Origin of the sequence: Pseudoclavibacter sp. Z016 (genome assembly GCF_002931215.1) — a bacterium.
Classification (GTDB): domain Bacteria; phylum Actinomycetota; class Actinomycetes; order Actinomycetales; family Microbacteriaceae; genus Pseudoclavibacter.
Map to the genome: position 1 here is coordinate 1 of NZ_PSTU01000020.1, position 55,323 is coordinate 55,323.

A 55,323-nucleotide genomic window follows, 5' to 3' on the forward strand; every position below is an offset into this window, starting at 1 on the left:
GGAATGCTGGCCACGGCCCACCTCACTCAGCGGCACCGGTTGGGGAACCTCGTGCGGACCGTCGCATGCGGCACACGCGTCAGGGGACAAAGTGCGCGCGACGTCCAGCTCGGTGAGGTGTCCCGCGGTGGCTTCCGACAACGCACTCGTTGGAAGCCACCGCCATCCCCACCCCTGGGATGAAGTGCGCGGAGGAAGCTCCTCTGCAACACGGCAGACGACCTCCTGCCCGCTCAACATGACGACCGACCACCAATCGGGCGTGGACGTCGTCGCAGGCAATGAATCCCCTCGGCCCCGGGCGGAGGGGATTCATCTCAGAGGACCTGACCTCTGTCACCTGACCTCAGATGATGTCGAGGCCGAAAAGCAGCGTGGCCGCGATCTGCGCAGCGCGCAGACCTCGATCCCACCAGACTCCCTTCGGCTTCGAGAAGCGCTTGAAGAATGGCTTCTTCATGGGCTCCTCCTTCCCGCTCGCGATGACGCAGGAGGTGGCAGGCATGGTGAGCGACGCGCGATCACCAGGAGAGGCGCTGGTGAAATCACCAACACACGTACAACTGGAAGAACACGTGTCATGTCACGTAGAATCAGTGAAGTTGGATCACGGAAATATACGTTTCCACGCACGGCCACCAGGCCTCGCAGAGTCTGACCCCGGTGTTCCAGCACCGGGGTTTTTCTCGTTGAGGGAAGCCGCCCCTGCCTGATGACGGCTACTGCTCTAATCCTACTTGCTGCCCCAGACATACGCCCGAAAATGGCGCGTCGCCGGACGCGGAGAAGAACACCTACCCTTCCTACTATCGACAGGCCTGGAGGAAGTTTCCGCGGCCGCTCAGGGGGCTCTACGGGGCGGTCGAGCAAGGAAGTAGCGCCGTCGATCCGGCGGAAGTTTCTTCCTGAATATTCACCGCGAACTCACGCACCACGTACTCGTAGGTCTTGCACTGCGCACACATGAGGAGGCCGGGGGCGCGCGTGCAGACGTGCGATCTCGGCGGGGTGCGCGAGGGGTGCCCCCTCGCCCGAGCTGCCCGCAGCGAGGCCGGCGACTCGGACCGGGAGCTAGTCAGTCTGACTGCTCTTCCCATGCGCTGCTGGCCTCGGCGGCGAGGTCCGGCCCCTGGCGCGGTTTGCCCTTCGGGCGCTCGACGGTGACGTTCTGGCCGCGCAGGCTCACGGTCACGTTGTCGGCGTACACCTTTTGGCGAATTGCGCCGGTCTCGTCGGCTTCTTCGATGAGGCGGCCGGTGAACTCCAGGGCGACGTTCCCGCAGCGCGTCGCGAGGTCGACGACGGCGGCGGCGAGGTTCCCGGTCACGTGCACGTCGTAGACGATGCGGGGACCGGACTGCCACTCCCCCGTCGCCTTGTCCTTGAAGCGGCGCGAGCACGCGATGCTCGCGTACGTGTACTTGCCGCCGTCCTGGTCGCGAAACAGGGTCGGGGCCTTGGTGAGGTTCCCGGTGCGGGTGATCTGCGTGAACATGTGCCCTCCTCGGCGTCGTCGCGGTGTGTGTGTGGTTAGTGGAGTTCGTAGGTGATGCCGTCGATGCGGGCGAATCCGTCGCCTTCGTAGATGCCGCAGCTGTGGCCGTTCACCCCGTACTCGTACCAGTGCGCGTCGTCTTGTTCGACGCTACCGGCGTCGACGGGCCGCAGCTGCTGCACGCCGAGCTCCTGGAGCTCGTCAGGGCTCGAGCCCGTGTACGTGATGAGCGCGGCGCCCTCCTGGTGGATCTCGTAGACCCCGGAGCTGTCCTCGTTGCGGCCGACGAGCGTCATCGCGCACCTCCCGCGATCTCCGTCAGCGCGTGGTCGTCGACGTGGCCGTCTCGCACGAGCTCCAGCGCCTCGACGTACTCCCAGACGGTCGTGTGCTCGATGAACGGGCCGCAGGTTTCGTCCCATGCCTCGCCGTGCTCCAGCGCGGCCCAGCGGCTCGCGAGCTCGACGTCAGTGTCTGCGGTGAGTGTGGCAGTGGGGGTGATGAGTTCAAGCATGATTCGAGTCCTCTCGATGTGGCAATCTGTGGATGCTGCGAGGGCCGGTTTTCCAGAGCACGCGGCCCTCGCCGTCTCGCCGGTTAGGCGGGCTGGTGGTCGCGGTCGTAGCGGCCGAACCAGCGGAAGAAGTTCATGTCGAGGCGGTCACCGAAGCGGCGGATGCCGTCTGCGAGGTCGATCGTTTCCTCGGTCGCGGCGTCGTTGATGTCGGCCAGGCTGAGCGGCACGGTCTCCCATGCGCCGTAGCGGGCGAACCAGACGTCGATGCGGTCGAAGTCCTGCTCCACCTCGCCCACGCCTTCGCCGTTGATGACGGCGGCCGTGCCGTGGTCGACGACGATCAGCATTTGGGGGCGGGGGCCGTGGGTCAGTGCCTCGGGCACGAACCGCGGGTTGCGTGCGGCCTGGGCCGCGCGAGCGCGGTTCAGGAGGATGTCTGCGTCGAGCTTGATCGCGACGGCTCCTGTGGGACGTTCCATGATGTGGGTCTCCATCTCTCCATCGTTTTTTTGCCTGGGAGGCACGCAGTGTCGATCAGGACGTGGAGTGGAGCAGCAACCCGCAGGGCAGCGGGTGGAGAGAGTTTCGGACCGGAGTAAGCGAGCTTGCGAGCGCGGGTCGAAAGTCTCGGAGGAGCTGGCCCGCGCAGCGGGCTTGTGCTCCACGCAGCGTCCGTACAATCGCCGCAGGCTTCCAGGCAAAAGAACGAGCGCCGCAGGCGTGAGGAAGATGCTGGCCGCGCAGCGGCATCCCTCGCGACCGCAGGGAGCCGCTTGTTGGCCGGGGGTGCGCGAGGGTCCCCACTCGCGGCGGCCGCCACGCTGCCTGGGTGCGGCTGGGGTCTCCCCGCGCCGCACCCAGGGCGGCTACGCCACCTCGGCGGCTGCCGTCTTCGCTCGGGCCTCTTCGAGCTGCGCGGCCGTGCGGTGGTCTTGCACCTCGTGCCAGGGCGTCTTATGTGTCCAGCTGTACTCGGTTTCCACGGCGACCGTCTTGGCGTTGCAGCGGGCCACGATCCACCAGGTGCCGCGCACGAGCACGGCGTCCCCTTTCGTGACGTTGTGGCGGCCGTAGTCGGTCGCCTGCCCGCTCGCGATCTGTTCCGCGCGGATGCCTTCCCAGAACTCGATCTGGTCTCGGAGCTCCGCGAGGGGCTGTGCGAGGGCTTCCGCGCGGGCTGCTCGTTTCTCGGGCGTCGCGTCTTGGTAGCCGTGCTCGTAGGAGTAGGTCTGCTCCGTGATGCGGCGTTGCATGCGTCGCTCGTCGGCTTGCAGCTTCTCGATTCGGTTGGCGACCGTGACCGGGTTGTGGCGGGCTCCGTTGGCGCTGGCCGCGATCTTCGCGCGGCGTTCGGCTTCCTCGGCGGCGCGGTCGGCCTCGACGCTCTTGCCCAGGCTTGACCAGGCGCGGTCGTGGGCGCGGCGGTGGCGCGCCTCGGAGTGGTGCCCGATCTTGATGGGCTCCCCGCCCTCGGGCAGCCGGTTGTAGTCGGCCTGTCGGCGCAGCTCAGCCGCTGCGGCTTCGTTGGCCTTGCGGTCGGCTTTGGCGTCGAGCGCTGCGGCACGGTCGTTCGCGCGCTCCGTGCGGGCCGCGTCGACCTCGGCAGCGCTGCGCACGGTTTCGTCGAGCTCGGTGATGACCTCGAACCCTGCCGCCTCCAGCGCTGCCACGGTCGGGCGGATCACGTGGTGCTTGGGGCTGCGGTCCCGGCTCTGCGGCACATACCAGGCCCCGAGATTCCGGCTCCAGCGCCAGCGCTGGTCCTTCAGGACCGCGGCGCTGCCGTCGCCGCGGGCGGTGCCCTCGATCATCGTTCCGGCCTCATGGGTGTGGGTGATCGTGAGGACGCTGCGCGTCCGCTCCCCCATCTCGGCGGCCGTCTCGGTGGCTGTGGAACTGTTCATGATGACTCCTCATCTCTCCATCGTTTTTTTGCCTGGAAGGCACGCAGTGCCGATCAGGACGAGGAGTGGAGCAGCAACCCGCCAGGGCGGCGGGGGAGAGAATTTCGGCCCGAAATGAGGGAGCGAAGCGACCGCGGGTCGTAAATCTCGGCGGAGCTGGCCGCGCGCAGCGCGGCTTGTGCGCAATGGAGCGTCCGTACAATCGCCGCAGGCTTCCAGGCAAAAGAACGAACGCCGCAGGCGTGAGAAAGATGCTGGCCGCGCAGCGGCATCCTTCGCGACCTGAAGGAGAGCCTCTTGTGCTCGGGGGTGCGCGAGGGGCTGCGTCCCCCCTCGCGGCGGCCGCGAGGCCGCCGGCTGTACTCGGTCTCCACGGCGACGGTTTTTGCGTTGCAGCGGGAGACCTTCCACTAGGAGCCGCGCACGAGTGCCGCGTCTCCCCTGGTGACGTTGTGGCGACCGCGGGTTTGGTGCGCTATACCTGCCGGCACTTGCACCGCAAGGGCCCGGGCCTGCTGACGCTGGCGTGCGACGATCAAGGACCGGGGACACCGCACACCGTTGCCCGCCCTGCGCCACCGTCGAGATAAGAAGCCCTCATGTCCACACCACCACAGGCCTCCTTCACGCCGAAACGCAACGTGACCGGGGCGCTGCTGTTCGCGTTCATCCTCGTCATCCTCGGCGACGTGCTCGGCGCAGGCGTCTCCGCCCTCGTTGGACCCACCGCGGGCGAGGTGGGTGGTATCACCTGGCCGCCGCTCGCGATCATCTCCGGTGTCCCCCTCCTCACCCAACAGAGCGGCGACGTGTGGCTGCGCGGCGGCCTCCTCGTCACCGCCGGTGTCCTCATCTATGTAGCGCTGCGCACCGCCCGCGGCTCGCGCAAGCCGACTGCCGGAGTCCAGGAGTGAGGGCGCTGCGGCGACGAGCGAGGCGGTGGCGCGAACACAGCCGACTGGTTCGGCTCTGGCGGCTCGCGCGGACTGCGCGACCGGCGACCTTCACCGACAAGGTGAAATACAAGATGCTCCGCGACCGGCGACCGCTCCTGGTGACGTTTGCCGACAAGGCGGCGGTGCGCGACCATGTCGCGGAACGCGTCGGCGCGCACTACTTGCCCGCCGCCTACGCCATCGTCGATGACCCTTCCGACCTGGCCGACCTGGACCTGCCGGACGCGTACGTCGTGAAGCCCACCCACGGATCCGGTGCAGTGGTCGTTGTCTCCCCCGCAGCTCCCGCAGACGCCCGGCTACCTCGTCCGGAATGGGGGTGGGTGTACTCGCACGTGCGCCCCGAAACAGTCGACCGCGAGCAGCTCGTGCGGATTGGCGAGCAGTGGGTCGCGAAGCTCTACGGCCAGGGCCCGAACCGCGAATGGGTCTACGGGCACGTGCCACGCCGAGTCATCATCGAGGAGTGCCTCATCGGCCCCGATGGGGAGGTACCCGAGGACTTCAAGTTCTTCGTCTTCCACGGGCAGGTGCGGTACGTGCAGGTCGACGGCGGACGCTTCGGGAAGCGCACGCAGGACTTTTTCACCCCCGACTGGCAGCGCATCAGCATGTCCGGCGGGCTCCCCTGGCAGACTCCGACACCTGCAGCTCCCGCCCGCCTCGCGGAGATGCTCGACGTCGCCGCGGCGCTTGGCGCCGACACCGATTTCGTGCGCGTCGACCTGTACCACCTGCCGGATCGAGTGGTGTTCGGTGAGCTCACCAACTACCCTGCCGGTGGCCACAGCCCCTTCGAACCCGAATCCTGGAACGCCACATTCGGGGCCTGGTGGCATCCCCCGAAGCGGTACGCGCAGGAGTAGCCGGCATCGCTCAGCCCAGAGCACCCCGGAGTTCGTAGATCCCACGCATAAGAGTGCCAGCTAGCACCAGCACGCCACCACCGACGGGACGCTGCCCATCAGCTCTACGCGCTCGCATCGACGGACGTGGTTCTCAGTTCCGCGACCGCCGCGAGGCATGAACCGACCCTGATCAGGACACCTCCACCCCTCACTCAGAGAGTGCTCTGTGCCCGCAAGGGCACGACATGCGCGACCGCAGCAGGTAGACACTCGGTCTCGGTTCTGCTCGGGGCGTTCAACAACGAAGGGCAGCCGGTGTTGCCCGGGCGTCAGATGTGCAGACGACGACACACTGCGTGGCACCCGTCGAAGGACCGACCTCGGGTGTTCTGCAGAACCCGGATGGCCTGCGGCGACAACCGGCGGCGAACCGCCTCGCGCAGCAGGTCCTCCCCCGATGCCGGATATTCCACGTTCCAGAGCAGCTCGCGAAGCTCTGCGCGCAGCGGAGCATCGACGAACGACTCGCGAACGTCGATGACGCCAGGAACGCGGTCTGCGGCCGCTACCCCCGCGACCGTCTGAGGCTGGTGAGATTTCATGAGGACCTCCTCGTCCGTAGAGGACCAGCGTCTCGAAGGCACCTGAAAACCAGAAAGCCTTGAACTGACCAAGCGCACATGGTAAGCGCAGCGCCGGTAGGCCATGAATGCGATGTTCCCGATTGCTGCCCCGACGAGGCAGATCCAGAGCATGGCGAATTCGATGATCAGGATGACGCCTGCTAACTCAAAGATCGTCATGGCCCGGGGCGGCGGAGCTTTCGTCGACTGCTCCCGTGAAGAGAACTTTTCAGGCGGGTGGGTTCCCGAAGCTGAACCTCAGTCAGCGCCGGGACCGCTCGGGTACTCGTGCTGGGTGCCACTCTCAACCCGACTCAGAAGGCGGGGGTCCCTCCGGCGACCGTGATCGTCGCTCCACTCGTATAGCTCGACTCCGGACTCACGAGGTGCACGTAAGCCGCCGCAAGTTCCGCTGGCTGCCCAGGCCTGCCATACGGTGCTTCCTCACCGAAATGCGCCACTCGCTCCCCGTCCTGGGAGGCGGGCTGCAGCGGCGTCCACACGGGGCCCGGTGCAACGGAATTCACGCGGATGCCCTTCGACGCGAGCTGCTGCGCAAGTCCGGCGGTGAACACGCCGATCGCTGCCTTCGTGAGCGCGTAGTCCAGCTTGTCCGGGGACGGCTCAGCACCTTGGATCGACCCGGTCGTCACGATCGAGGACCCCGGCTCGAGGTGCGGCAGAGCAGCCTGGGTGAGCCAGAACAGGGAGTACACGTTCGTCTTCAGTGTCTGGTCGATGCTCGCGGTTGTCATCGTGGCGATGTCGCCGTGGCTCTCCTGGTGGCCCGCGACCATCACCAGCGTGTCCAGGCCGCCCAGTTCCTCGACCGCCCGATCGATGAGGGTCCGGCAGAACTGCTCGTCGCTGATGTCCCCGGGAATGAGCACGACCTTGCGCCCCTCGGCCTCGAGGAGATCCCGCACCTCTTCCGCGTCAGCTTGCTCGCTCGGCAGGTAGGTGATGACGAGGTCGGCACCCTCTCGGCTCAAGCCGATGGCCGCGGCGCGGCCGATTCCGGAGTCTCCACCGGTCACGACGCCGCGGAACCCCTTCAAACGCCCGAGCCCCACGTAGCTCTGCTCACCGTGGTCCGGTTTCGGAGTCATCTTCCGCGCGAGACCGGGGAGCGATTGCTCCTGCTCGGGGAACGGCGGGATCGGGTAGAGGTCGACAGGGTTCTTCTTGTCGTATTGGCTCATGATCTGGACCCTACGCACGCACCCTCCGATCCAGCGCAGTGCTTGACGAAGCGCGACGCCACGCTTATACGGCGAGGGTCGGCGCCGCGGCCTGTATCTGAGTGCGCCGTGCGGCGAAAGGTCAAGACTTGAGGCGATTTTGCGGTTGGGCGCGAGAATTGTTGGAAGAAAAAGCAGCAGCAGTGGCTACGGCCATGCTGGCCTCAGCGAACGCTCCAAGCGGACGGGCTCTCGACCCGTTCGGTTCCTGAGGATGGTGGAAAGGGTTGGTCTTGGGATTTCTTTACTACGGCAGCAGCGATCACTCCGTGGAAATCAACGATCGTGGGCTCGCCCATCTGAAGATTGCGATGATGAGTTTGCTTCGTGTCGGGCAGAGCTTCGCGTTCTCCCACCCGCGTCCTGTGTCGCGGGGTGGGGGTCGCGAGACGCTGTGGATATCGCCGTCGATCGAGCTGCGGTTCCGGTTTCTCGGCAGCCGCCCGCCGACCATCAACGCCGACTGGTTGCACGCGATCGTAGACACCGCTGACTCGCATACCGGAATGCGTCTCACCGCCGAACCGCAGACCGAGCGTGCTGCTGCCCACCTCAGCAGCCAACGCAGAACCACACCGAAGGGCGCGAAGTCTCAGTCGCTGAGCGGGCCGAGCCATTCGGGTGGATCCCAGCGTTCCAAGTCGTAGTAGGCAGTGTCTGTAGAAATAGCGTCGTCGTGCGCGGTGATCGGCTCCGGGGCAGCTTCGATACGGACCGGGGTCGCCGGCGTGATCAGTTCAACGCTGTCGGTGTGTGCAAGCTCGGTCACGTTCACGAAAGCACCCCCGGCCCGGACAGCATCGAGAATACGACCGCGCAACGCCGCGATTGCGGAGCGGGCCACGTAGTGCTCGTGCCCGTTGATATACACCACAAAGTTCATCTTCACCTGCCGTCGAAACTCTGAAACCAGCTAACTCAATCTCGAGCAGCGCAGACACCCCATTGACGTAAACGATGAGATCTGAGAAACCCAAGTCATCGATAATCCGCGTTCGGTCCCGATCAGAACACAGTGCCCTGTGGCAACGACCGTGGGTTGACAAACGCCGCACTGGGCCCGTCGGTAGAGTGCGGAGCATGGTTGGCTCGCTTCCCAATCGAACCGTTCGCGGCGTTCGAGCCGCGGTAGCCCCGTCCCGTCTGCTGCTTGCGGGCAAGACCGTGCTCGCGATCGGCATCTCCTGGGCGATCGCACCGCATATGCCCGGCGTTACGGACCAGTACCCCTACTACGCGCCGCTGGGTGCACTGGTAAGCATGTACCCGACGCTGATGGGTTCCGCCAAGACGGGGGTGCAAACCCTGCTGGGGCTCGCGGTCGGTATCGGTCTCGCCACATTGGTGCTGATCACGGTCGGACCGAACTGGTGGTCGATCCCCATCATCGTGGGGATCGGGACGCTGCTCTCCGGGACGGGATGGTTCGGAGCAGGTCGCGAGTACGTGCCGATGGCAGCGCTATTCGTCCTCATCATCGGCGGGCAGGACGCCGACTCATACTCGCTCGGGTACCTCGTCCAGATGGCCGTGGGAGTACTCGTCGGCCTACTCGTGAACGTCCTGATCGCGCCTCGACTTTCCAGCGCCGCGGCGAGCGCTCGCGTGGACGCCCTCGAAGCGCAACTCGCGACCCATCTCCGCACGATCGGCACCGCAGTCACGGCCCCGCAGCCGTTGCAGCACGAAGAATGGACACGCAGCATCGCAGCCCTGCAGCGCACCGTCGATGATGTTCGGCGAGAACTCGCGGACGCGGACGAGAGCCGCAAGGGCAATCCCCGTGCACTGCTGCATCGACACGATGCTCGCCGCGACCACGAGCGACTGCGCATCCTCGAGAGCCTCGCCTTCCACGTGCGAGACATCTCTGCCGTACTCGCCGACGCCGTCTGGGAACGCCCCGGCGCCTTGGCATTGTCACCAGGGCTCGAGGCGCCTCTCAATGAGGCCTGTGCGGCGGTTGCGGACGCGATCGAGCACGGCCGAGGCATAAAGGACGCAAGCGCTGCCGCACACCGTACGAGCGGTGTCGCTGCCAGGGCTGTCCGTCAGCTCGTGCAGACTGTCAATGAAGGAACAGCGTCGGAGGGCAGCAGCATGGGTCCGGGTGTCTTCACCGCGATGCATCTTCGGCGGATCCTCATGCAACTCCAGGAGCCGGCCTCCTGATCGTCGCTCGCATCCTCGGCGCTTGAATCCGTCCGAGTCGGGTGTTGAGCCCCTGGCGACGAACCGTTTCGTTGCCGACGCGACGCGGATACGTGAGGGCCTGACGCTCCGCACCGCACAGTTGCCCCGCACGATCCAGCGCAGCTCGCGAGCGATGCGTGGCCGCCCACTGGTAAAAAAGGAACGCTCGAATGGACAATGACCAGGAAACACCCGCAGAGCGGCGCGCGATGCAACGGCGACGGCGACTCAGCGCCCGCTACTGGGATGCCTACGCACGCCGCACCATGCCAGTGTGGGTGCTGTTCATCGGCGGCGCCCTGATCGTCGCCGGCATCGGGGCGGTCGCCGCGGCCCTCGCGTTGCGATGACCGACGGCCACGGTCGGGGCGGGCAGCGTCGTCCGAACAGGACGGCACAATATGGTCTCCGCACCCAGGCCGCGGCCCGACTCACAGGTCGTTAGTCGCGGAGCAGGGCCTCGAGCTGCTGCAGTGCCGCGTGGACCGTCTGGCTCAGAATGCCGTCGGGGTCACCATCGAAATCGCAGCGCATGCTCCCCACGGCTCCGTCGACACTCCAGCCGAGGTACACCGTTCCCGCCGGCTCCCCTTCCTCGGGGCCTGGACCACCTGCACCGGTCGTGGAGATCGCCACGTCGGCTGCGAACAATTGCGCCGCGCCGATGGCGAGCTCTTCCGCACAGCGTGCTGTGATGACCGGTCCTGGTGTCACGCCGAGCACACGTTGCTTCACTTCCGCTTGATACGCCACGACCCCGCCGCGAAGCCAGGTTTTCGTGTCCGACCCACGCCCCAGGGTTGAGACCAGCCGTCCGCACGTGAGCGACTCAGCTACGGCCAACGAGCGGCCGTCCGCCTCCAGTAGGCCTGCGATGAGCTCGACAAGGTCCAGATCGTCGTGTTTCCTCATGCGAACACGCTAGAGCAGCAGAATCCAGCGCACCTACGGCTTGACGTGGACCCACGGGAGTCGGCAGCAGGAACCGAAACACCCACGGACCGACCTTCGCTCGCGACCCGCGCACGAGCACCCGTTGCCTCGAGGGTCCGCTTCCCAGCTTTGCGGCAAGCCATCGACGCGCTCATCAGCTGATCCTCAAACCTCAGCGGAGATCTCCTGACGCCCAGTCTGCCCCTGCAGGGCCGGAACCTGGCTACCGGGCGCGGGGAGTCCTATGCTCGGGGCATGGTGCAGACGGTGAGGTCGCTGTTGCGGACCTGGACTCTTCTGGCGTTGAGCACTGTCCTTCTCGCCGGGTGTTCCATCAGTGTGCCGAGCGACCCTGACGGCACACTCGATCGGGTTCGTGGGAGTGAGCTGCGTGTGGGCATCTCCCACAATCCGCCCCATACCGGTATCGAGGCGGGTGAGGAGCCAAGCGGTGTCGAGGCGGACCTGGTGCGCGGGTTCGCGGATCATCTCGACGCGACCATCGTCTGGACCCCAGGATCGGAAGCAGCACTCGTCCAAGGACTGAAAGACGGGAACCTCGATCTCGCGATCGCCGGGTTCCGCGATGATTCCCCCTACGCAGAGGAAGCGGGAGCCACTGACACGTACCTGGAGACGCTGGCCCCTGACGGTTCGACGGTGCACCACGTCATGTTCGTCCCCACTGGTGAGAACGCCTTCTTGACCGAGCTCGAGATCTATCTCGCTGAGGCCACGCGATGACGCACCTCCCGGATGAACACCTCGAGGCGAGACGCAAGGCCATTCGGCTCGAGTGGATCACGATCGCCTTCCTCGCGGTGACGGTGACCCTGGTCTATCTCGTGCTCGGGAACTCGCAGGCGATGAAAGCCGCCTGGCTTGAGGATCTGCTCTCCTTCATCCCGCCCATCGCCTTCCTGATCGCTGTGCGTGTCAGTCGACGGGCCGCGACGATCAGTCACCCGTACGGCTATCACCGCGCCGTGGCAGTCGGTCACCTCGTGTCCGGGATCGCGCTGACCTCGATGGCGGTGTTCCTCATCGTCGATTCCGGGAGCGGTCTGCTCCTCGCCGAGCATCCGACGATCGGCACGATCGAGGTCTTCGGGCAGCGCGTGTGGCTGGGGTGGCTCATGATCGCCGTCATGCTGCTCATCGCCTGGCCACCGGTGATCATCGGACACAAGAAGATCAAGCTCGCCGCTAAGCTGCACGACAAGGTGCTCTACGCCGACGCGGACATGAACAAGGCGGACTGGCAGACCGCGGTCGGCTCCGCAGTCGGCGTGGCCGGCATCGGGCTCGGGCTGTGGTGGCTCGACTCGGTGGCCGCTCTTTTCATCTCGGGGAGCATCATGTGGGACGGTGTGCGCAACCTGCGTATCGCCGTGCTCGACCTCATGGACGAGCAGGCGCGCACCTACGACGGGAAACGTCCCCACCCGCTCGGCGCGGAACTCAACACGCTCGTCGCGGCCCACGACTGGGTCGAGCGAACCGGGTGCCGCCTGCGGGATCAGGGCCATGAGCTGCACGCGGAGGTCTTCGTCGTTCCCCGTGCCCCGGCCGATGCTGGCCTGATCGAATGCGCGCAGCTCACCGAAGCGTGCCTGCGTCTCGACTGGAAGCTGCGCGATGTCGTTGTGGTCCTGGTCGCGGAGCTTCCGCCCTACGCACACCGCTTGCTGTCCCCGCACGACCACGCGAACGAAGACTGACGCCGCGCGGTGGCATGCTTTTCCGGATGATTGCCACCAGGCAATGCGGTCGGCAGTTTCAAGTGGCGGTCGCAACACCGGGCTGGACTGATGCTGTCGAGTAGCTCGGTGCGCACTTCGACGGGCGTGCGGTAGCCGGGACGCTTACGTGGACGTCGGTTGAGTTCTCCTGCCGCGTCCTCGAGGATCCCAGGCTCGTGAAAACCCAGGCCCGGGCCTTCGGGGAACTACTGGCGCAGCAGAACCGCGACCGCGCAGAGCCCGCGTGTGGCGCCCGCGGAGCCGCTCAACGACGTAGCGGCGACTGACTGACATCACCCTGGTGCGGATGAGAGTGAGACATCCGTCAAGCCAAAGAACACGCGGCGGCAGTTCACGTTGATGCCCCCAGGGGACGTGCGCGAGACTGCTCTTGTGTTGGTCTTCGATCTGCTCTACCCCACCCCGGACAGTGGTGAAGATGACTTCGTAGAGCTCGCTCGCCGGTCTGTGCCGCCGGCGCAGGTGCGACCGACCTACTTCCCTTGGCCCACCGATGTGGAGGACCTCGCGACTTTGGGGACTGCGGACCGCTACGACGCTGTTCGCCGTCTCGGGAGTGAAGAACACCTCCGTGCGGTGCTCCCACCGTTGATGGGAGCTGAGACCCGTCCGAACGTGTCGATGTTCGGGGTGACGAGCGCGAGTTTCATGCAAGGGCGAGACGGTGCAGCGGATCAGCTCCGAACGCTTGCGGAAATCACCGGCGTTCCTGTAACGAGCACCACCGTCGCCTTCCAAAGGGCGCTGGTACACCTCGGGATCTCTCGGGTATCCCTGGCATCGATCTACCACCCGATTGGCTCGGACCATTTTGTGGACCGGCTTCGAGATGCCGAGGTGCGCGCCGTGGGCCGAGTCGACGTGGATGCGGGATCCCGCCTTAGCGTTCTGAGCAATCAAGGCGACAACTCGACTCGATGACTCGGTGAGCGCCCAAACAAACGAACGAAGGGCCTGAAAACCGATCACCAAAATTCTGCCCGGACCATCGTCGTGACGCGGAAACCCTTCCCTGGCACAAGATATCCGGGGCCGCACCTGTCTCACCACCGCGGCGTCTCAGGACAACAGGGGTCGTGAAGAATTTCGTCCATAGTTGCGGAGCCGGTGATCTTCACGATGGAGACCGTCACGCAGCAGACCTCACGTTCAACGCCAGTGGCGATAGGCCGAAGGCGGTGGCGGCGGGAGTCCGCCAGTCATCGCGTGGAGAAAGCTTCGAGGGGGCGAGCCCATCGCTGGCCGACGACGTCTCGTTCGAATCGTGGGTCGATCTCTTGAGAGAGCAGGGAGAAGCCGGCGCTCTGGAGGAAGCCAGCGGCGGCAGTGAACTCACGGGCGCTCCAGACCTCTACGTGTGTTGCCTTTCGTGTCTGGGCGAAGTCCACACCAGTGTCGACGAGCGCCCGGCCGATGCCGAGGCGCTGCGCGTCGGGTGTGACGATCAGCAGCCGCAGGAGTGCGGCTTCTCCTTCCTCTCCGGGCATGCAGAAGATGCATCCCACGCGTCTTCCGTTGAGCTCGGCGATCCATGCTCCTTCACGCTCGCGTTCCTCGACGGAGGCGTAGCCCTCGATGGCGTGCGCGACAAGACGTTCGTAGGTACGGCTGTCCTCGAAGGAGTCCGAGAAGATCTTGTGAGTGAGCAGCACCCAGGCGAGGTCCCCGGGCTGGTCGAGCTGGCGGATCGTGTACTGGGGCGTGGACGGTGCTTCGGGAGAGGTCATGACAGCCTCCGTCGAGAGAGAAGAAGTGGACTGACTCCGGTCAGTGCGTACACTCCCACGGTAACGCCACCGGGTGGTAGGGCCGTAAGAAGAACACTTGATCGAGCAGAGGGAGCCACCGCAGGTGCCTGCATACCTGTTGTGGATGTGTCCGTCGACGGTGGAGGGCAGACCTAGTGGTCGAATGAGACCACAAGGACTGCATCAGAAAGCATTAGGTTTTCGAGATGGAATCAGACCGTTTTGGTCGAGATCACCAGTCCGCAAATGAGGCGCCGCCAGCAGCCCCTGCCGGGCCGACGCCTGGCCAGTCACCGAACTCGGGCGACCACGACACTGCCCCTCCCCCGTGACCTCTTGAGCAGGGCGCAGGAGTGTCTTAACTCTGTAACTCTGTAGTTATGCGAGTCTTAGCCAGGGCGAGACGCCCAGACCCTACCTAGCTGGCCGATCTTTGCTCGATCGGCGGTCGGGACTGCGGTGATCCTGACATTAGCGTCAGAGCTCCTGTACGGCCCTTCGGGTGGCGCATGGACACGGGCAGCACCCCACCCCCCGCCCGCCTTCAGGTAGCTCATGCCGAGTTTGCAACTCAGTAACTTACGGACTTACAGAGTTTAGACGACCCACACCCTCGCGACTCGCCCCTCCAGAGCCACAAGGACAGTCAATTTCGACGGGCCTATCGCAGCACTGTGCAGGCACACGCTATTGCATTTTTACAGAGTTACAGACTTCCGGACTTCCGGACTTCCGGACTTCCGGAGTTCCGGAGTTCCGGAGTATCAGGCGTGCGCTCGTGCAGACCGACTTCGCAGCAAGAACACAACTTACAGAGTTCGGAAGTTACAAAGTTTCTGCCTGCACGCTAATGAACGACACAGCCAAGCGTAGGCACGGAGTTCCGAAGTTACAGACTTAAGGAGGGACGTCGTTGCTGCCGCCGGTGTCTGCAGAAGCCCGTTTGGAGTGTTCCCAAAAGTCAGGGGCCCGCCAACTACGTTGGTAGGCATCTTCAGGTGCGAGGTGCGCAATCCAAGGATTCCTGCAGTCCGATCGCCCGCGCCTGAGCTCCCTAGGATCGACGGCTCAGCGAGCATCTCTCCCTGCGACCCTGCTGGTCGCTGGGCGTAGCGTGCGTCAGCTCGCGGCGCTGGCGAGGTCAGTGGAAGAACATACAGACTCTGTAAGTTCGGGACTTGCAGAGTCAACACGCCGACAGGGTGCAACGTTAGATCTCACTAGTGAGCTTGAATCAGCACATGCGCATTGTGAGCCTTGTGGGGCAAAAGGGTGGGGTTGGCAAGACGACGACCACCATGAACCTCGCCGCAGTCATGTCGAAGCACTCGAGAGTGCTTGTCGTCGACGTGGATCCGCAGCGATCAACGACATGGTGGGCGGAGAACGCGGGGGAGGGGCTTCCCTTCGATTTCGCGGCCGACGTTGACCCTTCCAATCTCGCGCGCCTGCGTGAGCTGTCTTACGACACGATTTTTGTCGACACCCCCGGCAGTCTTGAGGACACGCGAGTCTTGTCAGCAGTGCTCGATGTGTCCGACTTTGTGATTTTGCCGCTCAACCCTGAGCCGCTGAACACCCCGGCCATGATCCGAACCATCAAGCAACACATCGCCCCGAGAGGACTCGACTTCCGCGTACTGCTAAGCAAGATCGATAGACGACGAGCTGGTCAGCTCGAAGATTGGGAGGCGCTCGTAGACGAAGGACTTAAGCTCCCGCGCTTCAGGCAGCACGTTCGACACTACGCGGCACATGCTGATGCTCCGCTTGAGGGCAAGGTAGTTACGCAGTATCCCGATACGCGCCAGAACGCCAACGCCATCTTCGACTACACCCACGTGGCCCTCGAGCTCATGGCGATCTGGGCAAACCAGCCGATGAAGCAGGGGGCCGCCTGATGGCTCGAGCTAACCTGTCAGCGATGCTGGGACGGCTCGAGGATGGTCCGAGCCCTGAGTCCGCAGACGTTAAGACTCCTGTTGCCACGGCACCGAGCCCGGCAACGGCTCGCGCAGTTTCTCCCGATCCGCCGGTTGCGCCCGCAGTTACGGGAGGGGCGAACAGATCCGCGCCCACGCCGGGCGCGGTTCCGAAGTACCTTCGTCTCGAGCGCAAGGAAACACGTCTACGTGCTGATCAGTACGCTGCCCTGACCGAGAATGCCAGGAGGCTTAACAAGGCAAAAGGGGTGGGCGGTGAGCGGATCACTGAGAACACCCTCATCAGGATCGCTGTCGACCTCCTTCTCGATCGCGCTGGTGATCTGGCCGGGTTGGACGAGCGTGAACTCTTCAAGTCTGTAAGTTCGTGAGTTTGTAAGTGGTTAGGTGCTGTCCACAGACCCGACGTCCCGACTCGCACAACGATCCTCTGAATTGGAATTTGGTCGTTGAAGACGTCTGAGGCAGTAGGCGTCAGCAGAAGGGCCCCTTCTCAAACCGTGTCAGCTTGCGCGCGCGCTGTGTGTTCTTTCTGGTGTCGGTAGAGCGTTGCGCGGCTCCACCCAACGAGACGAGCAGCCTCCTCCGCCGTCCGACCGCGCTTGCGTGCATCGGCAACGACTTGAAGCTTCTCTGCGACCTGGACGGGGTCGGAGAGTGGCCGTCCAAACTTTGTCCCGTTCTGACGAGCCGCGGCGATCCCAGCATTCACGCGCTCGACGATGAGCTCGCGCTCGTACTCAGCAAGAGTGGCCAGCATGTTCAGCATGAGACGGCCCGTAGACGTCGCCGGATCGATACCGTCGGAGACGGAGCGCACGTTGACGCCTCGCTCCCGCAAGAGGTTGACGGTGTTGAGGACGTCGATGAGCGAGCGCCCCAGTCGATCGACGCGCCATACGACGACGGTGTCGCCGGCCTCTGCATGATCGAGCAACCGCTTCATGCCAGGACGCTCTATCGCGGTGCGGCTCCCGGACGTTACGTCGGCGAAAACGTCGCGCTTCTGCACCCCGACGTTGACCAGTGCGTCGAGCTGGAGCTGTGCATCCTGAGTTGCGGTGCTGACGCGGGTATAGCCGAGGAGTCTCACTCGGACAGTTTGCCTCAGAAACCCCGTGGCTCGCGCAGGTTGAGACGACTCATGATGAGGCGAGTTTTCGAGACAAGCTAGGTCCCGGGCTTGCGGGGGAGTGGGCGCACCACGAACAAGCCACAGTCGTGCCTCGGAAACCTAATGTTTTCTGAGGCATTTTAACGAGCCCTAGGCACAGCGGCTCCATGTCCTGAGCTCCGTCCACATACGGGTGGCGAGCGGCACCGCCCCTCATGCGTACTTGGCGTGCTTGCCCGCAGAATCGGGTGATTCGCCACGCAGAGCAGCGGAGCGGAGCGGATCACCCAAATCTGCCAGCTGCTAAGGCGTCGTAAACCTCCTGGCCAGTGCGCTAATTGGCTCCGTCTTGCCCAGTCTCGTGAGTGGCGAGGCCCTCGCATCCGGCTTGGGTCCAGTCGTATTCACCGGTTTGGCCGTATTCACCCCACAGGGCGACGTAGTACGGGTCACCGACCTCGTAGGTGTTCGGGTTTACGTCCCCGCGGTCGTCGGGGTGGGTCTGCCATGGGAGCTGGAATCGGTAGTCGAAGCCCTGCTCGTCCATGCACTTCGCGACGATGAACCCCTGTTCGACGGCCAATTGCTGCTCGGCGAGGGTCATCCCTCGAGCACCTTCTTCGTAGACGATCTCATTACGGTCAGAGTTGATGTCCCAGTAACGAACCCCGTAGGCGTCGGTTTCGTATGTGGGCTGCGGTGCCTCTGTGACAGCCGTCGTCTCTGTGGGTGTTGCTTGCTCGGTTGCGGCGAGCGGAGATTCAGTGGGGGACGCGCCCACGACAGGGGCGGGGCCTTCGACATTGAGTGTTGCCACAAAGATGAGCGCGGCGACCGCTGCACTGGTGGCGGTGAGAATCCCAATCGTTAGCGCTCGGCGCAGGGGCGTCTGTCCCCGTCGCCTGCGTATGGCTGTGATTGGCCGCTTCTCTTCGTCGAAGGTGCTCGCGAGGATGCTTGCCTTCGAGTCCTCGGAGCGCGCTCGCTGGTCGTCGGTCAATGAAGTGAAGGGGGCTGCATCCAGGTCACGCAGCTGGTTCAGATATTCGTCGTTGACGTTCATGCCTGGTGCTCCGTTTGTCTCGTGGTGGTAGATGGTGTCGGTGAGTCCAGGTACTGCCGGAGGGCAGCGCGAGCTCGGTGAAGACGTATGCGATAGCTCTGCGCACTGATGCCGAGCACTGTTCCCGCCAGCGAGGAGGGCAGCTGCTCCCAGATCGCGAGCGAGAGGACCTCTTGGTGGGCTGGCTCTAGCCGTTGCCAGGCAGTCGCAAGGTCGAGTCGCGCATCGGCAAGGCGCGACTCATCGTTTGATGGGCGATTCAGCTCGACGTCAGAGACCCGGGCTCCTAGCTCCTCCCGCCGACCGAGCTCGCGCCACTCTCGGAGTAGGCAGTTGCGGGCGGTTCCGAACAACCACGCGCGAGCCTCGTCCCGGTAGGTGGGCACATCGTCGAAGCGACGCCAAGCAGTGAGGAAGACCTCGTGGGCGACATCTTCGCCGTTGTCGTTGTTCGTGCGGCGCGTGATGAATCGCAGCACGTCTAGGTAGGCGTCGTCGTACAGCGCAGAGAAGCGCTGTGCGCGATCGGTCTCGATTTTGTTCGGGCTCACATCTACTACATGCCCAGAACTTGCCCGCTGTTACAAATCCGTCTGGATTCACCTGTCCCACCGATCGACATCCATCGTCGCTGCAGCAAAAGCAGCTCTTCGAGCGGTCGGAGTCTTCGTCCAGAAACCGGGATGTGGGCAAACCATGGCCGAGATGGACATTATTTTTCAAAGTGGGAAGTTTTACGACAGGAACAGTGAGATACAACCCTTATCGCGTTTCTTGAGACGTAGACTTACCTCAAGAACGAATGCGGTAGTAGGTCCCCGCACCTCACTCACTCGCTGGTCGCAAACGGTCGCCGAGTTACGTACTCGTTCGTGGACCCCTGTGTCGACCAGGGGGACCAGACGGCGCCCGCCGTCGATACACCCATCAAGAAGGAGAAAATTATGGCCACTTGTGCCCAGTCCCAGTCGCAGCGCATCGCTGTTCGCTCGCAGTACGGATCGTCGGAGAGTCAGGTGTCCCAGTCGAACTATCCGCCGACTGTCGCTTACTGGCAGTCCGAGGTGACGTGCCGTGGGCTCTACTCGGGACCGTCCGATGGCGTCTGGGGTCCCAACTCGCGCAAGGCTGTGCAGCAGGACCTGAAGAACCGACGCCTTTACAGCGGTCCCGTTGATGGCGACTGGGGCTCGAACACCTGGAAGGCAATCCAGCGTGACGTGCGTGTCACCCAGGATGGCGTCCCCGGACCCATCACGTGGCGAGCACTCTACGCGTACAAGGTCCTGTCCCACAGCTAACAGTGCCCCATAGGCCCGAGGGGCAGGTCAACGCTTGCGCTGCCCTGACCCTCGGGCCTATTTCCGTCAAGGCGAGCAGTCATCCACTGCGCTTCCATTGCAGGTGAAGTCGATCAGAAGCCGGGGCTGCAGCCGATCGCGGCGACGCCGGCCTGGGTGGCGTGACGCTGAGTCCGACAACCGCAAGATTGCCGCCCAGGAGGCACGGAGCTCGCAGCTCACGCCGAAGCGAGACGCAGCTTTTCCGACGCCAATGCGTAGTTGTTTGCCTGCGACATCCAAGCCCTGAGAATGTCGGGCGTGACCTGCAGCTCGTCGCACCACTTTTCTGGCGATTCGGGCCACCGCTGCGCGCAGTCAGCGACCATCTGTGCACCCAGGAGCATGTTGGCCGCCCATTCGTCTGCTGCTCGCTCTGCTCGAGCTCCATCGCAGACATGACCGAGGACGGCATGCCCGAGCTCGTGCGCGAGGACAGACCGCACCTCGGTCTCGGTGAGATCTGACCGCAATGAGATGGCCTGCTGCTCCGGGTGCCAACTGCCAGCGTCGGCCATGTCGTCGCGCCAGAACACCTCAAGGCCGAGCAGTTGGGCAAGCGTGAAGAGAGGCATGCCTCGATGGTCTCGTTGACCACCGACATTGCTATTCGCGGTCTGAGTCCAGCTCATTTGCCGAGGAGTCGCTCTTGGCGACCTTGCGCATGTCCGCTTCGGCCCAGTTGGGCGTGCGCATCGGGGTCACGTTGCTTGGGGCTTCGATCTCCGCATGACGCAGTAGCTCGATGGGTGCGATGTCGAAAGCTCGCGCGATGTTCTCGAGGTCATTCAGGGTGAAGTCCGTCTGATCGTTGATCCGGGCCCGAACGTACGGCTCGCTCTTACCCATCAGCTCGGCAAGCTTCGTCCGGGACATGTTCCGGTCACCCAGCTCGCGGCGAACGATGCGGCTCAGGCTGCGGGCGAATAGGCCGGCACTCTCCTGCTTTGGTCTTCCCATGCACCCATGGTATCTCGTGAAGCGCGACATGTCCATTTTCTTTCACGCCGCGTCTGAAAACATCCTTTAGATGTTTCATATGCCCGCAATCGCGTCTCATGAGATGTACAGTGGGGTCATGAGTTCCGATCGAGGTTTCAGCAGCCATGTGGTTGCAGCGATCCGCGCGGAGATGGACTGGCAAGGGCACACCACACGGGATCTCGCCCAAGCCCTCTCCATCTCACCGCGAGCCGCTCAACGACGACTGACCGGCGACGTCGACATCAGCCTCAACGAACTCAGCGAGATCGCAGGGTGGCTTGCCGCAGAGATCTCGGAACTCGTAGACCTCCACACCCCACGACAAACCGCCACCACACACAACCACCCGAGCCCCAAAACGCGGCTGCAGGGCCTGCCCAACCCCGAAACGAAAGGTCGAGACAATGCCTGAAACCCTCGCGCTCCTCCCGACTGCGGGGAGCAGCATCACTGGCGTTCTAGAGCACGCCGAACGGAACGCACGCGGAGAATTCACCGCGGTCACCATCCTCACCGACGCCGGTACGATCCGCGTTCCATTCGACCACCCCGACCTCGCCCGTGATGCCGATCGAGAACTGCGCGACTTCTTCGCCCGCCATCCCAACACTCGCCCTGGCATCACGATCGCCCGCGACGTCGACAGTGCGGCACGCATCGGCGACCTAGCCGCGGGGGAGCGCGCCCAGATCGCGTGGGTGTTCGTCCTCCGACACACACCGCCCGAACCAGCACCCCTCAACGAGTCGTCAGTCTGGCGCCCGTACCCGAGCAGCGTCGAGTTCACCCAAGCCACCTGGGACGCGGCAGTCGCCGCCGCGCCACTCCCACCCAGACCGGAAGGACACGGCCATGCCACTCGCGACGGTTGATCACGTCTTCCGCACCCACCAGAAGTCCTCCCGACACGGATCGAAAGTCCGCGCCCTGCAGCTGCACCACGCCACATCCACGTCCTGGCGCAGCGTCGTGAACATGATGCTCAGCGGCAGCCGAGAGGTGTCCTCCAATGACGTCATCGGCGCGGACGGGGAGCTCATCGAGGTCGTCGAGCGCGGAGCCAGGGCCTGGACCTCCGGATCCGCGACCTTCGACGCGCAAGCGCACACCTTCGAGATCTGCAACGCCACCCTCGGCGACGCGACCGGGTGGCCCGTCTCCGACGCAGCCCAGGAGACCGTCGCGAACCGGTGCGCGGACATCGCGTTCGAGAACGGCTTCACCATCGAACGCTCCACCACCAACTTCTCCCTCTACGGACACGGCGAGATGTACCCGAAATGGGGCGTCTCCTACCCAACCGCGTGCCCAGGCGGGCTGAACCTCGACTGGATCTTCACCACCGCAGAACGCCGCCGACAGCAACTCGCCACCGGCACCCCACACCCACTCACCCAAGCTCGACACCTCCTGGAGGAACTCATGGTGCTCGTCTCCCGCGTCGAAGACGGCGCCATCTACCTCGTCACCTCCACCGGTGCATCCCACATCCAGGACATGGACACGGTCTACGCCATCCAGTCCCTGCTGCAGCAGTGCGGCATGAAATCCGACCCGATCCGCCTCTACGCCTCACAGATCACCCTGATCAGCGAACAGTCCCGTGAGTCCAGCAACATCAACCCGCTCCGCGCCGACGTCTCGAAACTCCTCGCAGCATGATCCCCGACCCGCTCATCATCGCGTTGCTCAGCCTCGGCGGAGTCGCGCTCACGGTGTGCGGTGCGATCGTCGGCCATCTGCTCTCCGCCCGGGCATCCGCCCGCACCGCCACCGTGCAAACCGAGGCCAACAAACGCTCCAACGAACAGCAAATGATCGACCAACTCCAAGAAGAGCTCTCCGGCTACCGCGCCGCGGCCGACGCCCGCGCCGCCGAACAAGACCGACGAGCGACCGTGCAAGACGAACGCATGGAACGCCTCGAGCACCGCGCCGAGGGCTACCGCGACTACGCCCACACCCTCCGCGCCCACATCTACAACGAACTCCCACCCCCACCGCCGGCCTGGCCCGACGGACTACCCCGCTAGGACCCGGCCCATGACCTTCACCCTCGACCCCATCCTCATCGGACAACTCGTCTTCTCCACCGTCCTCCCACTCCTCGTCGCCATCGTCACCACCCGCGTCACCTCCGCAGCCAGGAAGGCCTGGCTGCTCGCCGGCCTCGCCCTCATCTCCGCACTGCTCGCCGAAGCGATCAACGCGTGGCAGCAAGGCCACCTCTACGACCTCGGCACCGGCCTCCTCCTCGCGCTGCCCTCGTTCCTCATCGCCGTCGGCCTCCACTACGGCCTCTGGAAACCAACCGGCACCGCCACCGCCCTCCAAAACACCGGCACCACCAACTAAACCCCGCACCCCCGCCACACCGGCCGGGACGCCCACACACTTCAGCACCCCTCACCGCGGCGGCAACCCGCCAGCGCGATCCATCGCGCCCAAAACCCGCCCGATTCGGTGCTGAACCACCAAAAAGAACACCAACCACAAGGAGCACACCATGTCCGACCCCTGGGTCACCAACGTCCAAACCTGGATCAACACCGCCTACGCGCACGTTTCAGGAGTTCCCACCGTCACCGTCAACGGCAAGACGGGATGGCCGACGATGTACGCGCTCACGCGCGCGCTCCAGCACGAACTCGGAATCACCGCGCTCTCTGACACCTTCGGCGAGGGCACCTACGCAGCGCTTCTCGCCTACGGCAATATCAGCGGGATAGTCCCACCCGGGCCAGCCACCCTTCCGGCAGTGCTCAAGTACCGACGCCTCGTGAAGCTCGTACAAGCCGCCATGTACTGCAAGGGATACAACGGGGGGAACGGAGAAATCGACGGCATCTGGTCCACGACCACGACCGCCGGGATCACCGCGCTGCGTGGGGACATGGCGGTCAGCACGACTAACAAGACCGTCTCACCCAAGATCTTCAAAGCACTCCTCAACATGGACGCCTACGTCCTCGTCGACGGCGGCTCCTCAACGATCCGTGCAATCCAGCGCGAGCTGAACACGAAGTACGCGGGCAATCGCAAAGAGTTTTACATCATCCCCACCGACGGCTTCTACTCCCGAGACGTTCAGCGCGGCATGATGTACGCAATCCAGTACGAGCTCGGCATGAACGACAATGTTGCCAACGGCAACTTTGGACCTGGTACGCGCACCGGCCTGACCGAGCAGGCCGACTTCGGGGTGGGGAGCACCGGCTCGTTCCTCATCAAGCTGTACCAGGCTGCTCTTATTTTCAACGGTTTCACAACTGCATACACCGCCACGTTCACGGCGAACACTGCGGGCGTCACGCGCGAGTTCCAGGCATTCTGCAAACTGAGCACGACTGGACGCAGCGACTTCAGGACCTGGGCTTCGCTACTCGTGTCAACCGGTGACACCACCCGCCCGGGAACCGCCTGCGACACCATCCGGGAAATCACACCAGCGAGGGCTGCAACCCTCAAGAGCGCCGGATACACCACGATTGGTCGGTACCTGACGAACACTCGTGTCACGGACCCTCTCGACAAGAACATCAAGCCCGGGGAGCTTCAGGCAATCTTCAACGCCGGCTTGAAGGTGTTCCCAATCTTCCAGGAAGGCGGGACCGGGACAAGCTACTTCTCTTATGAGAACGGTGAGATCGCTGGCTACCGAGCACACGAGGCTGCAGCCAGCTACGGCTTCAAGACCGGCACGACGATCTACTTCGCGGTCGACTTCGACGCCATGCAGGACGAAGTCCTTGAACACGTCGTCCCCTACTTCGAGGGTGTCAAGTGGGGCATCGAAAATTATGGGAGCAAATATCGAGTAGGTATCTACGGTTCACGCAACACGTGCATTCAAGTGTCCGAGCGTGGCCTCGCCGAATTCAGCTTCGTGAGTGGCATGTCAACCGGCTTCAGCGGCAACCTCGGCTACCCGCTGCCGAGTAACTGGGCATTCGACCAGATCCTCGAGTACGAAGTCGGTGAAGGACTGGGATGGGTCAACATCGACAAGAACATCCAGTCAGGCAGGGACCAGGGGCAATCTTCGGTCACAGTGAACACCGCCGACGCGAAACTCGATGTTCAGCTCAAACCAGAGCTCAAGGCGGGCATGCGTGCAGATCTTGTTGGCCAGTTGGCTGCCGAATTGTCCCCACTGCAAGTGGCGGGTGCGGTCCGCCCCATCCACGTGGTCGTTGAACATCTCCTGAGCGCGGACGCTCTGATCACGAACCTCTCCCGAGAGTTCAAGATTCGAAAGTCGTTTATCCAGACGGTCTTCGCCTGGGAGGGCGTCTGCACCAACTGGGGAGATATCCTCGCCGACACGATCGTGATGCGAAGCAATCTGTTCCGCCACGGTGGAAACGATGGCACTCCGCCACCTCCCGTTCCGGCCTATGACAGCTCGACTGGTCTCTGCCAGATCTTTGCGAAGCGAGCCATCGAGGCCTCGAACTGGGGGCGACTCCACGGACTCTCAACAGAACCCTCGAGGTCCTTCGTTAACCTGGACCATCTCGAACTTGTTTGGAACAGGCTCGGCACAGAAAACTCCTGGAATATTCGCATGGCGGCGCTCGCGCTCGTCCAGGGAGCAGCATTCAAGCAGGTCCAAGGTTCACTTCTGGCGATTCACCCCGACCAAGTCGAAGTCGTCCTCGCGAGCTACAACGACGGGGGATACGGCGTAAAGACGGCGCGGATCTACAACGTATTGGAGGCTTACAACAAGGCCTCACGCGCCTGAGAGTGTTGCAGGGGTTGGATAAAGGATGCTTGTCCGCACCCCATCCCCTCGCCCATCCTCCCAGGCCCCTCGAGTTGACTACGGTGATCGGAGGCGCGGGTCGGCTACGCTTCGGTTCGGTCGTGCAGGCCACGACATCGCTTGACGGGACATGAGATGAATACGAACACGATGGCAGCAAGACCGGATCTGCGCGGGGGCTTCCTCGTGGCTGGAGTGACAGTCCTGATCGGTGCCACTTCACTCCTAGCCTTCCTAGGGGCGGGGTTAGCAGTTTCGATCCGCGACGCGGAAGAATACCTAGGCCAACCCGAGGAGGTCAACCGCAGCGCATCCGGCATGGCCCAGGAATCGTACGTCGAGGCAGGTGCGCTTCTGGGCGCTTCAGTCGTGATCCTCATCCTTGCTGCCATCGCGTGCGCGGTACTCATACGGAAGTCCCGGATCCCAGCCTGGCTGAGCGCTGTGCTCAGTATCGCCATGATCAGTTTGATGCTGGCCGTGCATGCCCTCTTCGCATACTGGCTGTGAGTACGAGGGATCAGGAGCCTGTAGCGCTACCTCTAGCAGCGCCATAGGCTCCTGAGCCTCACAGCACCACTGGCCAGCTACGTGATCTTGGTTTCCACGGTCTACACAGCATGCCCGCCTCCGAAGAGCAGGCGGACTCCGCCGACCGCGCATCTTCCCGGAATGGGGCCTCGACTGCTCACTGAGGACAACGGGTTGCGCAGTCGACCCCGAGCACTTCAATATCTCTCCGGAATTCACTTCCCACCTCCGGTCATGGGTGGCAAAGTGGGGCGCTTTAGGTAGCCCCCTTCGAGTCGGAGGACCGTACCGACTTCGACGAGACCAACAAATGGCGTCGAGAAGAGATCATCATCGCGACCGACCTGCAACGCGCAGCTCTACGTGACAACAGTCATGATCCCCAAGTTCGGAGGGCTTCGCCACAACGGGTGGGAGTTCTCATGGCCCATGGGTTTTGAGGTGTCTCACGCAGCAGAGAACGACCCCCAACACACCTCGGCGCGCGACGGCACCACGACGCGCGACGGCACCACGACGACTGCGCCTCGGTCCCCGCAACCGTCGTGGATGCCTGCAAATGGCGAGCATGCAAGCTGGTGACATGCCATCGAACGAGAACAGGAAAATACTCACGCTGCTTGTGAGCCTAGGAGCAGCGGTCGTGCTCGTCTGGCTCACGCTGACCAGCGGCATTCTGGGGCACATCTTCGACCCCGGCTAGATCGACTCGCTGCAGAAGCATGCTCGCAAAACCCTAGGGTTACGCGACAACGCCGATGAGACACCGGGCCGGGGGAGTGAGTACCGGGATCTCGCACCTGTCAGATTCTCAAAACCATGCTTCATAACCGACTCGCCGCAGACACGTCGCAGGGGTCGGTTTTGCGACACATATGGTGCATGAATGACCAAGCTCATCGGCTACGCCCGAGTCTCAACCCGCCATCAAGACACCGATCGGCAAGAGGTTGACCTCCGAGGGGCCGGCGTTCGTGCCGACGACCTTTACATCGACCGGGGGGCTTCCGGTGCGCACGCATCCCGACCCGCACTCGACGCAGCTCTGCGATCCCTGGAGAGTGGCGACACGTTCGTTGTTACCACCCTCGACCGCCTCGGGCGTTCAACCGGCAACATGCTGACACTGGCCGAAGAACTGCGCGCCGAGGGAGTCGCACTGCGCGTGCTCAACCTCGGTGGGGGAGACGTGGACACCTCGACACCGATGGGGTCCATGGTGTTCACCGTGATGGCAGCACTCGCTCAAATGGAGCTCGAGATCAAGCGCGAGCGCGTCTTGGACTCCGTGAGCAAGCGTCGAGCTTCCGGGGCTGACCTCGGGGGACGACCCCGGAAGATCACGGACAGCCAACTGCGCAACGCCGCCCAATTGATCGCCGCCGACGTACCGGTGGCTGAAGTTGCCCGGAACCTCGGCATCTCTCGCGCAACGCTGTACCGGCGACTGCCGGAGGCGAAGCCCGCAGCCGTGGAGCTGCCGGAAGTCGCAGATGGAACACACCCTCCGGCACTTCACGGCCTGACAGTCCCCATCAAGCGCCTGTAACCACACCACAGGCGGACACCACCCCTAACCGTGCGCCGTTAAAGGCAGAGCACACACGGGGTGTCTCAAAACTTCGCGCTTATGAGACACATGAAGACAGACTCCTGCATACCCAGAGGAGGATGTGCTTTTTTGAGCTAGTGGCCGTTGGCGCGGGCGATCATGTCGCCAATCGCGCTCAGAACCGCCACGACGCGCTCAACGGGCTCATCGCTGGGTCCGAAGACGAGCATCGCGAGGAACGCGATGACGACCAGGAACACTCCGATGAGGGTTGCGAGCAGCGCGGTGGGGTTCACCTTGCCGACGAGCTCAGGCAGCAGGTTCATCATGTGGACCTCCACTGAGTTCGGCGCACGGGTGTGCGCCAGGATTCACCGCCCGGGACGGACGGTGAGCTTGTCGAGTGCTCGGCTCTGAGCACTCGTGAATCCGGGACTTCTGTCTGCATGACAGAAGAGCGGGCCAGCAGGGCGGCCTGTGCCCGGGCATGAAAAAAGCCGACACGAGGTGTCGGCGTCGCATCCGCGGGCACACGGATCATCAGTACAAAAGGAAAGTACCGGATTTCCCACTTTTGCGGCAATCACACGGTTCCATGATCACGGTAGGAGCGGACATCAGCTCAGCGCAAGAAGATCTCGGGCAGACGTCTCCCCGGAACCTCGATCATCGCGCGGAACGCGGTCGCGCCGCAACCTCGCGGCGGAATGCCTCATCCTGAAGCTACTGGGTGACATCGCTCACGCGTCAAGACCTGCACCGATCGAGATGGCAACAAAGAAGGCCAACCGCGAGGTTGGCCTGAGGCGGAGTGAACCGCCAGGGGCGATCCTATCCCGGAGGTACGAAATCCGTGCAACCAGTGGGATGTCGACCACTCACATCTTCAACGTACTGGGTGAAGACTGTGGGGCGTCAAGGTCGTCCTGGAACGAGAAAAGGTCAGCTGGTGGCTGACCTTTTGACCGCAGAAATCCGCGTAGGGACATCATCGCTCGATTTGCGCGTCGAGGACTTCGACGCGGGCGCGGATGTCGTCACGAACGAGGCGTATGCGGCGGTCCATGCCTTCGATTCCACGCTCTGAGGGCTCGCCCGTGATCCATCGCCGATCTCCTGCCCGAGAAGGCGTAGCCGACCACGGCGGATCTCAGCCAGCGCCGCAGCCGGCCCCAGCAGAGACAAACGCACCAGAAGCACCAGAAGCACCCGCCGGCACAGAGAGCCAAGGGCACGGATAGGCTTCGAACATGGACGAGCTGGCACTTCCGAACGACTACACGAGCGTGCTCGTTCGCCTCAAACAGCGTGTCCATGAGTCCCGCTACCGAGCTCAACGTCGAGTCAATGCAGAGCTCACCTTCCTGTACTGGCACATTGGTCAGGTCCTCGCCGAGCGCACCGACGACGCCCAGTGGGGCACCAAGATCATCCAGCGACTCTCCGCCGACCTGCGAGCAGAATTCCCCGACTCCCGCGGATTCTCGCCCCGCAACCTCGTCTACATGCGCTCCTTCGCCCGCGCATGGACAGACGTCACCGAGATTGCGCAACAGGCCGTTGCGCAATTGCCGTGGGGACACATCACCGTGCTCCTCGACAAGCTCGACGACCCGGACCTACGGGACTGGTACGCAGGTCAAGCAGCCGCCAACGGGTGGACTCGGAGCACCCTCGAGCATCACCTCAAGACCACCGCACACTTGCGGTTCGGTGCCGCTCCAACGAACTTTGATCGCCTCTTGGATCCTGCCTCTTCCGACCTCGCGCAGCAGATCATGAAGGACCCCTACGTTTTCGACTTCCTTCGCATCGAGCCCGGTCACGCTGAGCGCGAGCTCGAGCAGGCCCTCGTCGAGCGCATCATCGAGACGCTGGGGGAGTTGGGCAGTGGGTTCAGCTTCGTTGGCCGGCAAGTGCCCTTCGACGTCGATGGCGACGAGTTCTTCGTCGATCTGCTGTTCTTCCATGTGGAGCAGCTGCGCTACGTCGTGGTCGAGCTGAAAGTTGGCAAGTTTAAACCGGAGTATGCCGGTCAACTCGGGTTTTACGTCGAGCTCGTCGAGGACCAGCTTCGACGGCCCGCACACGCGCCAACCGTCGGATTGCTCCTCTGCACGGACAAGAACGACCGGGTCGTGCGATATGCACTTGCCGGCAGCAGCCACCCGATAGCGATCGCGAGCTACGACCTGCTCGCTCCCGCCGAGCAGGCTGCGCTTCCGTCGGAAGTGGATCTTCGGCGCGCGCTAGACACTCCATAAGCAGTTCGCGCAACACACCGTTGCGCGAACGAAGCCGCCCTTCGAGGAAGCTCCGAGCGCCCGACGACGATGACTTGCCCAGATTTCTAAGCGGCTCGCAAAACCGGCACATCGATGGAGCCGGCTCGCACGAGAGCAAGCGCCAGACGATGATCGCCACGTCCAGCGCTACGCGGATAACGCGGGTACTCCGGACGATCACTCACACTCAAGAGCTGCACCGCGGTAGGGGAACGGCGTCGACGACGCTTCCCTCGCCTCGACATCCATTGCACCTCCGCCTGCCACCATGCCCAGCAGTGCCGCTCCTCGGCGTAGCGCACTCGACGAGCTTCGAGATGCCCTGCAACGCCGAGCATGCGTGCAGCCGCCTCGACAGTTGGCTGTTCTCCTCGGGTCCAGCCCTGGTCAAGGCGTTGGAGAAGTCCGTGAGCGTGGAGCGTGCGAAGAGCTGTGCGAGTGCGAGCGGCGTCAAGACCAGTACTGCGGGTGAGCTCGTCGACTGTAACCACAGAACCTTCGTCGACATATTTGTAGACCAGACCGGTAGTGCGGCCGAAGCTGTGCGGCGCCGTGAACGCATCGTGGGCAAGGGCCTGCAAGTTCTTCGCAAGGCGGGCAATGTGGTGCGTTCGAGCCTGGAGTGGGAGGGCAGCGCCAGGGCGTGCAAGCACTTGTGTCCGGTTACCGACCTCTGCCTCTGTGGAGAACTTCTGGGAGAGGCGGTAACGCTGCGCGTGGGCGCCCTCCGGGGTTCCCTCTCGGACGATCCAGGCCGACTCGGGTGAGGCTTCGTCGGCGGCCGTCGCGAGGCGGCGCAGCGCCTCGTGCACGGTGGTGCGGCCGTACCCGGTGTCGGCGGAGATGCGGCGCACGTCGGCCTCGACCGTGAGCTGCGCGGCTTGGGCCATGTAGAGGCAGAGGGCGTCGAGGACGGCGCGGGTGCTGTGCGTGCCCGTGCGGGACCGCTGCGAGGACGAAGCGCGGTCGCCGCCCCAGAGCCCGGGCATCGCGTTCGCGCGCGCCTGCGCCGCGTCCACAGCCTCCACAGTGGTCGCGCAGCGGGCGAGGAAGTCTTCGTCGCTGCCGTCGCCCGTGGAGGGGTTCGCGGCCACGTACGTCACGGCGTGCCGCCACGCGGAGACCAGGGTGCGTTCCCGACCCTGCGGGGTGCGGGGGATGCGGTGGCCGTGCTTGTGGCGCTGCGAGCGCACGTGCTCAAACGCGGGCGCATCGTCCACGAGCTCGCGCACATCCCTGAGGGCCCAACGGGCGTTCGCGCAGCCCGCCAGGACCGTGGCGAGCGAAAGGGAAGCGTCATCGACTGGGGGAGTGTCGAGCACCAGGCGCACGCGCGCGCTGAGCGGCCGGCGCGTGCCGGTGATGTGGGGGTAGCCGTCCGCATCGACGACCATGCCCTTAGTGAGCGACGTGACCGGAGCAAGCTCTTCAGCTCCCGCGTCGATGAGGAACGCGCGGAGCTCGCGTACTTGGTCCGGCGTCACCGATGGATCAAGCAGCGCATCGATCGGGCCGGCCGGCCGCGAGGAGTCACCGTTGCGGTGAGGCGATCCAGGGGGACGTACGCAACCCGTACGCGGGTTCGTAAGGGGAGTGGGGTCCAGCGAGGGGAATAGCTGCGTGGCGAGCTGCGCGATCTCACGCACGGTCTCGGCCGACGCCTCACCCTCAAGAGCGAGCCAGACGTGACGGCCTTCACTGGGACCGGACTTCGTGAGCACGTGGTCGATGCCGAGCTCGTTCAACCAAAGCGTGAGCTTGCCTGCGTCGTAGACCGTGTTGCCGCGGCTCGCGTCGAGGTCGAAGCAGAGGAACCGATAGGCACCGGCATCGGTCGCGAGATACATCGCCCAGGGGCTCTGCGGCTGCTCCGCGAACACCGAAACGTCGCGGCTGTACGCGTTCAACACCTCGCCGTCAGCGAGGCGATCCGCGACACGAATACGGGGCCGTGGGCTCAGCGCGCGGGCCAGTTCCCACCCGCTCGGAGTGGTCGGAACACCCTCATGGGCACGACTCAGCGCCAACACAGGGACAAACGAGACAGATTTAGGTACTATGAGGGCACCTCCTCCTCGGAGTGGGTACTACAAAGGCCCGGCCGGTAACCGGAACTGCGTGGGGATTAGCTCGAACCTCGTGTCGCCAAACAGAGATGGTGAGAGCTACGAAACTTCATGAAGCCCGTCGCGCAAGCGGCGGGCTTCTTCGTTTAAGCCGCTGCGGAGTGAGCCTCCGTTTCAAGGGGGAGCTGAGTAGCTTGCTGGGCAGGCTTGTCCGGCTTGGGGGCGTACTCGGGCATGCCAAGGGCCTCTGCCACGATCATGGTGATGTAGTCCCCGTTGGTGTAGCCGGATGCCTCGGCGTTCGCACGAATGACCTGTGCCAACGGCATCGCTGGCTTGGCCATGATGGCGTCACGCTTGCCCTTACTCGGTCTTCCCATGTTGAGAATCATGCCGTGAATCGTTTCTCGAAACGCAAGCATCTGCGCGTGTCGCGTGAAATGCCGCCAAGCTACGACCCGGCCAACACTCCTGGCTTGCTTCAAGAACACGATCCTGGGCTCTGACGTTGCGGAGCTCGGCAGCTTCCGCACGAGTCGGTACTACCCCAAACTGCCATGAACGGCGCCGGTGCCGCGCACTGAGCGACATGAAATCCACTTTCGGCGGCGCTCAGATGTCGTCGATGACGCCCGAGCGAGGCGCGAGGAAAGTTCGCCAACAGGCTGTTGGCGAATCGCGCTGACGCTGGTTCGTCCTGCCGTCCGGTGGAGGATGCTGGGGGAGTGGCTGAGAGCCTGCCGTTCGGGTGCACGAACGCTCGCCCTCGTTGCCCGCCGCGCACAGGGAGCACACGTCGTCATGTAGCTAAGGGCATACGCCGAAGTCATCGCACCCTGGTGGTTCCTCGCGCACCACCATCGAACGTCAGCACATCGAGTCATGAGGAAGCATCGGACGTGCCCGCTTCGCGATGGGCATCCGCGCCGAATTCCCTACGATGAAGGGCTCGAAGCCGAATCTGTAGTACGCGCGACGACTCACTGAAGCCCATCGCGCAGAATACTTCGAGCCGTAGCCTTCGAGCTTCGGAGGCTTGGCCGCACTATCAGACCAAATTTTGCCCGGAGCTCCGTACAAGAATCACTAGTAACCTCGACTCCATAAGTAGAGCGACTGATCGCTCGCGAATGCAGCTGGAGCCCCACCAGCTGACACAGCGTTCCTGCTCTGATCATTAGCGAACACCACTCAACGACCTGGAAAGGAAATCGTGGACACAGTTTCGCCAAAAGGCCCCACGTCCAGCAACGCCCAAGAGAGAATTACCGTACTTCTAGGCGCGGGCGCATCCGCCGACGCAGGGCTCCTCCTCACGTCCGGCCTCGCCAAAGAGGTCGTCCACCGCGCGAATATTTCTAGCGATGGAACTCGTTATAGCGGACCGCGAGACTGGGTCCGAGCGTTGAACGCCGTTTACGCAGGTATGGTCGGTTACCAAGGAGCCCGCGGCGAGAATCCGCTTTCCGCAGTCAATATCGAGACACTCATCTCCGCAGTCCGGCTTCTGAGAGTACGCGATGATCACGAGATGGCTCCGTTCGTCGCCAACTGGGCACCTTCTCTAAGCAATTTCGGGTCCACTGACCTGCCCACAAGTGCCGGGCGGAAAATAGCCAAGACGATCAAAGGTATGTCTAGCGACCGAGGGACGCACTTTGCTGAAAGCGAACTCACGGATGCCGTCGCCGAGATAGCTAGAGCCGCGGTCCGCCCCGATCTCGAAAAGCCCTTCGCCAAAGCTGAGACTTTTATCTTAAAGACACTGGTTGAGCTCTTGGGCGCACATAAAGACGTTTCATACTTCGCTCCACTTCTGGATCTTGCGTCCACCCAGCCCGGAGGCCTTGACATAATCACGCTGAACTACGACCTCACTGTCGAAACAGCTGCCAAGGATCGTGGCACATCTATAAACCGTGGTATTGATTCTTGGCAGCCAGGGGAGAACCTCGTATTTGATGCCGTTGACGGTCAGGTCAACCTCCTGAAGCTGCACGGTTCACTCGATTGGCGACTTTCACCGCCCGCTGGCTACTACCAATCTCATCTGTCACCGCGAGGGATCGAAGTCGTTGAATCCATCGATCCAGAAAGTACTAGCGAACACGACCTCCCTTGGATCGTCGTGGGAACCCGAGACAAACTCGCCACAGACGGACCAACGCTCGCGCTGAACGCAGCCGCCCGGTCAGTGTTTCGTCGCACCGACCACCTCGCCGTTGTGGGTTACTCATTTAGCGATGCCCACATAAACGCCATGATTCGGGACTGGCTCAACGGAGGTCGAGATCGAACAGTCTCAATACTCGACTACAGCTGGCCACGCGAGCGTTACCGCTCCGGTCGCGCTGACTTCAGGGCTGAACTAATCACCAAGCTTGCCATTGAGAACACGCAGGATGGGGCGATAGAGCCGCCTCGCGTTCTGCCCATCGAAGGCCCCGCCGCAAAACGATTGCACGAAGTTCTTCATGGGCGACCGTCTCTGGCGCCTACTCACTTGGCTTCAATAAAAGTGACGAAATCTGAGACTTCATTTTGCCTGGAAGTGACATGGCACGGTTTCGATCTGTCAGATTCATGGGTGCGCGCCTCGGAAGAAACAAATGATGAATTCCAAGGGAGAAATAATAGTCCCCTGCGGGTCTTTGCAAGAGCCGAAGACCTTGGCAGCAAGTCCAATTACATGATGGAGAATACAAGCATCCATTTCGAATCTTGGGCTGAGGGTGAGACCAAAATTTTCTACACACGTCACGATGCGAATCTTCCGATCCACTTGGAAGTGGATGGCGCTTCAATCATCGGCAGGCAACACTGGATTGGATCAACTGAATAGAATCAGCCGATTCAACAACTCAGGTGGTGAGCATGTGCGCGTTGCGCTGTGGCCCGAAAGATTCGGGTGCTGGACCGGCGGAACACGGGCAGGCGCGACCCGCATCGACACTTACACCCGAGCAACCCACGCTCAGAGTCAATCTCATCAGGCGAACCCGCCAATTCGCGCACGATTCACGGAGGACAGACCAGTAATGTCATAATAAAGGTTATCGGATTCAGATTTTGGCCAGGGGAGGAGTCGCAGCAATCGAAGATCCGGGCCCTGACGTCGAACCCAAAGGCACGGAAACGCGCGCGGCCACCGCAGCCTAATCACGTCGTCGAGCTCTCTGCCCCAAAGCTCTCACCACGAACGTCCACCCAGCGAAATCTGGGTGCCTCGTGGATGCCGGGTCGTCGACCCAGCTGTCGGTGACACACACATTGCTGGGCCCTGTGAGCCCCCGACCGAACCCTCGGAGTGGTTGCACGCGCACCCTCGTGAGAGTAGATTGTTCCATGCCCACCGTTACGACGGCTCGGGAAGAAGGCCTTAGAAGACCAGCCGGACGACTGGATCTAGGGCCTTTCGTCTTACCTAGGGGCAACGGAACTGGTCGTTCGCTCGTTCAACACGATCGTGTGCTCCAGCACACGCAGGTACCCAGGCTCGCCGCGATGCACATCGTTGATGGCGCCGAGCACCGCGTCAGCGATCCAGAGCATCGGTTCTGCCTCCCCTCGAACATGCGCGATGCGCATGCGCCTATCGAGCCCATGGCTTCCCTGCAGCGCCACGATGTGCGCTCGGTCGTTCTTGTCCTGTGCGCGAGTTCGACACTCGAGCGTCAGATCGAATACCTCTGTGCCGACGAGTTCGAAGTAGAGCAACTCCAAGCACTTACGTCGGAACCGTTCCTCCTTGCGCTGCGCTTCGCTGAGATGCGTCACGACGACGTTCATCGGCTCGAGCGCCGCGATGGTCTCTACGATCTTTCGCCTGTCCGCAGAACCAGCATCCGTCCAGTGCAGCTTTCGCTGGCCCGGCCTGAGCAGAGGTCGCAATCGCTCACGGATCGCCTCCGTCTCCGCCATCGGTGCGATCGCCGCGCAGATGAGGTACTCACGTTGTCCCTCACCTCGGGGTGCTGAAGACTCGTCCACGAAGCCCGCCATTGCAGGAGCCACCCATGGTGTCGTCATCGTCGCGAAGGGGGCATGCCGGCATCCGCCAGGCGCTGCAATTCTTCGAGTGAGAGGAGCTGCGAGGAGCTGTGGCCGAATGGCGGTTTCGCCTCCCTGATGAGCCGATACTCGGTCAGCATCCTCGAGTACACCTCGTACATCCTCATGTGCGAATTGCCACTGCCCGAGCCAAGTATGAAATCACGCTGCTCTTCCCAACGGCCATGCAACACGAGATAGCGGACGTATCCCAGCATGCTCGCTTCGAGCCTGTCATTGAGGTCAAATCCACGGAAAGAAGCCGCGTACTCGAGCCCATCATCGACGCGAGCACCCTCGTCCCGGAGGCGCTTGACGCTCGCCTGAGCGCATCGGAACATGTCAAGAACATCGAGCACGAAGCCGCTATCGCGTCGCGTGAGCTCCGTGTCGATGCCTGCGAACTCGACCCAGTACTCCTGAGTGAAGCCTTCCTCGAGGACCTTCGCCCGCTCGAGCTGGTAGTCGCGGTCGCCGTCGACATCGGAGGCATCTTCGGGCAGCACTCTGGCGAGAATGCGGTGGAGCAAGGCAAGCTGATGCCTCTCCTGCGGGGTCATCGTGTCCGGATGGAAGCCACTCGAAGCAATCTCACTGTCGGTTCGAAAACGGTAGACCGCATCTTCAAGCGTCGTGCGAACGAACTCGCTCATAGACACGCGCCTCGCGTCGGCATGCTCTTGCAGCGAGTCTCGAATCGCGTCGTCGAGGCGAATAGTGATCGTGGCCATGAGAACTCCTGTAGTCGTGTCTTACGAAGAGTAACACATGTCTTACATGAGGTCTCCTCGCTCGCGATGCATCCTCGCGGTCAGACCGGCGCATGGCCGATCACCTCGCGACAGGACTGCGATCGACGCCAAGGAGGTGCCTTGCCACGCGGCGAAAGTTCTCCAGAGCTTCGTCTACGCCGACAGGCTGAGCTCCAGGGTCTTCCGCGTCATCCTCATAGTGCTTTCGGAGCGAGTCCACCCATGCGAGCTCCAGCCCTGAGGCGCGCCGTGCGGCGGTGGATGCTTCCGTCGGCAGGTAAATCGATACCGCGGACAGAGCGTCATAGAGGGCAGTCCGTGCGGCGTTGTGGCCACTAATGCGTTCGATATCGTCGTCAACTACGAGCTTCCCCGGTCGATTTTGAGCAAACTGTGAACGCGCGTACGTGGCCCCCAGCATCTTGGCTGAGCTGTACGAATAGGCCGCCATCGCCGCAAGAAAGTCAACGGCTGCGGCCCGCTGATGCTCGAAGAGGCGCGCTTCTACGTCCGCCTGCCGCTGATGCTCGAGCTTGAACCGTTCGAGTTCAACCTGCCCTAGCTGCCGGTGCTCCTCGGACTGAAGCTGAGCCCGCAGATTCCGTGTAGCTATCCGTCCTGACAAAAAATTGGTGAGCAGCGACGCAACCAGCGTGAGTCCCCCAGTCACCAGTGCAACTAGCCACGAATCCACTATTCCTCCGACTCCGATGCATCATCATCGTTCAACCTAGATAAGAGCCTGTTTCGACTTTGGCTGCACTCTTGATTGCCAGCTCGAGTTCACGCAGAGTCAAGTAATCGTCGCGTATGTCCCCAACTACCGGGGCCATCGCACTCGTTCTCACCGACCTGAACTGCCTCAAGCGACGCCGCCGAGTCCGCTACGAGCGCTCGGAACCCATGGGAGGCGAGCACACTCGCCAGCACGCTCTTCACGAGCACAACCACATCCGAGCCATCCACGACGGCGCTCGTGCTTGCCCTGAGGATCTCGACCTTCAGAAGGGCCGCTCGCAGAACCTCTTCAAATGCTGGTGCGTTCAGGATCCTCATCAGCTGCGTGCGCTCGTCTGAGCCTGACAACTCGAGGAGATGCTCTCGGAAGGCAGCACCCTCGCCTCCGGTGAAACCGTTGGCGCGAGCGAGAGGTGCGAGGTGCTGCGACAGGACCGCGAAGTCGACGCCGCGCGCCCGCACTGCGTCTCCCAGGACAGCACCAACGAGGCTCAGGTCCTCGTGGTCCGCCACCAAATCGGCGACAGTCCGCTCGATCGTCGTTACCGGAAGACCAGCGCGCAGGGTCACATCCCGGGGCGAAAGATTCCGTCGTCGCAGCCTCAGTCCCGCGTGCTTGGACTGTCGTCGCTCCGTGGTGCTGAACTCGAATGGGGAGGGCTGCAGATCTCCGTAGCCATGCACGTAGCTCGCGGTGGGTCCGCTGACCACGATGGCCTCTCGGCCTGTGGTCAGGCGTTCGATTGCGGTTGCGCCCGGTTCGAGGACCAGCCAGTGCGCTCGCAGCTCGTCGAACTCATCGAGGCCAGCAGCAGCGTCTTTGTATACGCCACGGATGACTCGAGCGAGCAGGCCACGCTGCTCGAGGCGGCTCAGTTGATCGCGGCGAACCCCCTGCGACTCAGCCTGCTTCGCCGTCACTAGACCCCACTGGTTCGACATAACGTCAACCAGCGCTCGGAGCGTGCTCATCCCAGTCACGTGACCATTGTTGCACCGTGAGTGCTACAAAAGTAGATCTCTCGCGCCGGGTCCATCGTTCTCGGCTATGCAATCTACGACTGTCTATGGCTGTCTAATCTCAAACTTAGATTCGGTGAGATGACGCGCGAAGCGTTCCTGCTGTCACCGCCGCGCTAGTTAGCCGCGTCGTAGGCATCAACGACGTCGGCAGAGATACGTCCGCGATCGGCGACGTTGTGGCCGTTGGATCGTGCCCATTCGCGGATGGCGTTGAGGTCGCGCTTCGGACCCGATGCCTTCTTCGCGGAGCCGCTCTTGCCGCTGGTCTTGCGGGCCGCTTCTACGTAGCGGTTGAGCACGCTGCGGAGCTTCGTGGCGTGCGTGTCAGTGAGGTCGATCTCGTAGGCGGTGCCGTCGAGACCGAACGTGACCGTCTCGCCTTCGCCGTCAGGGATGGTGCTCTGGTCGAGGTCGTCGGTGAGCTGGTAGATAACTTTCTTGGCCATGAGGAGGCTTCCTTCTGATTAGTCGACGATCGCACGCGGCAGATTTCCGCTGCGCGCTCGTGGTGAATTCGTTGCGGAGCATGGTCCCGGATGCGCTCTCGCTCTAAGTTCCTGACGTTACCAAGACCAGCCTGGGTGGGGCGGACACGCGCGTGGGTACGCCCCAAAGTGGGTGACCCGCAACCACTGAAGAATCCCACTCGATGGAGCGCGCCGATTCCCCTGCGAATTTGAGGGATAACGGTGCTTACCGTCCGTCACTATTGACCCGAGCGGGAATGAGATCGATGCGGCAAGTGGCGTCACCCAAATGCAGCGTCGTACCGGAGTGCAGCACATACGGAGTGCCGGCCTCGAGCTGCGTAGGTGGATCGGTCTGTGCCTCGGTGCCGTTCCCGGAAGCGTTGTCGGTCACGACGATGCGGCCGCCGTCGTCGAGGTCGACGAACAGGTGCGTGCGCGAAACGAGTTGCCGTGGACTCGTGACGCGAATGGGGGTTCGTCCATCGACCGCTTCTGGGTCTCGCCCAATCGCCGCGCGCCCGTCCACCACTACCGGGATCTGCCCGTTGAGCGTGAGCTCCAGGCGCGTCTGAGACACCTGATCCTGCTCAGACGCATCGAGCTGCCCCGCATCATCGCGCAGGGTCGCGAGTCGTGCGCTCTCGACCGTGGTGGCGTCGACTTCCACGCGGTGCGGCTCCGGCGTTGCGCACTGTGAGCACGCAGCCGCGATGACCGGCTCGAGGTGTCGGCAGACGCGGCAGCGTCCCTCGATCGGTGCGAGCCCGTCTGCTGACGGCAGCGTGCCGCTCTCGTCGGCTTCTTGCACGATGCCGTCTGCTCGGACGGCAAGTGTCCAGGTGTTCGGGGGTTCGTCGACGTCGAGTCGGACGGGGCGGCCGAGTTGGATCGCGTAGGAGACGCAGCGGGCGATCATGCCGGTGCGGAGCTCCTCGATGGAGGCTGCGGCGCACGCGCGTTCGGTGCCGTTGATCGTGAGCGAGCCGCTCCCGTCCGGCCGCACGAGCGCGACCATGCGCGGCCACGAGGCGAGCTGCTGCCCCTGCCGCAGCGTCTGGGTGCGCGGCATCGTCAGAGTCCCCTCGCGACGGCCGCTCCCGCAGCGAGCCACGCGCGCTGGGTCTTCGCGCCGAGCGAACCATAACGCAGGACGCCATCGACCATGGCCTGGTCGAATGGAATGGTCGCGACGTCGCGCACCAGGCCCCGGTAGCCGTTCGCGACGTGGTCCACGTCGGCTTTGCTGCCCTTGGCGTTCGCTTGGTTCACGACGACGACGGCCTGGTTGGCGAGTTGCGCGGACTTCTCGTTGCGCTGGGCGAGCGCCTCGAGGAGCAGAGCACCGGCTTCGGCGTGGTCGTCGCGGGTGGTGGTGGCGAGGACGAGCTGGTCGGTGTGGTCGATCATGCGCAGCCACATGGGATCGGACTCGTCGTTGCCGGAGTCGATGAACACCAGTCGGTAGTACTTCGAGGCGACGGCGTGGATCGCGTCGACGTCGGCTGGCGCCATGCGCTGCTCGTGGGCGAGGTTCGTGGGCTGCGAGCGCAGCACGTCGAACCGGTCACGCGTCTGGTGGTGCACGTAGTGCGCAAGGTCCGCGGACTGCGCCCCGGTCGACAGCAACCGGTCCACCTGCGGGAGCAACTCAAGCAGCGTGGATTCGTGCGGGCCCTGCTCGGTGCGCCAGCCGAGCGTGCCGCGGGTCTGGTTGTTGTCCCAGGTGAGCACGCCGGCGCCGCCGAAGCGCGCGAACACGGCAGCAAGGAGGATCGTGGTGGGTGTCTTCGAGCTGCCACCCTTCGCGTTCACGACAGCGATCGTGCGAGGTCCTGGCCAGTGCTGGCTCACGGCCTGCACGTCAGCGCGCTCCGCTCGCTCGTCCTCGGACGGGCTGAGACGGATACCGACACGGGAGAGCGCGCCGCGCCAGCCGTTCGTTGCTGGCTCTTCGGTCTGCTCCTGGGTGAGGAACGATCGGCGAGCGTCGCGGCGGTTCTGCGGATCCGCGGGCTGCGACTGCGGGGACGGGGCAGGAGCTGCTGTTGCCTGGTGTGCCGCAAACGTGGGCGCCGGAGCCGACGCCGCGGGGGCCACGGACGGCTGCGCGTAGGTGGGCGCCAGAGCAGAGGCCGTCGGGGCGGCCGCCGGCGGCGCATAGCTGGAGGCAAGCGCAGGTGTCGCCTGGGGCACGGCGGTCGCCGCCGGTGGTCTCGAGATGAAGGAGCTCGGCGCCGCGTAGCTCGGCGCTGCAGGAGCAGCAGGTGCCGCCGGGGCGGGGAGTTGCACGGGAACGATCGGGGCCGGGGGTTCGGTCGCGACGATCGACTGCGGCGCGGTGATGGGCTTCGGCTCGCGGCGCGGCCTCGAGGGCGACTGCGCGGTGTCCTCATCGATGCCGTCGTTGCGGTGCTGCACTTCGGCCTGCACACGCCCCTGCGGGTCCACGACGAGCGTCCACACCCCGTCCGGATCGGTAGTCGCGGCCCGGACGACTTCGTTCCGGTTTCGGGCGATCGCGCTGAGCTTGTCGACGATGTATCCCCGCGCCACGTCAACCGTGGGGGCATCGAACGGCTCCTGCACGCCATCGACGGCGATGTGTCCGGTGCCGGATGCGTCGGTGTAGGCGGTGATGACGGGGACTGCCTGATTCGTGGCCATGGGGTGCTCCATCTATCCGAGGGTGATGCCCACTTGGGCGAGGAAGGGTTCGGGGTCCACGGTCTCGTCGTTGACGAGCACCATGAAGTGCAGATGGCAGCCCGTTGATTGGCCGCTCGTGCCGGTCATCGCGATCTGCTGCCCAGCTTGGACGGTGTCTCCGACATTGACCAGCAGCCCACTCTCGAAGGAGTGCAGGTACTTGGTGGTGATGCCCTCGCCGTGGTCGAGGGTGATGGTTCCGTTGCCGCCGGAGTCGAAGCCGCGGAAGGTGACCGTGCCGGCCTGGGCTGCCCAGATCGGGCCATCGCAACCGCCGGCCGCGAGGTCCGTGCCGGAGTGCAGGCGCTGGTCCCCGTAGATGGGGTGGATGCGCATGCCGTACGGGTCGGTGATCGGGCCTTCTCCGGGAGCTGCCCACCCGGTCGAGGAGACCTGCCCTGGGGTGCCGGCGACGCCGGAGCACACCTGCGCACCTGCGCCGGCCTTCAGGCCGGTGGCGGTGCCGGAGAGTTCCTCCACGACCTGCACGGCTGGGTCCCAGAACTGTTCGTAGTAGTACGGGTCGAGGTTGACCTGCGTGCGGTTCGCGACCAGCGTCGGTTCCACCGAGTCGCGCTCCGGCAAAGGGACGGAGATCTCCATCGCCGAGTAGAAGATCTGGGATGCCCAGTACGGGTCCAGGCGCTCTTCCCTGCTCCCCCAGTGGTCTTGCTGCTGGAAGAGCCCGATCGACGTCGTGGGGGTGCCGTTGGGGTTGGTGACGCCGCTGGTTTCCCAGTCGCCGTAGTCGATGTTGTTGAGGGTGGATTCGCCCATGGCTGTCATGACGCCCATGGTTTGGTCCCGGACACTCAAGCCCATGTCTTTCCCGGCCAGGATCACGTTCGCGGCGTTCACGAGCTGTTCGCGGCCGTAGCCGGCGATCTCAACGTCGGGCACGCTGTTGGGGTCGACGGAGACGCCGCTCGCGCTGCCGGAGGCGGGGTTGCAGGCGTCCGCGTTGGTGCCGAGCAGCAGGACCAGGCTGAGCACGAGCGCGATGACGACGCCTGGGACGGCGACGATCGCGATGATCGCGCCGGAACCCTTCTTCCCCTCCACCGTTAGTGGATCCCCTCGGGAGGCGTGAAGCGTTCGACGAGCCACGGGGAGTCGCCGTATTCGCGCACGATCATCACCGTCCACGTGCCGGCGTCGGTCGGTACCTCGACGTGCGCGAGGTACACGCTGTCATCGTTGACAATCACCCCAGGTCCCGTGACCTGGGTCGCGGGGATGTTCCCGTTGCGAATGAAGTTGTAGTCCTTCGCCGCCTTCGGCGTCAGCAGCGGCGTCAAGTCCTCGATCCACGTGTTCGGGTCGACGCTGGGCCGCGCGTACGCGGTCATCGCCGTCTCGGCCGCGCTGACCGCAGCTGCGCGAGAGGTCTCGTCCCAGACGGCGGGGGCTTTCGGCCCGGTCGTTTGGCCGGTTTTGTCGTCGATGATCCCCGCGGGTGGCGGCGTGAGCTGCTCGAGGTCGGGCACGTACATGGTCGACGTCGGCGTCGCCACCGGAGTCGCCTCAGACTCCCCCACATCTGCCGTCCCGCACCCGGTGAGGGTCAGCGCCGCCAAGAGGGCGAGGCCGAGGGTGGAGCGTGCGTGGCGAGTCATGGGGGGAGTTCTGCCCTTTCGTTATGTCACGGGTTTGTGGTGGGCTTGATGTTCGATCCGGCTTCGAGCGTGGCCCGGAGAGAGGTCCGCGTGATGAACCAGGTCCGACCGACTTGGTATCCCTGCAGGTGCCCCTCTTTGAGCCACTTGTAGATGCCGGGTGGGGTCATTTGCAGCAGCTCGGCCACCTGAGCGGCCGTCAGGATCGGCGGGAGTTCAGCGAACGCCTCGTCGAGATCACCGTGAGCGCCACTCACGACATCGACCCAACAGCCACGGAACATGACAACAGACTAACGCAGAACGCATCTTGGTTTACGATATGTGTCAAAAACATAGTTAGAACCACCTGTAACTGTTAGTTTGGAATGGACCTGTACTGCGTGAACAGTGCGGCGTGCTCATTATCCGGGGAGGCTTTTCGTGACGACCGAACACAACCCGTGGGTCTCGCAGCCGCTGGTCCCGGCCGTGGCAATCGAGCCACCTTCTGGGCACGCTTCTGCTGGGGTGCGGGGGCCTCTGGCGCCGCAGTTGGGCGTGCCGGCTCCCGACCGGGCGGATCAGCTCGCTACCCGCACCTTCGCCCGCGATGCCGACCTCTTCGTCGTGGGCGCGCACGGCGGCGCCGGTGAGTCGTCCCTCGCGGCCCTCTCCCCCAGCTGGGTTGCAACGGACCATGCGTGGCCGCACATCGCCTCCTCGAGCAGTCGAGCTCGAGTGGTGCTCGTCGCTCGCTCAAACATGCAGGGCCTGCTGGCCGCGCAGCGCGCGGCAACACAGTGGGGCTCGGGACTGGTGCCGTTCGTCGACGTCCTGGGCCTCGTGATCGTTGCTGACGCCCCAGGCAAGCTCCCCCGCCCGCTGCGCGACTTCGCCGCCGTCGTCGCCGGCGGTGTCCCTCGCGTCTGGAAAGTGCCGTGGAGCGAGGCGCTGCGCCTCGGAGAACAGCCGAACCCCGCCACAGCTCACAAGGACGTGCGTGCCCTGGTGACCGATTTGACCGCAATTCTCACCGGTGCCGCGCGCACCGCCCACTGAAAGGAATCGTCATGAGCCTCGAACTCATCACCACCGTCGCTCTCGTCGGAGACTACGCCGCCACCGTTGCTCCCCTGGGCATCCCGGACTCCCCGCCCATCCAGCCTCCAGGCACCGAAGGCGTCACCACGATCCTGGGCTGGTTGAAGTGGGTCGCACTCGCGATCTGCGTCATCGGCCTCATCGTGGCCGGTGCCCTCATGGCCATCCAGTCCCGGCGAGGCGAAGGCGGCGAGCACGCCGGAAAGATCGGCATGGCCCTGGGTGGCGTCATCGTCATCTCCGCAGCAACCTCCCTCATTGGGTTCTTGATCTAAGGAGCACCGAGCCATGGCTAACAACGAAGAAAATACCTCCAGCCCGTTCACGCGCCCAGGGTTCATCGTCGCGGCCATCGTCGTCGCGATTGTGCTGACGCTCGGCATCACGCTCACCGTCGTCGGAGCATTCAGCCGCAACGAGGATGATGCCGTGGCGGAACCGACCAGCACCTCTGACCAGCCCTCCGACACAACGCAACCGCCGTCGCCGTCTGCTCCCGAAGCTGTGGAACCCGATGGAGGCGGCAGTGTCTGCGGCCTACCCGGTGAAGAACTCAGCGGCACTCTTTCGGAAGCTCCGGCCACCGAGTGGGCCTACCAAGGTGTCATCCCATATCCGACCTCGACTGAACATGGTCCGGGCGAAACCGGCCCCAGCGGGGTTCGCACCTGCTTCCAGCACACTCCCGCGGGTGCGCTCTTCATGGCCGCCAACGCGATGTCCCAAGGCAGCGATGCAACCACAGCGACTGAGTGGATCGAGGCATCTCTCTCCCAGGGGCCATACCGGGAGCAGCTTCTTTCCGAAGCTGGCGCAGGGGCTGCCTCCAGCAATATCCGCGTGAACGTGGCCGGATACAAGATCCTGTCCTACGACGGAGCCTCCGCAACCGTCGATCTCGCCGCCCGCATCAGCTCGTCAGGTGAGAACACGGTCGTCTCCTCCATTTACTACTTGGTGTGGGAGGACGGCGACTGGAAAATCGACGCCAGCAACATCGCACCGATGAACATCACCCCCATCCCCGACGTCGCGGGATACACGGCCTGGGGCGTGTAATTCATGACCAACCAAGGAGGATGCGACCTCTTCGACTGGCAATGCGGAGCGGAAGACATCGCCTCCTCCCTCGCCGCCGGCGCGTTAGACGACGCAGCCACGAAAGTCTCGGAGGGCGTGGGCAAGATGATCGCGTCCCTCGGGACGATCTGGGTCTACATCGGCACCCCGAACCTCACAGACACTGGTGGCACGGTTCCGGTCGGCGCCCCGCCGATCAGCACCGAAATCGAAGTGCTGCTCGGTTGGGTGACCTGGCTTGGTCTGGTTTTCGCTGTCATCTCCGCGGTCTTCCTGGCTATGCAGATCGCGACCCGCATGCGCGCGGGTGAGGGCTTCATGGCGGTCGGAAAGCTCGGCTTCATCCTCGGCGGCGTCGTCCTCATCAGCGCCGCAAGCGCCCTCATCGCGCAGATTGTGCGTGGTGGCGGCCCACAGGGCGTCGGCGGTGCCGCGTTCTTCATCCAGTCCTCGCTGTGGTGGGTGCTGGGTGCCGTCGCAGTCCTCTCAGTCATCGTCGGCGGCATCCGCATGGCATGGGAGAAACGCGCGGAGCCCGGCCGCGATCTCGTGCAAAGCCTCATCACGCTCATCGCGGTGACCGCGTTCGGAACTGCGATCATCGGCATTCTCATCAGCGCAGCCGACCAGTTCGCGGTGTGGGTGCTGAACGCGGCGACGAACTGCCCAACGGGGGTGGACACCGAAGGTAGTGCTTGCTTCGGGGAGAACATCACGACCCTGCTCCAGATCGCCACCATCCCCGGAGGGGCCGCAATCGGCCCGATCCTGGTCATCATCTTCGGGCTCATCGCGATCCTGGTGTCGTTCCTCCAGATCGTGCTCATGGTCGCCCGCGGCGGCATGCTCGTCGTCCTCGTCGGCATCCTGCCCGTCGCAGCCGGAGCGACCAACACGGAGATGGGGAAGACCTGGTTCAAGCGCTGCGTGGGCTGGATCGTTGCCCTCGTGCTCTACAAGCCCGCAGCTGCCATCGTCTACGCGGCCGCGTTCCAGCTGACCGGCACGGAAGTGAACATCTTCCAGGACGACGGCAGCGGCATCCTCGCCGTCACCACAGGCCTCATGCTCATGATCATTGCCCTGTTCGCGATGCCCGCGCTCATGCGGTTCGTGACACCCATGGTCGGGTCGATGGCCGCCGGCGCCGGTGGCGGCATGCTCGCCGCTGGTGCCCTCGCAGCTCTCCCCAGCGGCGCAGCCGCCCTCGGCCGCCTCTCCACCGGAGGCGGTGGCGGAGGTGGAGGTGGGAACGGCAACAGCGGCAAAACAGGCGAGAAGGGCGACAGCGGTTCGAGCTCGGCACCTACAGGTGGGAAGTCCGGCAGCCAGTCCGCGTCATCGTCGGCGCAGAACGCTGGAGCGCAGAGCGCAGCCGGTGGGAAGTCCGGTGCCGCAGCATCCTCCGGCGCGGCGTCGACCGGGGCCGCGACCAGCGGTGCCGGTGCAGCAACCGCTGGAGCTGGGGCCGGCGCAGGAGCTGGAGCTGCTGCGGGAGCCGGTGGCGGTGCCGCAGCGGGTGCGACCGCGGGGGCCGCGGGTGGCCCAGTGGGCATGGCCGCTGGAGCTGCCGCGGGTGTGACGCTCGGCAAGGCAGCAGAAGCAGGAAAGGCCGCGGCAGGAGCCGTGAAGGACCTCGGTGACCAATCGACTGGAGAAGGAGGCGGCCCAGATGGTAGCCGTTGACCCTAACAACCGCGCGCCCCGTACCTACGGGAACTGGCGACGTCCGACCTCCCCCGGCCTCATGGGGCTCGGGTCGGTCGGAACCGCGCTCATGCTCGGCAGCCTCGTGCTGGTGGTGCTGATCGTCATGATCGTTGGCGTGCTGGAGGCCGCGATCACCTTCGGTGTGCTCTCGATCCTCATGCTCGCCGTGGTCACGAAGGACTCGCACGGGCAGTCCGTGGTGAGTCGGATCGCGACCCGCCTCGGGTTCGCCGCGGCGCGCAGCCGGGGTGCGAACGTGTACCGGTCTGGCCCCATCGGCCGCACCGACTGGGGCACGTTCCAGCTCCCCGGCCTGGCCGCACCCACACGCCTCTCCGAGCACCGCGACTCCTACGGTCGCCCGTTCGCGCTCATCTACACGCCGGCCACGCTCTCCTACTCCATCGTGCTCGGCACCGAACCCGATGGAGCAGCCCTCGTCGACCCAGAACAAGTCGACTCATGGGTGGCCGACTGGGGGCACTGGCTCTCCAACATCGGGGACGAACCGGGCCTGGAGGCCGCGGCCGTCACCATCGAGACCGCCCCGGACTCGGGCACGCGCTTGCGCCGCGAGGTCGCAACGAACGTCGATGCGTCAGCGCCCGAGTTCGCGCGCAGCATGCTCGCGGACATTGTGGACTCGTACCCGTCTGGCTCCTCGACCGTGAAGGCGTACGTGGCGCTGACGTTCTCGGCCACGATGCGATCCGGCGGCAAGAAGCGCAGCACCGACGACATGGCGCGCGAGCTGGCCGCTCGCATCCCCGGTCTCACCGCGGGACTGGAAGCCACGGGCGCTGGAGCTGCGCACCCGGTCGCCGCGCAAGAGCTGTGCGAGACGGTTCGTATCGCGTATGACCCGGCCGCGGCCGCCCTGATTGATGAGGCGCACGCGAACGGTGAGACGCCCGAGCTGACCTGGCCGGACGTTGGCCCCACGGCAGCGCAGGCCGACTGGGGCGGCTACCGCCATGACTCGGCGTACTCGGTCACCTGGTCGATGACGTCGGCTCCTCGCGGCAGCGTGCAGTCCGGTGTCCTCGCGAAGCTGCTGGCCCCGCACCGTGACATTGCGCGCAAGCGGATCACGCTGCTGTATCGGCCCATCGACTCGGCACGAGCTGCCGCCATCGTGGAAGCCGACCTGTCGGCTGCGCAGTTCCGCGCGACCGCGACGGCGAAGCCTTCCGCCCGTGACAGCCTCGGCATCCGCGCTGCGGAAGCGACAGCCCGCGAGGAAGCCTCGGGGGCGGGTCTCGTCGAGTTCGGCGTGCTCGTGACGGCAACTGTCGACGACCTCGACATGGTGGCCGATGCAAGGGCCGCCATCGACAACCTGGCCGCGACCGCACGCCTGCGTGTGCGTCCGGTCTTCGGATCGCAGGACTCCGCGTTCGCGGCAGCCCTGCCGCTGGGCCTAGTGCTCCAGAAGCACGTCAAGGTGCCAGCTGAACTGAGGGACAAGCTGTGACCCTGATGCGACGCACAACAACATCATCGAAGAATGCGACAAAAACGTCGAAGGACGCGACCTTTTTGCAGAAACGCGCCTCGGCTACCGAGCCCCAACAACCCCGACCCAAGCGGCCCGGGATGCGCGGCTGGATCGGCAAGGGCCGCGGCGAATCCACGTACGTGCAGGCTCCCCAGGAGTGGCGCGGCACGACCGTCCAGGTGTGCGGCCTCTGGCCGTTTGCCATCGGGACCGGCACGCCTATGGTGGGCGTGCCGCTCGGCCGTCACATTCACACGGGCGCGACGCTCTGCTGCGATCCCATCTCCTGGTTCCAGCGGGCCAAGCTCATCTCGAACCCGTCCGTGTTCGTGCTCGGCAAGCCCGGGCTGGGGAAGTCCTCAATCATCCGGCGGATGGCAGCCGGCCTTTCTGGCTACGGCGTGATCCCCATGGTGCTGGGCGACTTGAAGCCGGACTACCTGGTGATGATCCAGGCCCTCGGCGGGCAGGTCATCGAGCTTGGCCGCGGCCGCGGCTACCTCAACATCCTCGACCCCGGCGAGTCCACGGAAGCCGCCAGGCGTCTGCGCTCGGAGGGCTACGAGAAAGAAGCACTCCAGGTGCTCGCGGACGCGCACGGCCGCCGTCACACGATGGTCTCCGCGCTCCTGACGATCATGCGTGGCGCTCCTCCAACTGACCGTGAAGAGACCATCCTCGACCGTGCGTTGAAGGTCCTCGACGAGCACCACGAGGGAGTGCCTGTTCTGGGGGATCTCCTCAAAGTCATCCAGGACCCGCCACTAGAAGTGCGCGCGGTCGCCCTCGACCGTGGCAGCGACGTGCGGTACAAGGAGATCACCGAAGACCTCGAAGCTTCCCTCATCGGTCTCACGGGCGGTGGCCGACTCGGGGAAATTTTCTCCAAGCCGACGACGAACCCGATGCGCCGCGACCGGCCCGTGGTCTACGACGTCTCCTCCATCGACGACTCCGAAATGGACCTCCAGGCCGCAGCGCTGCTCGCGTGCTGGTCCGCTGGGTTCGGCACGGTCAACGTCGCGAACGCCCTCGCTGACGCGGGCCTGGAGCCGCGCCGCCACTACTTCGTGGTGCTCGACGAGCTCTGGCGAGCCCTCCGCGCTGGCCGCGGCATGGTCGACCGCGTGGATGCGCTGACCCGTCTGAACCGAACTCGAGGAGTGGGCATGGCGATGGTCACGCACACGATGAGCGACCTCCTCGCGCTGTCCTCGGAGGAAGACCGGATGAAGGCGAAGGGCTTCGTGGAGCGCGCGGGCATGGTCATCTGCGGCGGCCTCCCCGGCGCAGAGATGCCGCAGCTCACCTCCGCTATCCCGCTCTCCCGAGCGGAGCAAGAGCTGCTGGTCGGCTGGCAAGACCCGCCCGCATGGGACCCGACAACGAACCAGGAAGCGACCCCTCCCGGGCGCGGAAAGTTCCTCGTGAAAGTGGGTGGGCGCCCCGGCATCCCCGTCGACGTGCAGTTCACGGCCGCCGATGACCTGATGAGCGACACGAACACGCGCTGGCACGAGCAATCCCGTGTCGGTGACAACGAGTACGAGGAGGGTGCAGCATGACGCAGCAGAGCAATCGCCGCGCGGAGGCCAGCTCCATGTCGGGCGGCGCGCAGTTCATGTTCGTCTGCATCGGGCTCCTGGTCGTCGTGGGCGGCGCGATCTACTCGGGGATGCACTTGGGGCACCAGCTCACGGGCAGCGGCGTCACGGTGCCAAAGAACCCGTGGGAGGTGCTGTTCGGCGTCCTGTCTGGAGATGTGGCATGGCCGGGGGTGCTGGGCACGGTCATCGCAGTAGCAGTTGGGCTGCTCATCACATTGCTCGTGGCGTCCCCGTGGTTGCTCGGCTGGTACTTCCGCCGCGGTCGCTCCCGCGTCGACGCCGCCGCGACCTACATGGGCCACGGCAAGGCCGTCGAGGGTGTGAGCTTGAAAGCGGTCGCCGCGACCGCGCAGCGTCTCGGCGTCACCGGCTCTCCCGGGTTGAAGGTCGGAGACCTCGTGTTCGATGGGAAGCCGGTCTACGGCTCCTACGAGGACACGCATATCGACATCTGGGGGCCTCGCACGGGCAAGACGACCAGTCGCGCGGTGCCGTCGATTCTCGACGCTCCAGGGGGCGTGCTGGTCACCTCGAACAAGCGCGACGTTGTGGACGCGACCCGCGATCCCCGCGCCGAGCGCGGCGCGGTGTGGGTATTTGATCCGCAGGGCGTGGCTGAGGAGCAGCCGACGTGGTGGTGGAACCCGCTGTCGTACGTGACCGATGAAGTGCGGGCGAAGAAGCTCGCCGGTCACTTCGTGATGGGCTCTCGCGAGACCGGCTCCAAGGGCGACGCCTACTTCGACGCGACGGGGCAAGACCTCCTCGCGGCGCTCTTGCTCGCCGCGGCCAGCGCCAACCGACCCATCACCGACGTCTATCGGTGGCTGACGCAGCCCACGAACCCGGAAGCAGCCGCAATCCTCGAAGACCACGGGCACACGCTCATTGCTGACCAGGTGCGCGGCGTGATCGCGTTCTCCGACAAGCAGCGCGGCGGCATCTACGGCACGGCCATGCAGGCAGCCGCGTGCCTCACGAACCGGCAGGTGGCCGCGTGGGTGAACCCGCAAGGCGAACACGACACCCGGGAGCAGTTCAACCCGGCCGCCTTCGTGCGCTCAGAAGCCACGCTCTACAGCCTCTCGCTGGAGGGCGCAGGCACCGCCGGCCCTTTGGTCACCGCGCTCACGGTCGCCGTCACTGAGGCGGCCGAAGAGCTCGCGAAGCAATCTCCCGGTGGGCGTCTCGCGAAGCCCCTCGTGTGTGTCCTCGATGAGGCCGCGAACGTGTGCCGGTGGGCGCAGCTCCCGAGCCTGTATTCGCACTACGGGTCGCGCGGCATCATCCTCATGACGATTCTGCAGTCCTGGTCACAGGGCGTGGACGTGTGGGGCGAGTCCGGCATGCACAAGCTCTGGTCGGCCTCAAACATCGCGGTCTACGGCGGCGGTGTGCGTGAGGAGAAGTTCTTGGAGATGCTGTCCAAGCTCATCGGAGACCGGGACCGGCGCACCACCTCCACCTCAACCGGCCGCGGGCAGCGTTCGGTGTCGCAGCAGCTGCGCCGCGAACGCATCCTCGAAGCGTCCGAGCTCGCAGAGCTCCCCAAGGGGCGAGCGATCGTGCTTGCCTCCGGTTCTCGCTCCATGCTCGTCCGCACCAAGCCGTGGATGACCGGCCCGCACGCCGACAAGGTGCGCGCGAGCATCAAGCGTCACGACCCGCTCGGCACCGCCACCATTGCCGAAGCCGAAGACGAGCTGCGCGCGGTCCAGGCGGACGAGAAGCAGCGCAAGGGCCGCGGCTGGGAGGCGTTGAACCGTGCGTGACGACTGGGAAGAGCAGGACGAGGAAGCTCCGTTCGCGCCCGCGCCCGACGAGCGCCGCGAGAGCAACGACGCTGCGTCTGACGATGCGTCCGAAGCTGTCGCAGAACCAACGACGGTGTACGCAAACGTCGACGAGTTCGTGCGGGGGTTCGTCATCGAAGGACTCTCCCGCCCCATCGACGGACAGCAGCGGGTGTGGGCGGCCGAGTGGTGGAAGTACCCGGAGGCGATCTCTCGGCTCGACGCGATGTGGCGGTCGTGGGAACACATGCGCCTCGACGGCGCGACCGGGCTCAGCGCCTGGTACATCAACCACGCCGACCCACACATGCGAGTCCTGATGGACCCCCACGGGCCATTCGCGGGAGCCAAGGTCTACGCCGATGAGAACAAGAACCGGGCAGGCGAGCCGCTGCCCTACACGCGTCCTCCAGACATGTGGTGACGTTCGCGCAATGAGCGCACGACGAGGGCCGCGGTGGATTTTCCACCGCGGCCCTCGTCGTCGTTTGCGTTACCGGCCGAGCTCAGCCTGTGGGCCTGCCTTGGCCCTGGGTGCGCGAGCCTTGGGAGCGCGTTTCGGTCCGCCGTTCGCAACGGCGGCGCTGGGTGGAGTTCCCTGGCCGATGTCTTGGTGCATGCGGGCCTTGATGGCGTCGGGGTCGATGCCGCGCCCTTCGAGCTCGCGCGCGGTCGCGTCGCGGCGCTCGGCGCTGTCGTACAGCACCTCACCCTTGTCGCGGGTGGTCACGGACTCGGAGTCGCGCTGCACGGCTTCCTGCGCAGCCCGCTCGCGGTCGTTGGGGTCTGCTTCGAATTCGGCGGCGCTGCGGGCTTCGTCCGCGTCGCGGTCGTCGCGGCTGGCGTCCGCGTCCAGCAGCAACGCTTCCGTGCGCTCTCGTTCCGCGCGTGTGCGTTCGGCTGCCGCCTGCTCCTGGTCGAGGCTGCCCTGCACTGCGGTGCCGACCTGTGCACCGGTCACGCCTCGTCCATCCGTGGGCACGTCGATGCCGTACCGGGACTTGATCTCGCCTCGCATGATCTCCTCGGCGCGGGCCGCTTGCGGGTCGTCGTTCTGCCAGGCGCGTGCGGTCTGGAAGCGTTGCCCGATCTCGTCGGGTGTCGCGCGATCCCACCACTCGGGGCGCTGCACGTCGGCGTACTGCGTGCGAGCCAGGTCGCGTTCCGCGGTGAGGCGCGTCTGGAGCTCACGCGCTTCCCGCTCGCTGCTTTGCTGCGCTCGACGTTGCGCATCTTGGCGCGCTCGGGCGAACATCTCCCCGGCGCGGGCGGCGGTCATCGCGACCATCCGCATCTGACCTTCGAAGGCTTCCTCGATGCCGTCTGATTCCTCAGCCATGATCTCTGTTTCCTTCCTAGCGACTCACGCCGCGGTCGGCGTCGGGTTGATGGACTCGTGGTGGTTGCAGCGGCTCCGGCACGGGTGAACGCAGCTGCTCGCCAGGGCGGGGCTGGTTCAACCGGAGGTGCTCCGCTGCGCGACGCGCAGCGGGGTCCAGGTGGGACAGGTCTCGCTCCGCGGTTGTGGTCGTTGCTGGCGCATCTGCCGTGGCAGGCGAGGTGTTCGCGACGGCCGTCTTCAGCTGGTCGCGGATGGTTTCGATGCGGAACCGGGTGTCGTTGGCGATGTGCTCTGCGTACCGGGTCTGACCGTCCTGCTTCACGACTTCGTGGACGGCCTGCGTGAGGCGCATCATCTGCCGCATCATCGCCAGTTGCGCGGTCAACCCTTGACCGCCGCGAGCCGCCGACGCGACGAGCATGGCGGTGCCGCCGAGTGCCTGCATGTCGACCTTCGATGCACGCTCGGAGTGCCGGTAGGTCTGCGCGGAACGCGACAGCGACTCGGACGCCAGCGCGAGCTCTCCGGGCTCGGTTTCCGTGGCCGTGGACCAGGCCGCGAGCACGCCCGCGGACTGACGAGCGACCCGCGCCCACGTCTCGCGATCCTCCATCGGAACTTCCCGCAACCGGTTCACGGTTTCGGTGAGCTGCTGACTGCGCTGCGCCCACATGTCCGGGTCGATCTCCTGCGTCTCACGTCCAGGCGAGACGGCGCGACGTCCTCGGTACGCGGCTTCCCATTCCTTCGCCGCGTCAGACGCACCCGTGGGGGTGTCGGGCCACTCTGCGCGCAGCCTCGGCAGCGCGAGATCGCGGCCCAGCTGACCTCCCCCGTACCAAATCGGGCGCTCACCGTAGCTGGGCCGAGCGGCAACCGAATACCCCGTCACGACGTCGGTTCGACCGTCCGCAAATCGGGGACGAACCAGGAGCCCGTTCCGCCGCATGCGCCGCACGAACTCACCCTCGTCCTGCGACGCGGTGGCAGCGCCACGCACCCGCAGCGCGAGGAGGTATCGGGGCTGATCTGTGCGCAGCTCGGCCGCGATCTTCGCCTGACGGTCGGTGCCGGGCAGTGCGTCCCAAGCGGGCATCTGAGCGTCGCTCTTCGTGCGCTCCCGCTCGTGGCGAGCTCGTGCCCGTGACCGCGCCTGCGCCTCGCGCTCGGCGGGGTCGTAGCCACGCGTCGCGCGCTCCTTCTGCGCCGACTCCAGTTCTTGCAGCCCGTGCTTCTGCTCCAGTGCGCGAGCGATCTGCTGCGCACGGTGGTAGTCGTTGTGGATGGCGGCCTTCGTGCCGTCTTCACGAACCAGATTCACGGCAATGTGAATGTGGTCGTTGCCGTTCGTCGAGACGCCGTGACGTACAGCGACCCAGCGGCACGGGGCCTTCGTTCCCTCGTGGTCGTCGAACCCCATCTCACGCACGAACTCTTCCGCGATCTCCCGCCACTTCTCGTCCGTCAGCTGCCCTTCTTCGGCGCGCAGCGACAGCGACGCATGCCACACGTGACCGCCGTTGACTTCGGTGCCGTACATCTCCTTCGGCCGGTCGAGGTGACGAGCAATCGCGAGGGCACTATCGCGGCCCAACTCTGCTTCGTCGAACCACGTCATCAGCGGCCCATCGCCCGCGACCAGGTGTGGCTCTTCGTGCTCATTCGAGCGCCCAGGACCCACCAGGTACGTCATGAGCCCAGCCATGCGATCTCCGCGCACCACGTTGGGCATCATCGGGCGTCACTCAACCCATCAAGAGCTGCGTCGATGTGGTCGGCGACCTCGCGCACCTTCGCGAGCGTCGCGGCCATATCCGCGTGAACCGCACCGGTCGCGTTGGTCGCTTTCGCCATCTGGTTCACGTTGTTCGAGATCGCAGCCATGAGGCGGTACAGCGCGAACAAGTTCGCCATCGCCTCGCGACGCTGCGTCGACGTCTCCCCCGTCTCCGCGGCCAACGCCGATTCAACAAGCAGTCGCGGAATCG

General features: G+C 64.5%; 58 protein-coding genes and 2 pseudogenes (1 of these 60 only partly in view). 28 read left to right on the forward strand and 32 right to left on the reverse strand.

Translation table 11 applies throughout. The features are described 5' to 3' along the window. Positions 1 to 1,075: 1,075 nt before the first annotated feature. From C5B99_RS17240 to C5B99_RS17260, 5 genes are all read right to left on the reverse strand, one after another. Entirely contained in the window at positions 1,076 to 1,495 is a 420-nt protein-coding gene (locus C5B99_RS17240; RefSeq protein WP_104244366.1) for a single-stranded DNA-binding protein, read from the reverse strand. A 35-nt stretch (positions 1,496 to 1,530) separates the two neighbouring features. Then, entirely contained in the window at positions 1,531 to 1,791 is a 261-nt protein-coding gene (locus C5B99_RS17245; protein WP_104244368.1) for a hypothetical protein, read from the reverse strand. Beyond that, complete coding sequence (locus tag C5B99_RS17250) at positions 1,788 to 2,009, reverse strand: hypothetical protein (protein ID WP_104244370.1); 222 nt, start codon at positions 2,007 to 2,009, stop codon at positions 1,788 to 1,790. Before C5B99_RS17250 ends, C5B99_RS17245 begins: the two co-directional genes overlap by 4 nt. Before the next feature lie 83 nt (positions 2,010 to 2,092). Further along, on the reverse strand, positions 2,093 to 2,491 hold the full coding sequence (locus C5B99_RS17255; RefSeq protein ID WP_146082040.1) for a hypothetical protein: 399 nt from the start codon (positions 2,489 to 2,491) through the stop codon (positions 2,093 to 2,095). 387 nt (positions 2,492 to 2,878) lie between these two features. Further along, positions 2,879 to 3,916 (reverse strand): DUF3560 domain-containing protein, encoded by a 1,038-nt coding sequence (locus tag C5B99_RS17260; RefSeq protein WP_258063537.1) that lies wholly within the window; start codon positions 3,914 to 3,916, stop codon positions 2,879 to 2,881. 599 nt (positions 3,917 to 4,515) lie between these two features. Between C5B99_RS17260 and C5B99_RS19785 the strand changes: the two genes are divergently transcribed. From C5B99_RS19785 to C5B99_RS19840, 3 genes and pseudogenes are all read left to right on the forward strand, one after another. Then, positions 4,516 to 4,830 (forward strand): hypothetical protein, encoded by a 315-nt coding sequence (locus tag C5B99_RS19785; RefSeq protein ID WP_104244374.1) that lies wholly within the window; start codon positions 4,516 to 4,518, stop codon positions 4,828 to 4,830. A gap of 101 nt (positions 4,831 to 4,931) precedes the next feature. Then, a complete protein-coding gene (locus tag C5B99_RS17270; protein WP_258063539.1) occupies positions 4,932 to 5,738 on the forward strand; it encodes an ATP-grasp fold amidoligase family protein in 807 nt (268 codons plus the stop codon). Between the two features lie 201 nt (positions 5,739 to 5,939). Then, positions 5,940 to 6,032 (forward strand): annotated as a pseudogene (locus C5B99_RS19840) (hypothetical protein); the annotation flags it as partial. A 17-nt stretch (positions 6,033 to 6,049) separates the two neighbouring features. Here C5B99_RS19840 and C5B99_RS17275 read toward each other — a convergent pair. The 3 genes from C5B99_RS17275 to C5B99_RS17285 form a co-directional block, all read right to left on the reverse strand. Beyond that, entirely contained in the window at positions 6,050 to 6,523 is a 474-nt protein-coding gene (locus tag C5B99_RS17275; RefSeq protein WP_104244378.1) for a hypothetical protein, read from the reverse strand. A 134-nt stretch (positions 6,524 to 6,657) separates the two neighbouring features. Next, the gene (locus tag C5B99_RS17280) at positions 6,658 to 7,545 is read right to left on the reverse strand and encodes an SDR family oxidoreductase (protein WP_104244380.1); all 888 of its coding nucleotides are present in this window, start codon (positions 7,543 to 7,545) and stop codon (positions 6,658 to 6,660) included. 631 nt (positions 7,546 to 8,176) lie between these two features. Continuing rightward, positions 8,177 to 8,473 carry a hypothetical protein gene (locus tag C5B99_RS17285; protein ID WP_104244382.1) on the reverse strand — a complete coding sequence of 99 codons (297 nt, stop codon included), beginning with the start codon at positions 8,471 to 8,473 and terminating at the stop codon, positions 8,177 to 8,179. Between the two features lie 191 nt (positions 8,474 to 8,664). Between C5B99_RS17285 and C5B99_RS17290 the strand changes: the two genes are divergently transcribed. Then, the gene (locus C5B99_RS17290) at positions 8,665 to 9,756 is read left to right on the forward strand and encodes an aromatic acid exporter family protein (protein ID WP_104244384.1); all 1,092 of its coding nucleotides are present in this window, start codon (positions 8,665 to 8,667) and stop codon (positions 9,754 to 9,756) included. A 191-nt stretch (positions 9,757 to 9,947) separates the two neighbouring features. Then, a complete protein-coding gene (locus C5B99_RS17295; protein ID WP_104244386.1) occupies positions 9,948 to 10,127 on the forward strand; it encodes a hypothetical protein in 180 nt (59 codons plus the stop codon). Positions 10,128 to 10,218: 91 nt separating this feature from the next. Here C5B99_RS17295 and C5B99_RS17300 read toward each other — a convergent pair whose 3' ends face one another. Continuing rightward, on the reverse strand, positions 10,219 to 10,689 hold the full coding sequence (locus C5B99_RS17300; protein WP_104244388.1) for a CinA family protein: 471 nt from the start codon (positions 10,687 to 10,689) through the stop codon (positions 10,219 to 10,221). 414 nt (positions 10,690 to 11,103) lie between these two features. Here C5B99_RS17300 and C5B99_RS17305 point away from each other — a divergent pair, with 414 nt between their 5' ends. The 3 genes from C5B99_RS17305 (at position 11,104) to C5B99_RS17315 (ending at position 13,394) form a co-directional block, all read left to right on the forward strand. Continuing rightward, positions 11,104 to 11,454 carry a transporter substrate-binding domain-containing protein gene (locus tag C5B99_RS17305; protein WP_258063541.1) on the forward strand — a complete coding sequence of 117 codons (351 nt, stop codon included), beginning with the start codon at positions 11,104 to 11,106 and terminating at the stop codon, positions 11,452 to 11,454. Beyond that, entirely contained in the window at positions 11,451 to 12,431 is a 981-nt protein-coding gene (locus C5B99_RS17310) for a cation diffusion facilitator family transporter (protein WP_104244392.1), read from the forward strand. The genes C5B99_RS17305 and C5B99_RS17310 overlap by 4 nt, the downstream gene beginning before the upstream one ends. Positions 12,432 to 12,845: 414 nt before the next feature. Then, positions 12,846 to 13,394 carry a hypothetical protein gene (locus tag C5B99_RS17315; protein WP_146082041.1) on the forward strand — a complete coding sequence of 183 codons (549 nt, stop codon included), beginning with the start codon at positions 12,846 to 12,848 and terminating at the stop codon, positions 13,392 to 13,394. A gap of 278 nt (positions 13,395 to 13,672) precedes the next feature. On the opposite strand, the gene C5B99_RS17320 is transcribed toward C5B99_RS17315, so the two are convergent. After that, the gene (locus tag C5B99_RS17320; RefSeq protein WP_104244396.1) at positions 13,673 to 14,200 is read right to left on the reverse strand and encodes a GNAT family N-acetyltransferase; all 528 of its coding nucleotides are present in this window, start codon (positions 14,198 to 14,200) and stop codon (positions 13,673 to 13,675) included. Positions 14,201 to 15,462: 1,262 nt separating this feature from the next. On the opposite strand from C5B99_RS17320, the gene C5B99_RS17325 reads away from it, so the two are divergent. Then, a complete protein-coding gene (locus tag C5B99_RS17325; protein WP_104244398.1) occupies positions 15,463 to 16,122 on the forward strand; it encodes a ParA family protein in 660 nt (219 codons plus the stop codon). 535 nt (positions 16,123 to 16,657) lie between these two features. Here the strand turns inward: C5B99_RS17325 and C5B99_RS17335 are convergent. From C5B99_RS17335 to C5B99_RS17345, 3 genes are all read right to left on the reverse strand, one after another. Continuing rightward, the gene (locus C5B99_RS17335; protein WP_104244402.1) at positions 16,658 to 17,257 is read right to left on the reverse strand and encodes a recombinase family protein; all 600 of its coding nucleotides are present in this window, start codon (positions 17,255 to 17,257) and stop codon (positions 16,658 to 16,660) included. A 355-nt stretch (positions 17,258 to 17,612) separates the two neighbouring features. Continuing rightward, entirely contained in the window at positions 17,613 to 18,341 is a 729-nt protein-coding gene (locus C5B99_RS17340; RefSeq protein ID WP_104244404.1) for an anti-sigma factor, read from the reverse strand. After that, the gene (locus C5B99_RS17345) at positions 18,338 to 18,892 is read right to left on the reverse strand and encodes an RNA polymerase sigma factor (RefSeq protein WP_258063542.1); all 555 of its coding nucleotides are present in this window, start codon (positions 18,890 to 18,892) and stop codon (positions 18,338 to 18,340) included. The genes C5B99_RS17340 and C5B99_RS17345 overlap by 4 nt, the downstream gene beginning before the upstream one ends. A gap of 393 nt (positions 18,893 to 19,285) precedes the next feature. Between C5B99_RS17345 and C5B99_RS17350 the strand changes: the two genes are divergently transcribed. After that, positions 19,286 to 19,642, forward strand: a complete 357-nt coding sequence (locus C5B99_RS17350) for a peptidoglycan-binding protein (RefSeq protein ID WP_104244406.1) — start codon at positions 19,286 to 19,288, stop codon at positions 19,640 to 19,642. 218 nt (positions 19,643 to 19,860) lie between these two features. Here C5B99_RS17350 and C5B99_RS17355 read toward each other — a convergent pair whose 3' ends face one another. Together C5B99_RS17355 and C5B99_RS17360 are read right to left on the reverse strand one after the other, a co-directional pair. Further along, on the reverse strand, positions 19,861 to 20,256 hold the full coding sequence (locus C5B99_RS17355) for an ImmA/IrrE family metallo-endopeptidase (protein WP_104244408.1): 396 nt from the start codon (positions 20,254 to 20,256) through the stop codon (positions 19,861 to 19,863). A 31-nt stretch (positions 20,257 to 20,287) separates the two neighbouring features. After that, positions 20,288 to 20,641: a helix-turn-helix transcriptional regulator gene (locus C5B99_RS17360; RefSeq protein WP_181065048.1), complete on the reverse strand. Its 354-nt coding sequence runs from the start codon at positions 20,639 to 20,641 to the stop codon at positions 20,288 to 20,290. Between the two features lie 118 nt (positions 20,642 to 20,759). Between C5B99_RS17360 and C5B99_RS19085 the strand changes: the two genes are divergently transcribed. The 8 genes from C5B99_RS19085 (at position 20,760) to C5B99_RS17395 (ending at position 27,513) form a co-directional block, all read left to right on the forward strand. Further along, the gene (locus tag C5B99_RS19085) at positions 20,760 to 21,077 is read left to right on the forward strand and encodes a helix-turn-helix transcriptional regulator (protein ID WP_146082042.1); all 318 of its coding nucleotides are present in this window, start codon (positions 20,760 to 20,762) and stop codon (positions 21,075 to 21,077) included. Next, positions 21,070 to 21,537: a hypothetical protein gene (locus tag C5B99_RS17365; RefSeq protein WP_104244412.1), complete on the forward strand. Its 468-nt coding sequence runs from the start codon at positions 21,070 to 21,072 to the stop codon at positions 21,535 to 21,537. Before C5B99_RS19085 ends, C5B99_RS17365 begins: the two co-directional genes overlap by 8 nt. After that, positions 21,518 to 22,327, forward strand: a complete 810-nt coding sequence (locus C5B99_RS17370; RefSeq protein WP_104244414.1) for an N-acetylmuramoyl-L-alanine amidase — start codon at positions 21,518 to 21,520, stop codon at positions 22,325 to 22,327. Before C5B99_RS17365 ends, C5B99_RS17370 begins: the two co-directional genes overlap by 20 nt. Continuing rightward, on the forward strand, positions 22,324 to 22,698 hold the full coding sequence (locus tag C5B99_RS17375; RefSeq protein WP_104244416.1) for a hypothetical protein: 375 nt from the start codon (positions 22,324 to 22,326) through the stop codon (positions 22,696 to 22,698). Before C5B99_RS17370 ends, C5B99_RS17375 begins: the two co-directional genes overlap by 4 nt. Before the next feature lie 10 nt (positions 22,699 to 22,708). Continuing rightward, positions 22,709 to 23,020, forward strand: a complete 312-nt coding sequence (locus C5B99_RS17380; protein ID WP_104244418.1) for a hypothetical protein — start codon at positions 22,709 to 22,711, stop codon at positions 23,018 to 23,020. A 151-nt stretch (positions 23,021 to 23,171) separates the two neighbouring features. After that, entirely contained in the window at positions 23,172 to 25,412 is a 2,241-nt protein-coding gene (locus C5B99_RS17385; RefSeq protein WP_104244420.1) for a glycoside hydrolase domain-containing protein, read from the forward strand. A gap of 156 nt (positions 25,413 to 25,568) precedes the next feature. Further along, positions 25,569 to 25,943: a hypothetical protein gene (locus C5B99_RS17390; protein ID WP_146082043.1), complete on the forward strand. Its 375-nt coding sequence runs from the start codon at positions 25,569 to 25,571 to the stop codon at positions 25,941 to 25,943. Positions 25,944 to 26,850: 907 nt separating this feature from the next. Further along, positions 26,851 to 27,513 (forward strand): recombinase family protein, encoded by a 663-nt coding sequence (locus C5B99_RS17395; RefSeq protein ID WP_104244424.1) that lies wholly within the window; start codon positions 26,851 to 26,853, stop codon positions 27,511 to 27,513. A gap of 137 nt (positions 27,514 to 27,650) precedes the next feature. Here the strand turns inward: C5B99_RS17395 and C5B99_RS17400 are convergent, their stop codons facing one another. Both C5B99_RS17400 and C5B99_RS19735 read right to left on the reverse strand, forming a co-directional pair. Continuing rightward, positions 27,651 to 27,845, reverse strand: a complete 195-nt coding sequence (locus C5B99_RS17400; RefSeq protein WP_104244426.1) for a hypothetical protein — start codon at positions 27,843 to 27,845, stop codon at positions 27,651 to 27,653. A gap of 659 nt (positions 27,846 to 28,504) precedes the next feature. After that, positions 28,505 to 28,621 (reverse strand): annotated as a pseudogene (locus C5B99_RS19735) (low molecular weight phosphatase family protein); the annotation flags it as partial. 145 nt (positions 28,622 to 28,766) lie between these two features. Here C5B99_RS19735 and C5B99_RS17410 point away from each other — a divergent pair. Then, complete coding sequence (locus C5B99_RS17410; protein WP_104244428.1) at positions 28,767 to 29,780, forward strand: YhcG family protein; 1,014 nt, start codon at positions 28,767 to 28,769, stop codon at positions 29,778 to 29,780. 86 nt (positions 29,781 to 29,866) lie between these two features. Here the strand turns inward: C5B99_RS17410 and C5B99_RS17415 are convergent, their stop codons facing one another. Together C5B99_RS17415 and C5B99_RS17420 are read right to left on the reverse strand one after the other, a co-directional pair. Then, the gene (locus C5B99_RS17415; protein WP_146082044.1) at positions 29,867 to 31,708 is read right to left on the reverse strand and encodes a hypothetical protein; all 1,842 of its coding nucleotides are present in this window, start codon (positions 31,706 to 31,708) and stop codon (positions 29,867 to 29,869) included. Between the two features lie 305 nt (positions 31,709 to 32,013). Then, a complete protein-coding gene (locus tag C5B99_RS17420) occupies positions 32,014 to 32,247 on the reverse strand; it encodes a hypothetical protein (protein WP_146082045.1) in 234 nt (77 codons plus the stop codon). 1,151 nt (positions 32,248 to 33,398) lie between these two features. Here C5B99_RS17420 and C5B99_RS17425 point away from each other — a divergent pair. Further along, positions 33,399 to 34,709 (forward strand): SIR2 family protein, encoded by a 1,311-nt coding sequence (locus C5B99_RS17425; RefSeq protein WP_181065050.1) that lies wholly within the window; start codon positions 33,399 to 33,401, stop codon positions 34,707 to 34,709. Positions 34,710 to 35,287: 578 nt separating this feature from the next. On the opposite strand, the gene C5B99_RS17430 is transcribed toward C5B99_RS17425, so the two are convergent. The 10 genes from C5B99_RS17430 to C5B99_RS17475 form a co-directional block, all read right to left on the reverse strand. After that, complete coding sequence (locus tag C5B99_RS17430) at positions 35,288 to 35,869, reverse strand: hypothetical protein (RefSeq protein WP_104244436.1); 582 nt, start codon at positions 35,867 to 35,869, stop codon at positions 35,288 to 35,290. A gap of 23 nt (positions 35,870 to 35,892) precedes the next feature. Beyond that, a complete protein-coding gene (locus tag C5B99_RS17435; RefSeq protein WP_104244438.1) occupies positions 35,893 to 36,648 on the reverse strand; it encodes a YfbU family protein in 756 nt (251 codons plus the stop codon). A 100-nt stretch (positions 36,649 to 36,748) separates the two neighbouring features. Beyond that, entirely contained in the window at positions 36,749 to 37,363 is a 615-nt protein-coding gene (locus C5B99_RS17440; protein WP_146082046.1) for a hypothetical protein, read from the reverse strand. A gap of 89 nt (positions 37,364 to 37,452) precedes the next feature. Then, the gene (locus C5B99_RS17445; RefSeq protein ID WP_104244442.1) at positions 37,453 to 38,379 is read right to left on the reverse strand and encodes a type IV toxin-antitoxin system AbiEi family antitoxin domain-containing protein; all 927 of its coding nucleotides are present in this window, start codon (positions 38,377 to 38,379) and stop codon (positions 37,453 to 37,455) included. A 164-nt stretch (positions 38,380 to 38,543) separates the two neighbouring features. After that, positions 38,544 to 38,876 carry an Lsr2 family protein gene (locus tag C5B99_RS17450; protein WP_104244444.1) on the reverse strand — a complete coding sequence of 111 codons (333 nt, stop codon included), beginning with the start codon at positions 38,874 to 38,876 and terminating at the stop codon, positions 38,544 to 38,546. A 247-nt stretch (positions 38,877 to 39,123) separates the two neighbouring features. Next, positions 39,124 to 39,969: an FHA domain-containing protein gene (locus tag C5B99_RS17455; protein ID WP_104244446.1), complete on the reverse strand. Its 846-nt coding sequence runs from the start codon at positions 39,967 to 39,969 to the stop codon at positions 39,124 to 39,126. A gap of 2 nt (positions 39,970 to 39,971) precedes the next feature. Then, entirely contained in the window at positions 39,972 to 41,564 is a 1,593-nt protein-coding gene (locus C5B99_RS19090; protein ID WP_146082048.1) for an AAA family ATPase, read from the reverse strand. Between the two features lie 12 nt (positions 41,565 to 41,576). Further along, on the reverse strand, positions 41,577 to 42,668 hold the full coding sequence (locus C5B99_RS17465) for a M23 family metallopeptidase (protein WP_104244448.1): 1,092 nt from the start codon (positions 42,666 to 42,668) through the stop codon (positions 41,577 to 41,579). 2 nt (positions 42,669 to 42,670) lie between these two features. Then, positions 42,671 to 43,222, reverse strand: a complete 552-nt coding sequence (locus C5B99_RS17470) for a hypothetical protein (protein ID WP_104244450.1) — start codon at positions 43,220 to 43,222, stop codon at positions 42,671 to 42,673. Positions 43,223 to 43,248: 26 nt separating this feature from the next. After that, a complete protein-coding gene (locus tag C5B99_RS17475; protein WP_104244452.1) occupies positions 43,249 to 43,506 on the reverse strand; it encodes a helix-turn-helix domain-containing protein in 258 nt (85 codons plus the stop codon). 139 nt (positions 43,507 to 43,645) lie between these two features. Between C5B99_RS17475 and C5B99_RS17480 the strand changes: the two genes are divergently transcribed. From C5B99_RS17480 to C5B99_RS17515, 8 genes are read left to right on the forward strand one after another with little or no spacing between them, the layout of a single operon-like run. Beyond that, on the forward strand, positions 43,646 to 44,263 hold the full coding sequence (locus C5B99_RS17480; RefSeq protein ID WP_104244454.1) for a DUF6668 family protein: 618 nt from the start codon (positions 43,646 to 43,648) through the stop codon (positions 44,261 to 44,263). An 11-nt stretch (positions 44,264 to 44,274) separates the two neighbouring features. Next, a complete protein-coding gene (locus C5B99_RS17485) occupies positions 44,275 to 44,580 on the forward strand; it encodes a hypothetical protein (RefSeq protein ID WP_104244456.1) in 306 nt (101 codons plus the stop codon). A gap of 13 nt (positions 44,581 to 44,593) precedes the next feature. Further along, on the forward strand, positions 44,594 to 45,364 hold the full coding sequence (locus C5B99_RS17490) for a hypothetical protein (protein WP_104244458.1): 771 nt from the start codon (positions 44,594 to 44,596) through the stop codon (positions 45,362 to 45,364). A gap of 3 nt (positions 45,365 to 45,367) precedes the next feature. Then, a complete protein-coding gene (locus C5B99_RS17495; protein ID WP_104244460.1) occupies positions 45,368 to 47,071 on the forward strand; it encodes a hypothetical protein in 1,704 nt (567 codons plus the stop codon). Further along, positions 47,058 to 48,569, forward strand: a complete 1,512-nt coding sequence (locus C5B99_RS17500) for an SCO6880 family protein (protein ID WP_181065051.1) — start codon at positions 47,058 to 47,060, stop codon at positions 48,567 to 48,569. The genes C5B99_RS17495 and C5B99_RS17500 overlap by 14 nt, the downstream gene beginning before the upstream one ends. A 5-nt stretch (positions 48,570 to 48,574) precedes the next feature. Then, the gene (locus C5B99_RS17505) at positions 48,575 to 50,158 is read left to right on the forward strand and encodes an ATP/GTP-binding protein (protein WP_374953474.1); all 1,584 of its coding nucleotides are present in this window, start codon (positions 48,575 to 48,577) and stop codon (positions 50,156 to 50,158) included. Then, a complete protein-coding gene (locus C5B99_RS17510) occupies positions 50,155 to 51,972 on the forward strand; it encodes a type IV secretory system conjugative DNA transfer family protein (RefSeq protein ID WP_104244466.1) in 1,818 nt (605 codons plus the stop codon). Before C5B99_RS17505 ends, C5B99_RS17510 begins: the two co-directional genes overlap by 4 nt. Next, on the forward strand, positions 51,965 to 52,417 hold the full coding sequence (locus C5B99_RS17515) for a DUF4913 domain-containing protein (protein WP_258063543.1): 453 nt from the start codon (positions 51,965 to 51,967) through the stop codon (positions 52,415 to 52,417). The genes C5B99_RS17510 and C5B99_RS17515 overlap by 8 nt, the downstream gene beginning before the upstream one ends. Positions 52,418 to 52,486: 69 nt before the next feature. Here the strand turns inward: C5B99_RS17515 and C5B99_RS17520 are convergent, their stop codons facing one another. The 3 genes in view from C5B99_RS17520 to mobC are tightly spaced (at most 16 nt apart) and all read right to left on the reverse strand, a layout consistent with a single transcriptional unit that may run on beyond the window. Further along, a complete protein-coding gene (locus C5B99_RS17520; RefSeq protein WP_104244468.1) occupies positions 52,487 to 53,332 on the reverse strand; it encodes a hypothetical protein in 846 nt (281 codons plus the stop codon). Between the two features lie 16 nt (positions 53,333 to 53,348). Further along, positions 53,349 to 55,070, reverse strand: a complete 1,722-nt coding sequence (locus C5B99_RS17525; RefSeq protein ID WP_104244470.1) for a relaxase/mobilization nuclease domain-containing protein — start codon at positions 55,068 to 55,070, stop codon at positions 53,349 to 53,351. Next, positions 55,067 to 55,323, reverse strand: the 3' portion of a protein-coding gene (mobC, locus tag C5B99_RS17530) for a plasmid mobilization relaxosome protein MobC (RefSeq protein ID WP_104244484.1). Its footprint extends 145 nt past the window's final position; only the last 257 of its 402 coding nucleotides appear in the window; its start codon lies off the right edge, out of view; the stop codon is at positions 55,067 to 55,069. Before mobC ends, C5B99_RS17525 begins: the two co-directional genes overlap by 4 nt.

Bases quoted from the DNA above. Each gene is read 5' to 3' on its own strand.
- C5B99_RS17240 (WP_104244366.1), bottom strand. From the start codon at position 1,495: ATGTTCACGCAGATCACCCGCACCGGGAACCTCACCAAGGCCCCGACC.
- C5B99_RS17245 (WP_104244368.1), bottom strand. From the start codon at position 1,791: ATGACGCTCGTCGGCCGCAACGAGGACAGCTCCGGGGTCTACGAGATC.
- C5B99_RS17250 (WP_104244370.1), bottom strand. From the start codon at position 2,009: ATGCTTGAACTCATCACCCCCACTGCCACACTCACCGCAGACACTGAC.
- C5B99_RS17255 (WP_146082040.1), bottom strand. From the start codon at position 2,491: ATGGAACGTCCCACAGGAGCCGTCGCGATCAAGCTCGACGCAGACATC.
- C5B99_RS17260 (WP_258063537.1), bottom strand. From the start codon at position 3,916: ATGAACAGTTCCACAGCCACCGAGACGGCCGCCGAGATGGGGGAGCGG.
- C5B99_RS19785 (WP_104244374.1), top strand. From the start codon at position 4,516: ATGTCCACACCACCACAGGCCTCCTTCACGCCGAAACGCAACGTGACC.
- C5B99_RS17275 (WP_104244378.1), bottom strand. From the start codon at position 6,523: ATGACGATCTTTGAGTTAGCAGGCGTCATCCTGATCATCGAATTCGCC.
- C5B99_RS17280 (WP_104244380.1), bottom strand. From the start codon at position 7,545: ATGAGCCAATACGACAAGAAGAACCCTGTCGACCTCTACCCGATCCCG.
- C5B99_RS17290 (WP_104244384.1), top strand. From the start codon at position 8,665: ATGGTTGGCTCGCTTCCCAATCGAACCGTTCGCGGCGTTCGAGCCGCG.
- C5B99_RS17295 (WP_104244386.1), top strand. From the start codon at position 9,948: ATGGACAATGACCAGGAAACACCCGCAGAGCGGCGCGCGATGCAACGG.
- C5B99_RS17300 (WP_104244388.1), bottom strand. From the start codon at position 10,689: ATGAGGAAACACGACGATCTGGACCTTGTCGAGCTCATCGCAGGCCTA.
- C5B99_RS17310 (WP_104244392.1), top strand. From the start codon at position 11,451: ATGACGCACCTCCCGGATGAACACCTCGAGGCGAGACGCAAGGCCATT.
- C5B99_RS17320 (WP_104244396.1), bottom strand. From the start codon at position 14,200: ATGACCTCTCCCGAAGCACCGTCCACGCCCCAGTACACGATCCGCCAG.
- C5B99_RS17325 (WP_104244398.1), top strand. From the start codon at position 15,463: ATGCGCATTGTGAGCCTTGTGGGGCAAAAGGGTGGGGTTGGCAAGACG.
- C5B99_RS17340 (WP_104244404.1), bottom strand. From the start codon at position 18,341: ATGAACGTCAACGACGAATATCTGAACCAGCTGCGTGACCTGGATGCA.
- C5B99_RS17350 (WP_104244406.1), top strand. From the start codon at position 19,286: ATGGCCACTTGTGCCCAGTCCCAGTCGCAGCGCATCGCTGTTCGCTCG.
- C5B99_RS17355 (WP_104244408.1), bottom strand. From the start codon at position 20,256: ATGCCTCTCTTCACGCTTGCCCAACTGCTCGGCCTTGAGGTGTTCTGG.
- C5B99_RS17360 (WP_181065048.1), bottom strand. From the start codon at position 20,641: ATGGGAAGACCAAAGCAGGAGAGTGCCGGCCTATTCGCCCGCAGCCTG.
- C5B99_RS19085 (WP_146082042.1), top strand. From the start codon at position 20,760: ATGAGTTCCGATCGAGGTTTCAGCAGCCATGTGGTTGCAGCGATCCGC.
- C5B99_RS17365 (WP_104244412.1), top strand. From the start codon at position 21,070: ATGCCTGAAACCCTCGCGCTCCTCCCGACTGCGGGGAGCAGCATCACT.
- C5B99_RS17370 (WP_104244414.1), top strand. From the start codon at position 21,518: ATGCCACTCGCGACGGTTGATCACGTCTTCCGCACCCACCAGAAGTCC.
- C5B99_RS17375 (WP_104244416.1), top strand. From the start codon at position 22,324: ATGATCCCCGACCCGCTCATCATCGCGTTGCTCAGCCTCGGCGGAGTC.
- C5B99_RS17380 (WP_104244418.1), top strand. From the start codon at position 22,709: ATGACCTTCACCCTCGACCCCATCCTCATCGGACAACTCGTCTTCTCC.
- C5B99_RS17385 (WP_104244420.1), top strand. From the start codon at position 23,172: ATGTCCGACCCCTGGGTCACCAACGTCCAAACCTGGATCAACACCGCC.
- C5B99_RS17390 (WP_146082043.1), top strand. From the start codon at position 25,569: ATGAATACGAACACGATGGCAGCAAGACCGGATCTGCGCGGGGGCTTC.
- C5B99_RS17395 (WP_104244424.1), top strand. From the start codon at position 26,851: ATGACCAAGCTCATCGGCTACGCCCGAGTCTCAACCCGCCATCAAGAC.
- C5B99_RS17400 (WP_104244426.1), bottom strand. From the start codon at position 27,845: ATGATGAACCTGCTGCCTGAGCTCGTCGGCAAGGTGAACCCCACCGCG.
- C5B99_RS17410 (WP_104244428.1), top strand. From the start codon at position 28,767: ATGGACGAGCTGGCACTTCCGAACGACTACACGAGCGTGCTCGTTCGC.
- C5B99_RS17420 (WP_146082045.1), bottom strand. From the start codon at position 32,247: ATGGGAAGACCGAGTAAGGGCAAGCGTGACGCCATCATGGCCAAGCCA.
- C5B99_RS17425 (WP_181065050.1), top strand. From the start codon at position 33,399: ATGGCTCCGTTCGTCGCCAACTGGGCACCTTCTCTAAGCAATTTCGGG.
- C5B99_RS17430 (WP_104244436.1), bottom strand. From the start codon at position 35,869: ATGGCGGGCTTCGTGGACGAGTCTTCAGCACCCCGAGGTGAGGGACAA.
- C5B99_RS17435 (WP_104244438.1), bottom strand. From the start codon at position 36,648: ATGGCCACGATCACTATTCGCCTCGACGACGCGATTCGAGACTCGCTG.
- C5B99_RS17445 (WP_104244442.1), bottom strand. From the start codon at position 38,379: ATGAGCACGCTCCGAGCGCTGGTTGACGTTATGTCGAACCAGTGGGGT.
- C5B99_RS17450 (WP_104244444.1), bottom strand. From the start codon at position 38,876: ATGGCCAAGAAAGTTATCTACCAGCTCACCGACGACCTCGACCAGAGC.
- C5B99_RS17455 (WP_104244446.1), bottom strand. From the start codon at position 39,969: ATGCCGCGCACCCAGACGCTGCGGCAGGGGCAGCAGCTCGCCTCGTGG.
- C5B99_RS19090 (WP_146082048.1), bottom strand. From the start codon at position 41,564: ATGGCCACGAATCAGGCAGTCCCCGTCATCACCGCCTACACCGACGCA.
- C5B99_RS17470 (WP_104244450.1), bottom strand. From the start codon at position 43,222: ATGACTCGCCACGCACGCTCCACCCTCGGCCTCGCCCTCTTGGCGGCG.
- C5B99_RS17475 (WP_104244452.1), bottom strand. From the start codon at position 43,506: ATGTTCCGTGGCTGTTGGGTCGATGTCGTGAGTGGCGCTCACGGTGAT.
- C5B99_RS17485 (WP_104244456.1), top strand. From the start codon at position 44,275: ATGAGCCTCGAACTCATCACCACCGTCGCTCTCGTCGGAGACTACGCC.
- C5B99_RS17490 (WP_104244458.1), top strand. From the start codon at position 44,594: ATGGCTAACAACGAAGAAAATACCTCCAGCCCGTTCACGCGCCCAGGG.
- C5B99_RS17495 (WP_104244460.1), top strand. From the start codon at position 45,368: ATGACCAACCAAGGAGGATGCGACCTCTTCGACTGGCAATGCGGAGCG.
- C5B99_RS17500 (WP_181065051.1), top strand. From the start codon at position 47,058: ATGGTAGCCGTTGACCCTAACAACCGCGCGCCCCGTACCTACGGGAAC.
- C5B99_RS17505 (WP_374953474.1), top strand. From the start codon at position 48,575: ATGCGACGCACAACAACATCATCGAAGAATGCGACAAAAACGTCGAAG.
- C5B99_RS17510 (WP_104244466.1), top strand. From the start codon at position 50,155: ATGACGCAGCAGAGCAATCGCCGCGCGGAGGCCAGCTCCATGTCGGGC.
- C5B99_RS17520 (WP_104244468.1), bottom strand. From the start codon at position 53,332: ATGGCTGAGGAATCAGACGGCATCGAGGAAGCCTTCGAAGGTCAGATG.
- C5B99_RS17525 (WP_104244470.1), bottom strand. From the start codon at position 55,070: ATGATGCCCAACGTGGTGCGCGGAGATCGCATGGCTGGGCTCATGACG.